At 65.9% G+C, this 57,671-nt stretch carries 48 protein-coding genes (2 of these 48 running past the window's edge); 27 read left to right on the forward strand and 21 right to left on the reverse strand.

Going from position 1 to position 57,671, the window contains the following annotated elements:
• The 6 genes from ER13_RS00285 to ER13_RS00310 all read right to left on the reverse strand — a co-directional run.
• A protein-coding gene (locus ER13_RS00285; RefSeq protein ID WP_008258843.1) for a manganese catalase family protein crosses the window boundary here: on the reverse strand, nucleotides 1-536 show its 5' portion. It extends 364 nt beyond the left edge of the window; only the first 536 of its 900 coding nucleotides appear in the window; the start codon lies at nucleotides 534-536; its stop codon lies off the left edge, out of view.
• Nucleotides 537-781: 245 nt separating this feature from the next.
• A complete protein-coding gene (locus ER13_RS00290) occupies nucleotides 782-1,414 on the reverse strand; it encodes a hemolysin III family protein (RefSeq protein ID WP_052004630.1) in 633 nt (210 codons plus the stop codon).
• Nucleotides 1,415-1,619: 205 nt separating this feature from the next.
• Entirely contained in the window at nucleotides 1,620-2,477 is an 858-nt protein-coding gene (locus ER13_RS00295; protein ID WP_008263857.1) for an SMP-30/gluconolactonase/LRE family protein, read from the reverse strand.
• The gene (locus ER13_RS00300) at nucleotides 2,474-3,106 is read right to left on the reverse strand and encodes a 2-dehydro-3-deoxy-6-phosphogalactonate aldolase (RefSeq protein WP_008260372.1); all 633 of its coding nucleotides are present in this window, start codon (nucleotides 3,104-3,106) and stop codon (nucleotides 2,474-2,476) included. The genes ER13_RS00295 and ER13_RS00300 overlap by 4 nt, the downstream gene beginning before the upstream one ends.
• A complete protein-coding gene (locus ER13_RS00305) occupies nucleotides 3,103-3,978 on the reverse strand; it encodes a 2-dehydro-3-deoxygalactonokinase (RefSeq protein WP_052004635.1) in 876 nt (291 codons plus the stop codon). The genes ER13_RS00300 and ER13_RS00305 overlap by 4 nt, the downstream gene beginning before the upstream one ends.
• A 25-nt stretch (nucleotides 3,979-4,003) precedes the next feature.
• Complete coding sequence (locus tag ER13_RS00310) at nucleotides 4,004-5,578, reverse strand: sodium/sugar symporter (RefSeq protein WP_035305271.1); 1,575 nt, start codon at nucleotides 5,576-5,578, stop codon at nucleotides 4,004-4,006.
• A gap of 194 nt (nucleotides 5,579-5,772) precedes the next feature.
• Here ER13_RS00310 and ER13_RS00315 point away from each other — a divergent pair, with 194 nt between their 5' ends.
• The 19 genes from ER13_RS00315 (at nucleotide 5,773) to ER13_RS00405 (ending at nucleotide 28,043) form a co-directional block, all read left to right on the forward strand.
• On the forward strand, nucleotides 5,773-6,546 hold the full coding sequence (locus ER13_RS00315) for an IclR family transcriptional regulator (RefSeq protein WP_035305131.1): 774 nt from the start codon (nucleotides 5,773-5,775) through the stop codon (nucleotides 6,544-6,546).
• A gap of 127 nt (nucleotides 6,547-6,673) precedes the next feature.
• On the forward strand, nucleotides 6,674-7,423 hold the full coding sequence (locus tag ER13_RS00320; RefSeq protein WP_035305134.1) for an SDR family NAD(P)-dependent oxidoreductase: 750 nt from the start codon (nucleotides 6,674-6,676) through the stop codon (nucleotides 7,421-7,423).
• Nucleotides 7,424-9,235, forward strand: coding sequence for an IlvD/Edd family dehydratase (locus ER13_RS00325; RefSeq protein ID WP_035305136.1), 1,812 nt, complete (start codon nucleotides 7,424-7,426; stop codon nucleotides 9,233-9,235).
• Nucleotides 9,236-9,393: 158 nt separating this feature from the next.
• The gene (galA, locus tag ER13_RS00330; protein WP_035305273.1) at nucleotides 9,394-11,853 is read left to right on the forward strand and encodes a beta-galactosidase GalA; all 2,460 of its coding nucleotides are present in this window, start codon (nucleotides 9,394-9,396) and stop codon (nucleotides 11,851-11,853) included.
• 29 nt (nucleotides 11,854-11,882) lie between these two features.
• The gene (locus ER13_RS00335) at nucleotides 11,883-14,501 is read left to right on the forward strand and encodes a TonB-dependent receptor (protein WP_035305138.1); all 2,619 of its coding nucleotides are present in this window, start codon (nucleotides 11,883-11,885) and stop codon (nucleotides 14,499-14,501) included.
• Nucleotides 14,502-14,535: 34 nt separating this feature from the next.
• Nucleotides 14,536-15,948 carry an arabinogalactan endo-1,4-beta-galactosidase gene (locus ER13_RS00340; RefSeq protein ID WP_081836051.1) on the forward strand — a complete coding sequence of 471 codons (1,413 nt, stop codon included), beginning with the start codon at nucleotides 14,536-14,538 and terminating at the stop codon, nucleotides 15,946-15,948.
• Between the two features lie 200 nt (nucleotides 15,949-16,148).
• Nucleotides 16,149-16,454, forward strand: a complete 306-nt coding sequence (locus tag ER13_RS00350) for a DsrE family protein (protein WP_008258730.1) — start codon at nucleotides 16,149-16,151, stop codon at nucleotides 16,452-16,454.
• Between the two features lie 97 nt (nucleotides 16,455-16,551).
• Complete coding sequence (locus ER13_RS00355; RefSeq protein ID WP_035305144.1) at nucleotides 16,552-17,202, forward strand: peroxiredoxin; 651 nt, start codon at nucleotides 16,552-16,554, stop codon at nucleotides 17,200-17,202.
• Between the two features lie 192 nt (nucleotides 17,203-17,394).
• A complete protein-coding gene (locus tag ER13_RS00360; RefSeq protein WP_035305147.1) occupies nucleotides 17,395-18,336 on the forward strand; it encodes an MBL fold metallo-hydrolase in 942 nt (313 codons plus the stop codon).
• Nucleotides 18,333-18,821, forward strand: coding sequence for a TIGR01244 family sulfur transferase (locus tag ER13_RS00365; RefSeq protein ID WP_230307482.1), 489 nt, complete (start codon nucleotides 18,333-18,335; stop codon nucleotides 18,819-18,821). The genes ER13_RS00360 and ER13_RS00365 overlap by 4 nt, the downstream gene beginning before the upstream one ends.
• 4 nt (nucleotides 18,822-18,825) lie before the next feature.
• Nucleotides 18,826-19,620, forward strand: a complete 795-nt coding sequence (locus ER13_RS00370) for a sulfite exporter TauE/SafE family protein (protein WP_008263346.1) — start codon at nucleotides 18,826-18,828, stop codon at nucleotides 19,618-19,620.
• A 9-nt stretch (nucleotides 19,621-19,629) separates the two neighbouring features.
• Nucleotides 19,630-21,057: a cytochrome ubiquinol oxidase subunit I gene (locus tag ER13_RS00375; protein WP_008260641.1), complete on the forward strand. Its 1,428-nt coding sequence runs from the start codon at nucleotides 19,630-19,632 to the stop codon at nucleotides 21,055-21,057.
• Nucleotides 21,047-22,048 carry a cytochrome d ubiquinol oxidase subunit II gene (cydB, locus tag ER13_RS00380; protein WP_035305154.1) on the forward strand — a complete coding sequence of 334 codons (1,002 nt, stop codon included), beginning with the start codon at nucleotides 21,047-21,049 and terminating at the stop codon, nucleotides 22,046-22,048. Before ER13_RS00375 ends, cydB begins: the two co-directional genes overlap by 11 nt.
• On the forward strand, nucleotides 22,048-22,176 hold the full coding sequence (locus ER13_RS19155; protein ID WP_008263036.1) for a hypothetical protein: 129 nt from the start codon (nucleotides 22,048-22,050) through the stop codon (nucleotides 22,174-22,176). The genes cydB and ER13_RS19155 overlap by 1 nt, the downstream gene beginning before the upstream one ends.
• Nucleotides 22,173-22,643 (forward strand): isoprenylcysteine carboxylmethyltransferase family protein, encoded by a 471-nt coding sequence (locus ER13_RS00385; RefSeq protein ID WP_035305156.1) that lies wholly within the window; start codon nucleotides 22,173-22,175, stop codon nucleotides 22,641-22,643. The genes ER13_RS19155 and ER13_RS00385 overlap by 4 nt, the downstream gene beginning before the upstream one ends.
• Before the next feature lie 296 nt (nucleotides 22,644-22,939).
• Complete coding sequence (locus tag ER13_RS00390; protein ID WP_231492412.1) at nucleotides 22,940-23,473, forward strand: RNA polymerase sigma factor; 534 nt, start codon at nucleotides 22,940-22,942, stop codon at nucleotides 23,471-23,473.
• Nucleotides 23,467-24,444 carry a FecR family protein gene (locus ER13_RS00395; RefSeq protein ID WP_035305158.1) on the forward strand — a complete coding sequence of 326 codons (978 nt, stop codon included), beginning with the start codon at nucleotides 23,467-23,469 and terminating at the stop codon, nucleotides 24,442-24,444. Before ER13_RS00390 ends, ER13_RS00395 begins: the two co-directional genes overlap by 7 nt.
• A gap of 119 nt (nucleotides 24,445-24,563) precedes the next feature.
• Nucleotides 24,564-27,044 (forward strand): TonB-dependent receptor, encoded by a 2,481-nt coding sequence (locus ER13_RS00400; RefSeq protein ID WP_231492414.1) that lies wholly within the window; start codon nucleotides 24,564-24,566, stop codon nucleotides 27,042-27,044.
• A 66-nt stretch (nucleotides 27,045-27,110) separates the two neighbouring features.
• On the forward strand, nucleotides 27,111-28,043 hold the full coding sequence (locus ER13_RS00405; protein ID WP_035305163.1) for a metallophosphoesterase: 933 nt from the start codon (nucleotides 27,111-27,113) through the stop codon (nucleotides 28,041-28,043).
• Between the two features lie 177 nt (nucleotides 28,044-28,220).
• Here the strand turns inward: ER13_RS00405 and ER13_RS00410 are convergent, their stop codons facing one another.
• From ER13_RS00410 to ER13_RS00420, 3 genes are all read right to left on the reverse strand, one after another.
• On the reverse strand, nucleotides 28,221-28,967 hold the full coding sequence (locus tag ER13_RS00410; RefSeq protein WP_008262770.1) for an SDR family NAD(P)-dependent oxidoreductase: 747 nt from the start codon (nucleotides 28,965-28,967) through the stop codon (nucleotides 28,221-28,223).
• Entirely contained in the window at nucleotides 28,964-31,306 is a 2,343-nt protein-coding gene (gene bglX / locus ER13_RS00415) for a beta-glucosidase BglX (protein WP_231492419.1), read from the reverse strand. The genes ER13_RS00410 and bglX overlap by 4 nt, the downstream gene beginning before the upstream one ends.
• A 136-nt stretch (nucleotides 31,307-31,442) precedes the next feature.
• Entirely contained in the window at nucleotides 31,443-34,118 is a 2,676-nt protein-coding gene (locus ER13_RS00420) for a TonB-dependent receptor (protein ID WP_035305165.1), read from the reverse strand.
• A gap of 314 nt (nucleotides 34,119-34,432) precedes the next feature.
• On the opposite strand from ER13_RS00420, the gene ER13_RS00425 reads away from it, so the two are divergent.
• On the forward strand, nucleotides 34,433-37,849 hold the full coding sequence (locus ER13_RS00425; RefSeq protein WP_231492416.1) for an alpha-L-rhamnosidase: 3,417 nt from the start codon (nucleotides 34,433-34,435) through the stop codon (nucleotides 37,847-37,849).
• A gap of 80 nt (nucleotides 37,850-37,929) precedes the next feature.
• On the opposite strand, the gene lldD is transcribed toward ER13_RS00425, so the two are convergent.
• Genes lldD through ER13_RS00440 form a run of 3 tightly spaced genes read right to left on the reverse strand, consistent with a single transcriptional unit; the run spans nucleotide 37,930 to nucleotide 40,665 of the window.
• Nucleotides 37,930-39,063 carry an FMN-dependent L-lactate dehydrogenase LldD gene (lldD, locus tag ER13_RS00430; protein ID WP_035305170.1) on the reverse strand — a complete coding sequence of 378 codons (1,134 nt, stop codon included), beginning with the start codon at nucleotides 39,061-39,063 and terminating at the stop codon, nucleotides 37,930-37,932.
• A gap of 9 nt (nucleotides 39,064-39,072) precedes the next feature.
• Nucleotides 39,073-39,834 carry an SDR family NAD(P)-dependent oxidoreductase gene (locus ER13_RS00435; protein WP_035305173.1) on the reverse strand — a complete coding sequence of 254 codons (762 nt, stop codon included), beginning with the start codon at nucleotides 39,832-39,834 and terminating at the stop codon, nucleotides 39,073-39,075.
• A 24-nt stretch (nucleotides 39,835-39,858) separates the two neighbouring features.
• Nucleotides 39,859-40,665 carry an IclR family transcriptional regulator gene (locus ER13_RS00440; protein WP_050771604.1) on the reverse strand — a complete coding sequence of 269 codons (807 nt, stop codon included), beginning with the start codon at nucleotides 40,663-40,665 and terminating at the stop codon, nucleotides 39,859-39,861.
• Between the two features lie 140 nt (nucleotides 40,666-40,805).
• On the opposite strand from ER13_RS00440, the gene rhmD reads away from it, so the two are divergent.
• The 5 genes from rhmD (at nucleotide 40,806) to ER13_RS00465 (ending at nucleotide 45,846) form a co-directional block, all read left to right on the forward strand.
• Entirely contained in the window at nucleotides 40,806-41,999 is a 1,194-nt protein-coding gene (gene rhmD, locus ER13_RS00445; RefSeq protein WP_035305175.1) for an L-rhamnonate dehydratase, read from the forward strand.
• A 14-nt stretch (nucleotides 42,000-42,013) separates the two neighbouring features.
• A complete protein-coding gene (locus ER13_RS00450; RefSeq protein WP_035305177.1) occupies nucleotides 42,014-42,862 on the forward strand; it encodes a fumarylacetoacetate hydrolase family protein in 849 nt (282 codons plus the stop codon).
• Entirely contained in the window at nucleotides 42,859-43,608 is a 750-nt protein-coding gene (locus tag ER13_RS00455) for an SDR family NAD(P)-dependent oxidoreductase (RefSeq protein WP_035305179.1), read from the forward strand. Before ER13_RS00450 ends, ER13_RS00455 begins: the two co-directional genes overlap by 4 nt.
• 9 nt (nucleotides 43,609-43,617) lie before the next feature.
• Nucleotides 43,618-44,520, forward strand: a complete 903-nt coding sequence (locus tag ER13_RS00460; RefSeq protein WP_035305182.1) for an amidohydrolase — start codon at nucleotides 43,618-43,620, stop codon at nucleotides 44,518-44,520.
• Nucleotides 44,521-44,583: 63 nt separating this feature from the next.
• Nucleotides 44,584-45,846, forward strand: a complete 1,263-nt coding sequence (locus ER13_RS00465) for a sugar MFS transporter (protein ID WP_008263407.1) — start codon at nucleotides 44,584-44,586, stop codon at nucleotides 45,844-45,846.
• A gap of 330 nt (nucleotides 45,847-46,176) precedes the next feature.
• On the opposite strand, the gene guaA is transcribed toward ER13_RS00465, so the two are convergent.
• Genes guaA through guaB form a run of 5 tightly spaced genes read right to left on the reverse strand, consistent with a single transcriptional unit; the run spans nucleotide 46,177 to nucleotide 51,625 of the window.
• Complete coding sequence (gene guaA / locus ER13_RS00470) at nucleotides 46,177-47,739, reverse strand: glutamine-hydrolyzing GMP synthase (RefSeq protein WP_035305186.1); 1,563 nt, start codon at nucleotides 47,737-47,739, stop codon at nucleotides 46,177-46,179.
• A complete protein-coding gene (locus ER13_RS00475; RefSeq protein WP_035305189.1) occupies nucleotides 47,736-48,455 on the reverse strand; it encodes a 5'-methylthioadenosine/S-adenosylhomocysteine nucleosidase in 720 nt (239 codons plus the stop codon). Before ER13_RS00475 ends, guaA begins: the two co-directional genes overlap by 4 nt.
• Nucleotides 48,455-49,756, reverse strand: a complete 1,302-nt coding sequence (locus ER13_RS00480) for an RsmB/NOP family class I SAM-dependent RNA methyltransferase (protein ID WP_035305191.1) — start codon at nucleotides 49,754-49,756, stop codon at nucleotides 48,455-48,457. Before ER13_RS00480 ends, ER13_RS00475 begins: the two co-directional genes overlap by 1 nt.
• Nucleotides 49,757-49,770: 14 nt before the next feature.
• Nucleotides 49,771-50,163: an MAPEG family protein gene (locus ER13_RS00485; protein WP_035305193.1), complete on the reverse strand. Its 393-nt coding sequence runs from the start codon at nucleotides 50,161-50,163 to the stop codon at nucleotides 49,771-49,773.
• A gap of 4 nt (nucleotides 50,164-50,167) precedes the next feature.
• Entirely contained in the window at nucleotides 50,168-51,625 is a 1,458-nt protein-coding gene (guaB, locus tag ER13_RS00490) for an IMP dehydrogenase (RefSeq protein ID WP_008259075.1), read from the reverse strand.
• 127 nt (nucleotides 51,626-51,752) lie between these two features.
• On the opposite strand from guaB, the gene ER13_RS17505 reads away from it, so the two are divergent.
• On the forward strand, nucleotides 51,753-52,295 hold the full coding sequence (locus tag ER13_RS17505; RefSeq protein ID WP_008259786.1) for a DUF2061 domain-containing protein: 543 nt from the start codon (nucleotides 51,753-51,755) through the stop codon (nucleotides 52,293-52,295).
• A 68-nt stretch (nucleotides 52,296-52,363) separates the two neighbouring features.
• On the opposite strand, the gene ER13_RS00505 is transcribed toward ER13_RS17505, so the two are convergent.
• Entirely contained in the window at nucleotides 52,364-54,694 is a 2,331-nt protein-coding gene (locus ER13_RS00505; protein ID WP_035305195.1) for a TonB-dependent receptor, read from the reverse strand.
• A gap of 197 nt (nucleotides 54,695-54,891) precedes the next feature.
• The gene (locus tag ER13_RS00510; protein WP_035305198.1) at nucleotides 54,892-55,602 is read right to left on the reverse strand and encodes an RlmE family RNA methyltransferase; all 711 of its coding nucleotides are present in this window, start codon (nucleotides 55,600-55,602) and stop codon (nucleotides 54,892-54,894) included.
• A 72-nt stretch (nucleotides 55,603-55,674) separates the two neighbouring features.
• On the opposite strand from ER13_RS00510, the gene ER13_RS00515 reads away from it, so the two are divergent.
• Complete coding sequence (locus ER13_RS00515) at nucleotides 55,675-56,136, forward strand: peptidylprolyl isomerase (RefSeq protein WP_008263882.1); 462 nt, start codon at nucleotides 55,675-55,677, stop codon at nucleotides 56,134-56,136.
• 57 nt (nucleotides 56,137-56,193) lie between these two features.
• Here ER13_RS00515 and ER13_RS00520 read toward each other — a convergent pair whose 3' ends face one another.
• Both ER13_RS00520 and ER13_RS00525 read right to left on the reverse strand, forming a co-directional pair.
• Nucleotides 56,194-56,670, reverse strand: coding sequence for a hypothetical protein (locus tag ER13_RS00520; RefSeq protein ID WP_035305199.1), 477 nt, complete (start codon nucleotides 56,668-56,670; stop codon nucleotides 56,194-56,196).
• A gap of 15 nt (nucleotides 56,671-56,685) precedes the next feature.
• Nucleotides 56,686-57,671 carry the 3' portion of an MBOAT family protein gene (locus tag ER13_RS00525; RefSeq protein WP_035305201.1) on the reverse strand. The gene runs 418 nt beyond the window's last position, so 986 of the gene's 1,404 nt are visible here — the last part of the coding sequence; its start codon lies off the right edge, out of view — the gene reads right to left on this strand; its stop codon occupies nucleotides 56,686-56,688.

Genomic DNA, 57,671 nt, shown 5'->3' on the forward strand with positions numbered 1-57,671 from the left:
CGGGTCATCAGGAACATCAGCGCATCCTTGACGCCCGGATCGTCGGTGACGTTGATCAGGCGCTCGTAGACGATCTTGGCGCGGGACTCGGCGGCGATGTTCGACCGCAGGTCGCAAGCCGGATCGCCGATCGAGTCGATATAGGCCGCCGTCCACGGCACGCCCGCCGAGTTCACCAGCGCCGGCGCGCCGCCGTACAGGATGGAGGTCGTGTGGCTCTCGCCCCGATCGTTCAGGGACATGTACAGATCCGCCTCCTCCAGCGCCGCCTCGGCCATCTTCCCCTTGGCGCCGCGGTTCAGCATGGCCACGATCGAACCGATCACCTCCAGGTGGCTGAGTTCCTCGGTGGCGATGTCGAGCAGCATGTCCTTGCGGCCGGCGTCCTCTTCAGCCAGCGCCTGCGTGAAATAGCGCATCGCCGCCGCCAGCTCGCCCTGCGGACCGCCGAATTGCTCGAGCATGAGCGTCGCCAGGCCGGGGTTCGGCTCGGCGACGCGCACCGTGTACATCAGTCGCTTGTTGTGAATGAACATTGAGAGGGTCCTCCTGGGGGGTGATGGACCCGTAACCGGAAGCCGTCATCGCTGTTCCGAAAGTCACACAGCAGACGTTCGACCGGGCGTTCGGCGCGGCGCCCACGTCCCGGCGAAACATCGCCAGACCGTTCTTGGCCAAGCCGAGGTCGCCGAGATCATGACGACGGCTCTGGGACGCTTCCCGTCCCAGTTCCAGTCCGAACTCAGGGCTGATGCAAGCCCGCGCGACGACCGGGCTGCGCTCAGGCGATCACGGCCAGCAGCACCGCCACCCAGTGAACGGCGGCGGCGGCCACCACGTGGCCGTGCCAGATGGCCCGTCGGAACCGGAGCGCCTTGCGCGCATAGAAGCCGACCCCGATCGAATACAGCAGGCCGCCGACCGCCAGCAGGATCAGCGGCGCGATCCCGAGGCTCTCCATCAACGGCTGAACCGCGATCACCATGAGCCAACCCAGGGCCAGGTAGATCGCGATCCAGAAACCGCGCCCCAGGCCCGGCAGCAGCAACTTGGCCAGGGCGCCGAACAGCGCCGTGGCCCAGACCGCCGCCGTCATCCCCCACGCCCAGGCCCCCGTCAGATGTTGGGTGGTGAACGGCGTGTAGGAGCCCGCGATCATGAGGAATATCCCCGCATGGTCGAAGCGCCGCAGCACGGGCTGAAACCGCGCGGGCGCGAAATTATAGGCCGTCGAAAGCGCGAGCATCGTCAACAACCCGCCTGCGTAGATGGCCGAAGCCGCCAGGCGGCCGACATGGCCGAACCCGATCGCCAGACCCAGCAGCATCCCGCCCCCGACGAGAGCGAGCGCCAGACCCGTCAGGTGCACCACCAGATCGGCCAGCCGCGCCTGGGGGTCGTCATAGTGTTTCATAAGCGTGGATGGGTCGGTCACGGGCGTATCCGATGCTGGGCCGCCAACGGCTACACCGCCTCCAGGAGGCGCGCCAAGCGCTGCGGCGATTTCAAGCGGCCAGTTCGAGGAATCTGCCGCTTAAACCGTCACCGGCACAGGCCATCCGCCAGGCGCCTCAGCCTGTCACGCCAATTGCCGCCGACATCATCGGCCTCAAGGGCGATCACAGCCGGATCAGGTTCTGCGGCAGGCCGGGCGTCTTGACCCGCAACCGGTAAAGGCCGCCCAGAGTCGGTTGTTCGCCGCGCTTGTCGGCGTTCCCCAGCCAGGCCGTGGTCATATAGAGGTCGCGCAGATCCTCGCCGCCGAAGGCCGCCTTGGTGACGGTCTGGACCGGCATGTCGATCTTGCCGATCCGTTCGCCCTCAGGCGAAAACTGCGCCACCCCCCAGCCGTTGAACAGACCGACGTGCAACACGCCGGCGGAATCCATGCTGGGACCGTCGGCATAGCCGTCGTCGGTCACGGCGAAGACCCGCCGGTTCGACAGCGCCCCGTCGTCATGGTCGAAGGCCAGGATGGTCCTGGCCAGGGTGTCGTGGTGATACAGGGTGCGGCCATCCGGGCTGAGGCACGGCCCGTTGGTGACGCCATAGCCATCGTCGTGCCGTGTCAGCTCGCCGTCGGCCCAGCGATACAGGGCGCCGGTCTTGACCACCTCGCTGTCGTCCATCGAGCCGAACCACAGCGACCCGTCAGGGGCGACGAAGCCGTCGTTCAGCCGGTTCTGCGGCCGGTCTTGCTCGACCGGTTGGATCAGAGTGAAGACACCCGTATCCGGTTCAAACCGGTGCAGGCCGCCGCGCACCCCGCAAACCAACGATCCGTCCTCGGCCGGCAGGGCGAAACCGATCTGGTCGGGCGTGTCCCAGGACGCCGTGTCGCCGGTCGCCGGCGTATAGCGGTGCAAGCCCCGGCCCTTGATATCGACAAACCAAAGGGCCCCGCGCACGGCGTCCCAGGCGGGGCCTTCCGCCAGCTCGGCCCCCAGGTCCCAGACCAGTTCGGCTGCGGCGCTCATTGTCCGCTTCCGAACCAGGCCGCGACAAAGGCGCACGCAGCCGCACCCACCTCGTCCGCCGTTCGGCCGGGTCTGTAGAGGGCCGAGCCGATGCCGAAGCCGTCGGCGCCCGCCGCGCGCCAGGCGCCCATGTTGTCCGGATCGACGCCGCCGACCGCATAGACCGGCTGCCCCTTGGGCAGGACCGCCTTGATCGCCTTGACGGCGCCCGGTCCGGCCAGTTCGGCGGGAAACAGCTTCAGCACGTCGGCCCCCGCCTCCAGCGCAGTAAAGGCCTCCGTGGGAGTGAAAAAGCCGGGCATGGTGAACAGGCCCAGCGCACGGGCGCGTTCGATTACGCGCGGGTCAACGTTGGGCGAGATCACCAGTTGCCCGCCCGCATCCGCGACGTCCTGCGCGGCCGAGGGCGTCAGGACCGTGCCCGCTCCCACCACCGCCCGGCCATCCATCGCGTCACGCAGCCTCCGGATGCTCTCCAACGCGCGGGGAGAGTTCAACGGCACCTCCAGGCAGGTGAAGCCGGCCGCGACCAGGACCTCGCCGATCTCGACCGCCTCCTCGGGCGTCAGGCCGCGCAGGATGGCCACGAGGGGCAGCGTCTTCAGGGCCTTTTCGACGGCCTGGGTCATGGGATCGCCTTCCAGATGCGGTGGAGTCCGTGCGCCACAGCCACTTCGCCGGAGGTGCTGCGGATGTCTTTAAAGCCGGCCAGAGCCAGGGCGCGTGCATAGCGTTGGCCCAGGCCCGCCTCGCTCACCACCTGCACCGGCTTGTCGCGATGGGTCGTCTCGGCCGCCAGTTCGGCGCCGATCAACAGGCCGGACAGGAAGTCCGCCGCTCCCTCTGGGCGCAAGGAGCCGGCCAACTGCCGGACGCGAACAGTGAACAGGTGGGCGGTGACGGCCGGGTCGGACAGCGCCAGCCGCACCCCGTCGTCGAAGGCGGCGTCGTCACCGCCCGGCGCTCCCATGTCGCGACCGATCAGTGTGGCGTGGCGCACGGCGGCGAACAGTTCGCCGGTCAGATAGGTGCGAAAGCCCGCGAGGGCGCCGTTCTCGACCCGCACCCATTTGCTGTGGGTGCCGGGGGCGATCATCAGGCCTGTTTCGTCTGGGCCGAACAGCCCCAGCGCCTGCGTCTCCTCGCCGCGCATGACGTCGCCCAGTCCCTGGGGCGTCAGGGCGACGCCGGGAACGATATAGATGTCGCGCGCCGCATCCGGTCGGGCCAGTCGCGCAGCCAGGGTCGCCACATCGGCCGGGCAGAAGGCATAGGGCGTCTCGATCCAGCCTTGGCGCGATCCGGCCATGCCCGCGATCAGCACCGGCGCCAGGTCCAGCCAGTCGCCCGCCACCTCTTCAAGCACCCCGAGGAAGGCGCCGGAGGCCAGGCGGCCGACGCCGCGGGGGTCGATGCGCCGATCCAGCACCGCCCCGTCCGCCCCCAGTCGCATGACGCGCAGATTGCTGGTGCCCCAGTCGACGCCGATCAGTCCGGTCATCTCGATGCGTTCATACAATGAGCGATCACCACCAGATCGAATAGACCAGGATCAGGAAGGCCACGACGCCGACCGCGGCCAGATTGAAGCCCAGCGAGGTCTTGTAGCTGATCTGGTCCAGCTTGATCTTCATGGCGTCTGGCTTGGCCGGGATCAGCAGCGACACGACCACGGCCGCGACCAGGGAGACGACGAAGACGACGCCGACCCGGTTCATGAAGGGGAAGATGAACTGGCCGGTCTCCTGCAGCCACCAGAAGATGGCCGACAGCACCACCGAGCCGATGGCGGCGGTCAGGGCGCCGGCTTCCGAGGCCCGCTTCCAGAACAGGCCCAGCATGAAGATGACGACGATGCCCGGGGTGAAGAAGCCCGTGAACTCCTGGATGAACTGGAAGGCCTGATCAAACCCGCCCAACAGGGGACGGGCGGTCAGGATGCCGATGACCACGGCGGCGACGGCGGCGATGCGGCCGACCGTGACCAGCTGGTGCTCGGGCACGTCTTTCTTGATCTTGGCGTAGAGGTCCAGGGTGAAGATGGTCGAGATCGAGTTCACCTTGGACGCCAGAGAGGCGATGATGGCGGCGATCAGGGCGGCGAAGACCAGACCCTTCAGACCGACCGGCAGCAGATTCATCATCGACGGATAGGCCTGGTCCGGCGCCGACAGGTTCGGGGCCAGGATCAGGGCGGCCATGCCGGGCAGGACCACGATCACCGGCATCAGCAGCTTCAGATAGGCGGCGAAGGCGATGCCTTTCTGGGCTTCCGGCAGCGACTTGGCGGCCAGGGCGCGCTGGATGATGTACTGGTTGAAGCCCCAGTAGCTGATGTTCATGACCCACAGGCCGCCCAGCAGAACGGCGATGCCCGGCAGCTCCTGATAGTGCGGATTGTCCTTCGACAGGATCATGTCGAACTTCTCGGGGAACTGGGTCAGCAGAGTGTGGAAGCCGGCCGCCGCGCCGCCCTCGCCGCCGATGGTCGACAGGGCGATGAAGCCGATGATCAGACCGCCGCAGACCAGCAGGGCGACTTGCACGATGTCGGTCAGGGCCACGGCCTTGAGGCCGCCCCACAGCTGATAGGCCAGGGCGAAGACGCCGATGGCGACGATGGCGTAATCCTGGTTGAAGCCGGTCACGGTGTGGACGGCGATGGCGCCCAGCCACAGGATCGAGGTCACGTTGACGAAAACGTAGAGCAGCAGCCAGAAGACGGCCATGACGTTGCGGATCGTCGGCCCGTACCGCTGCTGCAGGAACTGCGGCATGGTGACGATGTCGTTGCGCAGGAAGATCGGCAGGAAGAACTTGCCGACGATCAGCAGGGTCAGGGCCGCCATCCATTCATAGGAGGCGATGCCCAGGCCGATCACATAGCCCGATCCGCTCATGCCGATGATCTGTTCGGCCGAGATGTTGGCCGCGATCAGCGAGGCGCCGATGGCCCACCAGGGCAGGCTCTTGGACGCCATGAAATAGTCGGTGGAGGTCTTCTGCTCGCCGGCCTTGGTCCGCGAGACCCACTGGGCCAGGCCGAAGATGAAGACGGCGTAGATCGCCAGAATGGCCAGATCGATGCCCGCGAGCGTCATGTGCATTTCCCCCAACTATCGTGCCCTTTTGGTTCGGGCTTCCGCAAAAGCCTAAGGGAGGCGCGGGCGGGCTGCAACGGCTTTTTATATATGCGTAAACATTTCACGGGCGACAATGTTAGGGTCGGTGTCCTTCGAAGGCTTCACCCGATCAGGGAGCCCCGGTAGCCTATCCATCTTCCGACAGGATTCTCATGACTGGCCAAGCTTCCACCGACGATCGCAAATACCGCGCCCCGGCGCTCGAGAAGGGGCTCGACGTCCTCGAGCTTCTGTCGGCCCAGGGCGAACCCATGACGCCATCGCAGATGTCGGTGACGCTGGGGCGTTCGGTCAGCGAACTGTTCCGGATGATCCAGGTGCTGGAGTTCCGAGGCTATATCGAACAGTCGCCGGACGGCTATCGGCTGACCAACCGCCTCTTCACCCTGGGCATGACCCAGGCCCCGATCAAATCGCTGGTCGACGTCGCCATGCCGGCCATGCGTGACCTGGCGTCCACTACGCGACAATCCTGCCATCTCGTCGTACCCTCCGGTGACCAGATCGTGGTCATCGCCCGGATCGAGAGCCCCGGAGATCTGGGTTATTCGGTCCGGATCGGCTATCGCCGCAGCATTCTGGACGCCACCTCGGGGCTGATGTTCTATTCGCGCGCCAACGAGCGAGCGCGCAAATATCTGCACGACCGTCTCGTCGCCCTGTTCGGAGCGGCGGTGGTGGCCGAGTTCGCCGAACGCGCCGACGCCATGACCCAGGGGGCGCATGTCGAGCGGGCCAGCGATTTCGTCGTCGGCGTGACCGATCTGGTCGCCCCGATCATGGGCTCGGACGGCGTCATCGCCACCCTGATCACGCCCTTCATCGAACAGACGCCCATGGTGTGCAGCAAGGCGGAGGCAGCGACCCTGCTGGTGCGGACGGCCACAGCGATCTCCGGGCAGATGAGCGCCGTCTCCCAAGCCTGAGAGCCAGGACAGTCCACCGTTGACAGGGCCAGTGGCTATTGCCATTTTCGTGGACGGCACAGGTTTCATTTGTAAAATCTCACAAGTCGCCGGATAAACGGCGGGCGTCGAGGAGGCGCGCTCTATCATGGCCGCCATCTATCCTGATCTGAAGGACAAGACCGTCATCGTCACCGGAGGCGCGGGGGGGATAGGCGAAGCCATAGTCCGCAGCTTCCACGCCCAGGGCGCCCGGGTCGGCTTCCTGGATATCGACACACAACGCGGACCCAGGCTTCGGGCCGAGTTGGGGGCGGACACATTGTTCATTCCCTGCGACCTGACCGACATTCCGGCCTTGAAGGCTGCGGTCGCGGAAGTGCGCGCAGCGTTCGGGCTGATCGACGTTCTGGTCAACAACGCCGCCCATGACGAACGTCATGCGACCCTGGACGTGACCGAGGAATACTGGGACGGCCGCATGGCCATGAACCTGAAGCACCTGTTCTTCGCCGCCCAGGCCGTGCTGCCGGACATGCAGGCGACGGGCAAGGGCGCCATCGTCAATCTGGGATCCACGTCATGGATCATCGGTCAGGGCGGCATGCCGGCCTATACGGCGTGCAAGTCCGCCGTGATTGGGCTGACCCGTTCGCTGGCCCGCGACTTCGGCCCCTTCGGCGTGCGGGTGAACGCTGTCGCGCCTGGATGGATCATGACCGAGCGCCAGTTGGAGCTGTGGGTCACGCCAGAGACCGAAAAGGAAATCTACGCCAACCAGTGCCTCAAGCGCCGACTCGTGCCGGACGACATCGCCAAAGTGGTCGTCTTCATGTGTTCGGACGAGGCGGGAGCAATCACCAACCAACACTATGTCGTCGACGGCGGCTGGACCTGAATGACCGATACCTCAAAGACCCCTCCCCCCTCCAAGACGCTCCGCAGCCGCGCCTGGTTCGACAATCCGGAAAATCCGGACATGACGGCCCTCTATCTTGAGCGCTATCTGAACTACGGCCTGACGCGCAAAGAGCTGCAGTCCGACAAGCCGATCATCGGCATCGCCCAGACCGGTTCGGACCTGTCGCCGTGCAACCGCCACCACCTGGTGCTGGCCGAGCGCGTGCGTGAAGGCATCCGTGAGGCGGGCGGCATCGCCATGGAGTTCCCAGTTCACCCGATCCAGGAAACCGGCAAGCGCCCGACCGCCGGCCTGGACCGCAACCTGGCCTATCTGGGGCTGGTCGAGAGCCTGTACGGCTATCCGCTGGACGGGGTCGTCCTGACCATCGGCTGCGACAAGACCACGCCCGCCTGCCTGATGGCGGCGGCGACCGTCGACATCCCCGCCATCGCCCTGTCGGTCGGACCCATGCTGAACGGCTGGCACCGGGGCGAGGGTACCGGGTCGGGCACGATCATCTGGAAGGCGCGCCAGATGATGGCGGCCGGCGAGATCGACTATGACGGCTTCATCGAGTTGGTGGCGTCCTCGGCTCCGTCGGTCGGTTACTGCAACACCATGGGCACGGCGACGACGATGAACTCGCTGGCCGAGGCCCTGGGCATGTCGCTGCCCGGCTCGGCCGCCATTCCCGCCCCCTACCGCGAGCGCGCCCAGGTCGCCTATGAGACCGGGCTACGGATCGTCGAGATGGTGCGCGAAGATCTGAAGCCGTCAGACATCCTGACGAGAGAGGCCTTCCACAACGCCATCGTCGTCAACTCGGCCATCGGCGGCTCGACCAACGCCCCGATCCACCTCACCGCCCTGGCCCGCCACGCCCATGTCGACGTGCCGCTGAAGGACTGGCAGACTGAGGGGCTGCACGTTCCGCTGCTGGTCAATCTGCAGCCCGCCGGCGCCTATCTGGGCGAGGACTATTTCCACGCCGGCGGCGTGCCGGCGGTGGTGTCAGAGCTGATGAAACAGGGGCTGATCCGCGAGAACGCCCTGACTGTCACCGGCAAGTCGATCGGCGACAATTGCCGCGACGCCGAGATCGTCCTGCCCGATGTGATCAAGACCTTCGACGCCCCGATGAAGACCGACGCCGGCTTCGTCGTCTTCACCGGCAATCTGTTCAACTCGGCCATCATGAAGCTGAGCGTGATCTCACCCGAGTTCCGCGAACGCTATCTGTCCAACCCCGATGACCTGAACGCCTTCGAGGGCCCTGCCGTCGTGTTCGATGGGCCCGAGGACTATCACCACCGGATCGACGACGAGAGCCTGGGCGTCACCGAACAAACCCTGCTGTTCATGCGCGGCGCCGGCCCCATCGGCTATCCGGGCGCGGCCGAGGTCGTGAACATGCGGCCGCCGTCCTACCTGATCAAGAAGGGCGTCAGCGCCCTGGCCTGTATCGGCGACGGACGCCAGTCGGGCACCTCCGGTTCGCCGTCGATCCTGAACGCCTCGCCGGAAGCGGCGGCGGGCGGGAACATCGCCCTGCTGAAGACCGGCGACCGGGTGCGGATCGACATGAACACCGGCCGCGCCGACATCCTGATCTCGGACGAGGAACTGGCCGAGCGCCGCAAGACGTTCGAGGCGGCGGGCGGCTACAAATACCCGGCCTCCCAGACGCCGTGGCAGGAAATGCAGCGCGCGGTGGTCGGTCAGTTGGAGACCGGCGCCGTGCTGGAACCGGCGGTCAAATACCACCGGATCGTCGACAGGTTCGGTCTGCCTCGCGACAGCCACTGAGCACGATCAACATCGCCTGTAAAAATTATTTCATTGACAGAAGTCGGCCTAGCCGGTTTCCTGAACTCAAGGGCCGGCAACAGGCCTGAGGGTTTCAGGGAGGCGTCGCGTTGGATCGCGAAGATCTACTAGTTTCACGCGTGGATCGGCGCGCCCTGATGCAGGGCGCAACGGCGGCGGCTGTGGCGGCGATTCTTCCCTCAACCCCGGCCTTGGCGGCGACGCCCGAGACCCGACGACGCATCAAGCTGGCGTTCGATTGGAAGTTCGCTCTCGGCCACGCGGCGGACATCGACAAGGATTTCGGCTTCGGTCGAGATCAACGCACCTACGCCAAAACGGGCGGCTCCGAGACCTCCCCCATCGCCGAGGCGGCGAAGGCGGACTTCGACGATTCCGCCTGGACCGACGTCCAGATTCCGCACGACTGGGCGATCGACCTGCCCTACGATTCCACGCCTCGCATCCTGGCGCCCGATCAGGACGATCCCCGCGCCGCGCATGGGTTCCACGCCCTGGGCCGCGACCATCCCGAGAACAGCGTCGGGTGGTACCGACGCCCCCTGGACATCCCGGCCGACTGGGCCGGCCGCCGCATCGGACTGGAGTTCGACGGCGCGTTCCGCCAGGTCGCGGTCTTCGTCAACGGGATCATCGTCGACGAGCATGCCGGCGGCTATTCGCCCTTCCGCATCGACATCACCGACGTGGCGCAACCCGGCCGCCCCAACTGGCTGACCGTCCGTGTGGACGCCAGCTTGGGCGAGGGCTGGTTCTATGAAGGCGCGGGTCTTTACCGACATGTCTGGCTGACGGCGGCGAACCCGGTCCATGTGCCCCCCGACGGCGTGTTCATCCGGGCGGAGCCGCAGGGTTCGGGTGCACGGGCGACGGTCGAGGCGGCCGTGCGCAACCAGTCGGACTCGTCTCGCACGGCGACGGTGCGTACCGTCGTCGTGGCGCCGAACGGCCTGGAGAAGGCGCGACGGGAAGTCATGCTGTCGCTGGCGCCCTGGAGGAACGAAAACGCCGACCTGGCCCTGGCCTGGGACGTTGCTCCCCTGTGGTCGCCCGCCGATCCCCAGCTCCATCGGCTGACCACCGAAATCGAGATCGACGGCGTCGTGGTCGACCGGATCGAGACGCCCTTCGGCGTCCGGTCCGCGGTCTTCGACGCCCAACGCGGCTTCCTGCTCAATGGACAACCGCTGAAACTGCTCGGCGCCTGCTGTCACCAGGACCACGCCGGCGTCGGCGCCGCCATCCCGGATCGGCTCCAGGATTGGCGGATCGAACAGCTGAAGGCCATGGGCTGCAACGCCTATCGCGCCTCGCATAATCCGGCCATGCCGGAGCTGATGGACGCCTGCGACCGGCTGGGAATGCTGGTCATCGCCGAGACGCGGCGTATGTCCTCCGACGAAGAGTCCATGACAGAGCTGGCCACCCTGGTGCGGCGCGACCGCAACCGACCCTCGGTCATCGCCTGGTCGATCGGCAATGAAGAACAGGCGATCCAGGGCAACGAAACCGGCGCCGCCATCGCCCGCACCATGAAGCGGCTGGTCAACCGCCTGGACCCGTCCCGCCCCGTCACGGCCGCAAAGGACCAGGACTTCGACACCGGCGTATCGCGCGTCGTCGACGTTCTGGGCTTCAACTATCGCACCCCCCAGATGGAGGGCTATCACGCCCGCTTCCCAGATCAGCCCATCCTCGGCAGCGAGACGGGCAGCACGGTCTCGACCCGGGGCGAATATGTGCTGGACGCGGCCCGGCACATCGTCCCCGCCTATGACCGCGAACACCCCTGGTGGGCCTCGACCGCCGAGGAATGGTGGACCATTGCGGCTGAGCGCCCCTATATCGCCGGCGGCTTCATCTGGACCGGCTTCGACTATCGCGGCGAACCGACGCCCTACAGCCGTTGGCCCAGCGTCGGCTCCTACTTCGGCGCCATGGACTCCTGCGGCTTCCCGAAGGACAATTACTGGTACTACCGCGCCTGGTGGCGGCCCGAACCGCTGCTGCACCTGTTCCCGCACTGGAATTGGGAAGGGCGCGAAGGCGAGGAGATCGAGGTCTGGGTCCATTCCAACCTGGATCGCGTCGAACTGTTCGTGAACGGCCGCTCGGTCGGAGCGAAGACCGTCGAACGCAATCGTCACCTGGCCTGGTCCGTCCCCTATGCGCCGGGCGTGCTGGAGGCGCGCGGGTACAAGAATGGTCACCTAGTCTCGACCCAGCGTCGCGAGACCGCCGGCGCCCCGGCGGCTCTGCGTCTGTCCGTTGATCGTCAACGATTGACTGCCGACGGCGAGGACGTGGCCATGATCGCCACCAGCGTCGTGGACGCCCGTGGCCGACCCTGTCCGCGCGCCAACGACCTTGTCGCCTTCGAGGTTGCGGGCGACGCCCGGGTCATCGGCGTCGGCAACGGCGATCCTGTCAGCCACGAGCCGGATCGCAGCGACCGCCGACATCTGTTCAACGGACTGGCCCAGGCCATCGTCCAGACGGGCCGCAAAGGCGGCCCCATCACCGTCACCGCGCGGGCCGACGGGCTGCGGCCCGCCGTGCTTCGTCTCGACGCCCGCAACACCAAACTATCGACCTGAAAATCAGGCGAGCACAGGGGGAGTTTCTAATGACCGCCAATCGCAAGACCATCGCCGCCGCCAGCGTATCGCTGGCCGCCCTTCTCGCCGCAGCCCCCGTCTGGGCCCAGGAGGCCCCCGCCACCGACGACGCCGCCCAGGTCGACGAGGTTGTCGTCACCGGCATCCGCGCCTCGCTGCGCGACGCGATCGGCGTCAAGCGCCGCTCTGACCTGGTGGTCGAGGCCATCTCCTCCGAGGACATCGGCCAACTGCCGAACGTGACCATCGCCGAAGAGCTGGTGCGTCTTCCCGGCGTCAACGGCACGCGCGACCGCGGCAACCAAAGCCAGGCCTCGATCCGGGGCCTCGGCCCGCGCCTGGTGCTGGGCCTCGTCAACGGCCGCGAGGTCGCCTCGTCGGAGCCGGACCGCAACGTCCGCTGGGAAATCTATCCGTCGGAGGTCGTCTCGGGCGTCGAGGTCTACAAGTCCCAGTCGGCCGACCTGATTTCCGGCGGCATCGCCGGCACCATCAACATCCGCACCATCCGCCCGCTGGACTATCGCGGCCCCAGCTTCGTCGGCACCGCCGGCGCGGTCTATTACGAGGGCGGCGAGGACCTGCCTGACTATGATCCGCTGGGTTCGCGCTTCAGCGCCAGCCTTACCCATCGGCTTACCGATACCCTCGGCGTCAACCTGGGTGTGACCCACCAGGAGCAGAAGAACGGCTATTCGACCTTCGAGGGCTGGGGCTGGAACGACGAAGATACGGGCGGATCGCCCGGCGATATCGACGGCGACGGCGATCTGGACGCGACCTTCTGGGGCGCCCAGACCCAGGTCAAACGCCTGACCGAGACCCGCAACGGCGTAAACGGCGCCCTGCAATGGAAGCCGTCCGACCAGTTCGAACTGAACATGGACGCCCTCTATTCGAAGGTCGAAATCGACGAGGACCAGAACCAGATTTGGTACGGCAGGAACAACACCTACTCGAACTTTGCCGGCGCCTCCGGCTGGGCCTACGGCGATCCGGCCGCCTCCTACACCATCATCGACGGCACAGTGGTCGCCGCCACGCTGCCATTCGCCTCGGTCACCAACGTCATCGCCAAATACGTCGAGGACAAGACGCTGCTGGCCACGGGGCTGAACGGCAAGTGGATGTCGGGCGCCTGGACCCTGACCGGCGACGTCGCCTATTCGAAGGCCGAGCGCGAGAACCTCTGGCGCGCGATCTTCACCGAACACTATCCGGCGCTCGCCGGCGTCGACATGACGCCGGGCCGGACGCCGTCGGCCTTCGCCAGCTATGATACGTCAGACCCCAGCTTCCAGCCGCTGTTTGACTATGTCCCCGGCCAGGCGGACGGCGGCAAGCTGACGGACGAACTGACGTCGGCCCAGTTCGACGTCGCCCACTACGGCGGCGAGACGGGCGTCACCAAGACCTCCTTCGGCGTCCGCGCCTCTGACCGGTCGAAGGCCTACGAGCGACTGCTGTGGAACCAGGCGCCGATCGTCGCCACCCTTCCCTCGTCGCTGCTCAGCAGCTTCACCGTCTCCGACTTCGACACCCCGGGCTTCCTGAACGGCGATTTCGACGCTGTGGCCCAGGCGGCCTACGGCGGCTTCGTCCAGCCCGCAGACGCCGTGGACGAGGCCTCGGGATGGTCCGTCGATGAAACGGTGTTCGAGGCCTATGTGAAGGTCGATTTCGCCGGCGACTTCGCGGGCCTGCCCGTCACTGGCAACGTCGGCATGCGTGCGGTTCAGACCGAGACCACCAGCAACGGCTATGAATCCGTCAACAGCGGAGCCCTGACGCCGATCTCGATCGACAATGACTATTTCGAACTTCTGCCCAGCCTGAACCTGACCCTGGCCCTGGCCGAAGACCAACAGCTGCGGTTTGGCCTGGCCCGGACCCTGGCGCGTCCGCCGCTGGATGAACTGCGCGCCGGCCGCACCCTGTTCAACACCAGCCCTCCGCCCACAGGCTCGGCCGGCAACCCGAACCTGACCCCCTACATCGCCAACCAGGTCGACCTGTCCTACGAGTGGTATTTCGCGCCGGAAGCCCTGTTCGCCGCCGCCGCCTACTACAAGGACGTCGAGACCCACATCGGCTACTTCACCCAGCCGGTGACCATCGACGGCGTGACCTACAATGTCACCGGTCCGTTCAACGGCGACGGCGGCGGCATCAGCGGCATCGAGCTGACCTTCCAGACGCCGTTCCGCTTTATCCCGGCGCTCGAGAATTTCGGCGTTTACGCCAACTTCGCCTATGTCGATTCCGACGTGAAGGAGTTCTCGCCGGCCAACAACCCGCTGGAGTCGACCGGCCTGGCCCGCGAGACGGCGACGGTCGACCTCTGGTACTCCGACGGCAAGTTCGAGAGCCGGCTGGGCTACAAGTACCACAGCCCCTTCACCGTCATCAGCGGCTGGGACGGGTCTGCGCTGCGCACGCTGGACAACGAATCCACCCTGGACTTCAGCGCCTCCTACCAGGTGACGTCGAACCTGGGCGTACGCTTCCAAGCCAGCAACCTGACCGATGAAGAGGTCAACACCTACTACGACAACGACGAGAACCGTCTGGCCAGCAACACCCGCTTCGGTCGCCGGTTCAGCCTCGACGCCACCTTCCGCTACTGACCCCGCGTCGCACCTCAAGCCTACGGAATCGCCCATGAAGATCCGCCGCATCCTCCTTCCCGCCTTCGCCGCCCTGATGGCCTTGCCCGCGCAAGCCCAGCAGGCGGGCCAGCCGGCGCCCTTCTATTTCGGCGCCGACCTGTCCTATGTGAACGAGATGGAGGACTGCGGCGCGATCTATCGCAAGGACGGTCAGGCCCGCGATCCCTATGGCCTGTTCGCCGAAATGGGGACCAATCTGGTGCGGGTCCGGATCTGGAACGACGCCGAATGGACCAACTACAGCGACCTGGACGATGTGCGCGAAACCATCCGCCGCGCCCGCGCGGCCCGAATGGAGGTTCTGCTCGACTTCCACTATTCGGACGACTGGGCCGACGGGGACAAGCAGATCGTGCCCAAGGCCTGGCGGTCGATGCGCGACGACACGCCGGCCCTGGCCCAGGCTCTTTATGACTACACTTTCCAGACCCTTCGGACGCTCGACGCCGAAGGCCTGATGCCGGACCAGGTTCAGGTCGGCAATGAAACCAACCCCGAAATGATGGGCGAGCTCGACTGGAAGACCGCCCGCCCCGGCATCAACTGGGAACGCAACGCCGCCCTGTTCAACGCCGGGATCAAGGCCGTACGCGACGCCGGCGCCCAGTCCAGCATCCAGCCTTTGGTCATGCTGCACATCGCCCAGCCCGAGAACGTCGAACCCTGGTTCGCCGACGCCTGGAAGCACGGAGTCACCGACTTCGACCTGATCGGCGTCAGCTATTATCGCAAATGGTCGACCCAGGGCCTGGACGGACTGGAGCAGACGATCAATCGTCTGCGCCATCGCTATCCGGCGGAGGTGGTTGTGGTCGAGACCGCCTATCCGTTCACCACGGACTCGGCGGACGATTCCCCGAACCTGCTGGGCGAGGACTCACTCTTGCCCGGCTATCCCGCCACCTACGAGGGCCAGCGCCAGTACATGGTCGATCTGACCCAGCGGGTGAAGTTCGCTGGCGGCGTGGGTGTCGTCTATTGGGAACCGGCTTGGGTCTCTACCGACTGCTCGACCCGCTGGGGTCAGGGATCCAACTGGGAGAACGCGACCTACTTCGACTGGCGACGCGACGGGGAACCGACCCCTGCGGCGACCTTCGCCCAAGCCGCCTATCAAGAACCGACGACCATCACTCTGACCATTCGTCGTCCCGAGGGCGCCGCCGGGTCATTGTGGCTCTGGGGCGATTTCCTAGGCGCCAACGACGTCGCCGTGCGGCTCGCACCCGACGGCTCCGACCCAGGTCTTTACCGTTACACGACGAAAGTCAGGCCCGAAACCGACATCCGATTCCAAGTCTTCGACCGCCGCCCCTTCGAACGGGGTCTGCTCGAATCCGGCCAAGTGATAGCCGTTCACGTTGGAAATGACGACTTCGTCGGGGTCTATTCGACTACGCGCTGACGGTTTGGCGGACACCTTCGACGGCAGGCGCGGGTCGCCGTGATCAGCCGGTGCGAGGCGCTGGTCCCGATCATGAACGCCCTGAAGGTCGATGCCATTGAGGGCGTATAGTTGACCGAACTGGGCCTAGTCGTCACGACCACCGACATCGCCCCGAGGAGGCGGGCGAACAGCCGGATCGCGTCGCGCGGCTGACGAATATGCTGGCGGCGGGCGGCGTCGACGCCGACCATCGTCAGATCGTGGTCGTCCTGCACGGCGCCGCCACGACTGCGGTCCTGTCCGACGCCGCCTGGGCCGCGCGCGGCAAGGGCGACGCCAATCTCAACAGCGCCCTGATCCGCGCCCTTCTCGCCGCCGGCGTTCAGGTGCGCCTGTGCGGCCAGGCCATGGCGGGCCACGGCGTCACGGAAGCCGAACTCGAGCCGGGCGTGACCGTCGATCTCGCCGCCCTGATGACGGTGATTCACCATCAACAGGCGGGCTATGCGCTGATCGTCAATTGACGGGGGTCATAGGCTGAACCTTTCAGGCGGATAAAAACTATTAGTTTGTGTAACTATGTATATAAGTGTTGATCAGGATGTCTGAAGGAGACATCACATGACCAGACTTCCCCGCCTCAACGAACCCGCCCCCGACTTCCACGCCCGCACGACCCACGGGGATCGCTGCCTGGCCGACTATCGCGGCAAATGGCTCATTCTCTTTTCCCACCCCTCCGACTTCACCCCGGTCTGCACGACCGAGTTCATCGGCTTCGCGAAGCACGCGGATGAGTTCGCCGCGATGAACTGCGACCTTCTGGGACTATCGATCGACAGCATCTTCTCCCACCTGGCCTGGACCCGGAACATCAAGGAGAAGTTCGGCGTCGAAATCCCCTTCCCCATCATCGAGGACCTGAAGATGGAGGTGGGCCAGGCCTATGGGATGATCCATCCGGGCGCGGCCGACACCTCAGCCGTTCGCGCGACCTTCCTGATCGATCCGGAAGGCAAGCTTCGCGCCATGGTCTATTACCCCATGAGCAACGGCCGCAGCATCGACGAGTTCGTCCGACTGCTGACCGCCATCCAGACGTCGGACGCCAATGGCGTGGCGACCCCGGAAGACTGGCGCCCGGGCCAGCCGGCCATCGTGCCCCCGCCCAAGACCGCCGCGGCGGCTGAGGCCCGCGCCTCCGAAGGCTACGACTACACCGACTGGTACTTCTCGACGCGCGAGCTCCCCGACGCCCCGAAAGCCGCCTGATCGGACGCCGGCCGGACCGCGACAGCGGTCCGGCCCTCCCTTTCCCGGACGCGAAAGGAGCTCACATGGGCGGCCTAAGACGAATCCAAGAGGCGGAATCTACCGACCTTCAGGCCGCTTCGCCATGCCGAAATACATACTTGCGCCAAGTATGAATATATCTATATATGAACGCCCAACGGAGACGTCCCCATGTCCTCGCACCCCCAAGACCCCATCCGTGAACAGGCCGCTGAAGTCGTGCGCGCCGCCCTGGCGGACGCCACGCAACGTCCTGTTGTGAAGTCCTTTTTTGACGAAGCGACCTTTACGGTCAGCCATGTGGTGCGCGACCCCGGCTCCAAGGTCTGCGCCATCATCGACAGCGTGCTCGACTACGAACCGGCTTCCGGCCGAACCTCGAACGCCTCCGCCGACGCCCTGATTGACTACGTGAAGTCCGAAGATCTCCAGGTGCAGTGGCTGCTGGAGACCCACGCCCACGCCGACCACCTGTCGGCCGCACCCTATCTGCAGGAAAAACTGGGCGGCCGGCTCGCCATCGGCCACGAAATTCTCACTGTCCAGGCCGTATTCGGCAAGATCTTCAACGAGGGAACCGAATTCCGCCGCGACGGCAGCCAATTCGACCAGTTGTTCAATGACGGCGACCGGTTCCGCATCGGCGGGCTGCAGGCCATGGCGCTGCATGTGCCGGGCCACACGCCCGCCTGCCTGGCCTATGTGATCGGCGATGCGGTCTTTCCCGGCGACACCATGTTCATGCCGGACTATGGCACGGCGCGCTGCGACTTCCCCGGCGGCGACGCCCGGACCCTGTATCGCTCGATCCATCGCCTGACCGCCCTGCCGGATGAGGCGCGGGTCTATCTGTGCCACGACTACAAGGCGCCGCCCGGCCGCGATGAATTCGCCTGGGAGACCACCATCGGCGCCCAGCGCACCGGCAATATCCACATTCGCGACGGCGTCTCCGAGGACGCGTTCGTGGCCATGCGCACCCAACGCGACGCCACCCTGCCCATGCCCCGGCTGATCCTGCCGTCGGTTCAGGTCAACATGAACGGCGGACGCCCGCCGGAGCCCGAGGCCAACGGGGTTCGCTACCTCAAGGTCCCGCTGAACGCGCTGTGAACCTTCAGCGCGCCGGCCGACCCGAGCCGCAAGACCTGAACCCGATCCGCAAGCAGGAAGACCGAGCGATGGATATCCGCCCGCTGGACGACGCCCTTTCGGCCTCCCCCCAGATCGCCTTGCAGGACCTGGCCGCCGTCGCGGCCCAGGGCTTTCGATCCGTGATCTCGAACCGGCCCGACGGCGAAGAGCCCGATCAGCCCAGCGCAGCCGAATTCCGCCAGGCCGCCGAGGCCGTCGGCCTGGCGTTCGCCCATGTGCCCGTGGTCGGCGGCGCCATATCCGACGCCGATGTGGCGGCCTTCCGCCGGACCCTCGACGCCCTGCCCCGGCCTGTGTTCGGCTTTTGCCGCACCGGTACGCGCACCACCACCCTGTGGGCGCTCGCCCGCGCGGCCGACGAAGCCGACCGCCTGATCCAACGCGCCCAGGCGGTCGGTTACGACCTGTCGGCGCTTCGTCCACGCCTGGAAGGCGCGCGCTGACCCCATGGATCTTTCCCCTCTTCAATACGGCCTCGGCGCCGGCGCGGGTTCGCTGGTCGGTTTCAGCCTGGGTCTGGTCGGCGGGGGCGGGTCCATCCTGGCCGTGCCGCTGATCGTCTATCTGGTCGGGGTCAAGGATCCCCACCTCGCCATCGGCACCAGCGCCTTCGCCGTGGCCGCCAACGCCTTCGCCAACCTGCTGAACCACGCCCGACACGGCACTGTGAAATGGAAGATCGCCGGCCTGTTCGCCCTGGCTGGCGTCCTCGGCGCCGTCCTGGGCTCGACCCTGGGCAAGGCGGTGGACGGCCAGAAGCTGCTGGCCCTTTTCGCCGTCCTGATGCTGATAGTCGGGGCGCTGATGCTGAGGGGCCGCTCGGCCGCCGGCGACCCCGATGTGGTTCTGACGCCGGGCAATGCGCCGAAGCTGATCGGAACCGGCGTCCTGACCGGGGTGATGTCCGGCTTCTTCGGCATCGGCGGCGGGTTTCTGATCGTGCCCAGCCTGATGGTCTCGACCCGTATGCCCATCTATTACGCCGTCGGCTCCTCGCTGGTCGGCGTGACGGCCTTTGGCCTGACCACGGCCTTCAACTATGCGCTGGACGGCTGGGTGGACTGGCCCCTGGCGGCGATCTTCATCGGCGGCGGCGTCCTGGGCGGGCTGTTGGGCGCACGCCTGGCCAAGAGTCTGTCAGGACAAAAGGGCGTCCTGAACACCGTGTTCGCAATCCTGATCTTCGTCGTCGCCGTATACATGCTGTACCGGAGCATCGACGCGCTCGGCCTGGTTTCATAGGATAGGATCATGGAGTTCGACGCTCTCATTCTGGCCCGAATGCAGTTCGCATTCACGGTGGCCTTCCACATCGTCTTCCCGGCCTTCTCCATCGGCCTGGCCAGTTATCTGGCCGTGCTGGAAGGGCTCTGGTTGAAGACCGGCCGTGACCTGTATCTGAACCTGTTCAACTACTGGCTGAAGATCTTCGCCGTCGCCTTCGGCATGGGCGTCGTCTCGGGCCTGGTGATGTCCTATCAGTTCGGCACCAACTGGTCGGTCTTCTCCGACAAGGCCGGTCCCGTCATCGGCCCCCTGATGGCCTATGAGGTGCTCAGCGCCTTCTTCCTCGAGGCCGGATTCCTAGGCGTCATGCTGTTCGGCCTGAAGCGGGTGGGCAAGAAGCTGCACTTCCTGGCGACCCTGATGGTGGCCATCGGCACCTTCGCCTCCGCCTTCTGGATCCTGTCGGTCAACAGCTGGATGCAGACGCCCCAGGGCTACGCCATCAACGACGTGGGCCAGTTCGTGCCGGCCGACTGGTTCAAGATCGTCTTCAATCCCTCCTTCCCCTATCGCCTCGCCCACATGCTGCTGGCGGCCTATCTGACCACTGGCCTGGTGGTCGGCGCGGTCGGCGCCTGGCACCTGCTGAAAGAGCGGACCAACAAGGGCGCGCGCAAGATGTTCGCCATGGCCACGGGCATGATCCTGGTCGCCGCCCCGGTCCAGATCTTCATCGGCGACATGCACGGGCTGAACACGCTGGAGCATCAGCCTGCCAAGGTCATGGCGATGGAAGGCCATTTCGAAAGCCACCCGGACGGCGCCCCCCTGATCCTGTTCGGCCTGCCTGACCGCGAGGCCGCCACCGTCCACGGCGCAGTCGAGATTCCCAAGCTGTCGTCCCTGATCCTGAAGCACGACCCGAACGCGCCCCTGGCCGGCCTGGACACCATCGATCGCGCCGACTGGCCGCCGGTGGAGATCGTCTTCTGGTCCTTCCGCGTCATGGTGGGCCTGGGCATGGCCATGCTGCTGCTGGGCCTGTGGGGCCTTTATGCTCGCCTGCGCAGACGTCTCTACGACGCGCCCTGGCTCCACCGGTTCGCCCTCGTCATGGGGCCGATGGGCTTCGTCGCGGTTCTGGCCGGCTGGATCACCACAGAGGTGGGGCGTCAGCCCTGGACGGTCTATGGCCTGTTGCGCACGGCCGACAGCGCCGCGCCGCTGGACGCCCCTGCGGTCGCCAGTTCCCTGGCCGCCTTCGCCGTCGTCTATTTCACGGTGTTCGGCGCCGGGGTCTTCTACATCCTGCGCCTGATGAGCCATGCGCCGCACCGGGGCGAGCCGGGCGTGGCGGAAACGCCGATCCGGACGGCGGGCATCACCCCCGCCCCCGCCATCGACCCCGACCGGCCGATCCCTACCGGTGAGGAGACCGATCATGAACATTGATCTGACCCTGGTCTGGGCCGGTCTGCTGGCCTTCGCCGTCTTCGCCTATATCGTCATGGACGGGTTCGACCTGGGGGTCGGCATCCTGTTCCCGACGCTGAAGCCGGGCGATCAGCGCGACAAGGCGATGAACTCGATCGCCCCGGTGTGGGACGGCAACGAGACCTGGCTGATCCTGGGCGGAGGGGGCCTGTTCGCCGCCTTTCCACTGGCCTACGCCGTGCTGATGCCGGCGGTCTATACGCCGATCATCGCCATGCTGCTGGGCCTGGTCTTCCGGGGCGTCGCCTTCGAATACCGCTGGCGCACGGTGCGCGCCAAGCCGGTCTGGGACGTGGCCTTCTTCGGCGGCTCGCTGCTGGCCGCCTTCTCCCAGGGCGTGACCCTGGGGGCCATTCTGCAGGGGGTCGAGGTTTCCGGCCGGGCCTATGGCGGCGGGTGGTGGGACTGGCTCAGTCCCTTCAGCCTGCTGACCGGCGCCGCCGTCGTCGTCGGCTACGCCCTGCTGGGCGCCACCTGGCTGAACATGAAGACGGAAGGCGCGCTCCAGTCCCACGCCCGTTCCCAGGCCTGGAAGCTGGGTCCGGCGACCCTGCTGATGATCGGCGCGGTCAGCCTGGCCACGCCCTTCCTCGACGGCGAATACGCGCGTCGCTGGTTCGACTGGCCCGGCGTCCTGCTGACGGCCCAAGTGCCGTTGCTGGTCGTGATTCTGGCGGCCGCATTCTTCTGGACCATGCGCCAGAAGCGCGAGGTCTGGCCCTTCCTGCTGTCCCTGGGCCTGTTCGCCGTCACCTTTGCGGGCCTGGGCGTCAGCATCTTCCCCTACGCCGTGCCCGACGAGATCACCCTGTGGCAGGCCGCCGCCCCGGCCTCCAGCCAGATGTTCATGCTGGTCGGCGCCCTGATCCTGATCCCGATCATCCTGGCCTACACCGCCTATGCCTACTGGGTGTTCCGCGGCAAGGTTGGCGACGATGGTTACCACTGATGCGCCGTGATCCGACAAGCGGGCTCCGGCAGGGCCTGTGGTTCGTCGCCCTCTGGGTGCTGGGCGTGGGCGTCCTGGGCGTGATCGCCTATCTGCTGCGCGGCGTCCTGAAGCTGGCCGGCGGATGAGCCCGCAGACGCCGAACCGCTGGCCCTGGCCGCCGCTCATCATGGGCGGGGCCGTCCTTGTCGCGTTCCTCGCGGCGCCGCTATGGACGCCGCCGCCGCTGTTTCCCGGCGCCTTTACAGCCGGCGGCCTCCTGGTCGCCCTCGCCCTTGGCCTGGACCTCTGGGCCATGCTGGAGATGCGGCGGCGGCGCGCCAACATCCTGCCGCACCGGGCGGCGACCGCCCTGGTCACGACCGGTCCTTTCGCCTGGAGCCGCAACCCGATCTATCTCGCCAACGGGCTGCTGCTGCTCGGCCTCGGCGGCCTGTTCGACAACGCCTGGTTCTTCGTGGCCGCCCCCGTCGCCGCCTTCGCCACCGACCGCCTCGCCATCCGGCGCGAGGAACGACACCTGGCGGCCCTCTTCGGCGCGGACTGGGTCCATTACTCCGGGCGGACGCGCCGCTGGGTCGGTCGACACAAGTAACGCCACATGCCCCGGCTCTGCCCACCGATAGATGCAAAGCCTAGATGGAGCCCTACTGTGATGGGGCTACGGGCCGTTCGCCTTTATCTGGGGCGCTAGAGTCGCCTCACCCATGTCCACCACCCCTCACTCCCACTCGATCATCGAAGATTAAGTCTATTCATTTGATATCCCGCGCGGCTTTTCTCGCGCATGTGCGAGGCTGAACGTTCAGGTCGCCGTGGCGGCGGCAGGCCCTCATGGGCGCCAGGGGCCGCCGCCCTCGCGGACGTCAGTGTCATAAAACTGGGACCGAAATGTCGGATTCGACGCGCCCGTTCGTCTACAGAGATGGGCGCATTCGCAGGCTGGCCATGAATGGGTTGAAGCAAATTTTGCGTAAAGCGCGCAGAGCGGTCATCCGACGCGGGGTCATGGCGCAGGACGCCGACGATCTTGTCCAGGAAGCCTTCTTGCGGGTCGAGGCGTTCGGGCGGCGCGAGGGGGCGCCCGTCACCGAAGGTCGCGTCGTAGTGGCTGCGGTGAACTTGTCGATTGACGCGGCGCGGCGCCGGCGGGCCGCACCCTTCATCGACCTCGACGACGCGCCGCTGATCGCTGATGAAACGCCGGCTCCCGACGAGATTCTCCGCGCGCGGTCCAAGCTTCGTCACGCGGCCAAGGGATTGGAACGCTTGCCCGAACGTACACGCAGACTTCTGTTGGCGCGCCGGATAGAGGGACTCAGCTACGCCCAGATCGCGGAGAAGGAAGGCATGAGCGTCGCCGCGGTGGAAAAGCACGTCGCGCGCGCGACCGTCGAGCTGACGAAGTGGATGGATCAATGGTGACACCGAGTGCATCGCGCCGCGACCGCGTTCGGGCGGAGGCCGCCGTCTGGTTGACACGCATCCAGCGCGAGACCGGCGTGGAGGAAAGCCGCCAGGCCCTACAGGACTGGCTGGCGCTGGATCCCGAGCACCGGCTTGCCTTCCAGCAGGTCACCGAAACCTGGGAGTTCCTGCCCGGCGCGGCGGCGTTGATGTCGCCACAGCACTCAGCGCCTGCGCGCTCGAGTCGAGGCTCCGCCCCTCGCCGCTCGGCGGTCCGACCCGCGCTGGTCGGACTGGGGCTGGCGGCCTGCGTGCTGGCGGCGGTCGGGATCATGGTGATCAAGGGCGGGTCGGTCTATGTCACCGAAGAGGGGCAGCATCGCGCCATGACCCTGGCGGACGGCTCACGCCTGACACTCAACACCGACAGCCGCGCCAAGGTGATCTATTCGGCGACCGAGCGCCGGGTCCGCCTGGATCGCGGGGAAGCGGCGTTCGACGTCGCTCACGATCCGGCCCACCCGTTCGTCGTCGTGGCCGGGACGACGGAAATCCGTGCTCTGGGCACGGCATTCGTGGTGCGGCGGCAGGGCGATCGAGTTTCGGTGACCCTTGTGCGCGGCAAGGTGCAAATCTCTGGCGCTGGCGCGGACGCACGTGGCGCCAAGCGGGTGTTGGCGACCCTGACCCCGGGCCAACGACTGCAGGTGGCGCCGCAGGCTCAGCCCCAGCTCGACACGCCTTCGATCGAGATGGTGACGGCCTGGGAACAAGGTGAAGTGATCTTCGAAAGCGCCACCCTGGCTGAGGCCGCCAACGAGATGAATCGCTATGGGCCCATCAAGGTCACGGTCGACGCCGATGTCTCGGGCCTGCGGATTTCCGGCGTCTTCGCCACCAACCAGGCCGCCGAGTTCGCCGCCGCCGCGGCCCAGCTCCACGGGCTCAGGGCCGTGCCTCGGGAGGATGGTCTGGACCTGCAGCGATAGGTCCGGCCGCCGCCTCCCCCCGACGCCGACGTCATGAAATCTTTATGTCGGATCGCCGCAAACACTTCGTTTCCCTTGTGAGGGTCGCGCAGGCCCTCTTCAGTTTTCAGGGGATCCAGATGCCTTTCAAACACGCCGCTTTCGCCAGCGCGGCCGTCTCGGTGATGATGGTGGCCGGAGCGGCCCAGGCCCAGGCCCAGTACGCCTTCGACCTGCCCGCCCAGTCTCTCGAGCGTTCGCTGACCGCCGTCGGCCGTCAGACCCAGGTCAATGTCGTCTTCCGCCCCGAGCAGGTCAGCGGCAAAACCGCCGGGCCCCTCAAGGGTCGCTTCACCGCCGATGCCGCACTGCGCCGTCTGCTGGCTGGGTCTGGGCTGGACGTCCGAACGACGCCGGGCGGCTCTTACCTGCTCGTCGAGGCTCCCACCCAACTCGTGCAGACCGAGAGCGCGGTGGTCGATGACGTCGTGGTCCTGGGCCGCGGCCGCACGCGCCAGATGCAGACGCTCTCGAAGGCCGAACTGGACAAGTTAGCCCCGGGCACTTCACCTCTTGCGGCGCTGAACAAGCTCCCGGGCGTCAACTTCACATCGTCCGACCCGTTCGGCGCCTATGAGTGGGCCCAACAGGTGACCATCCGCTCGTTCACCACCGACCAGATGGGCTACACTCTGGACGGCCTGCCGCTTGGCAACATGCAGTATCGCAACAACAACGGCCTGAGCATCGGCCGCGCGCTGCTGACCGAGAACAACGGCGCCACCTCGCTGTCCCAGGGCGGCGGCGCCCTGGGAACGGCCTCGACCAACAATATCGGCGGCACGATCGATTTTACCTCCATCGACCCGACCGGCGAGTTCGGCGTCGATATGGCCGGCACCTACGGTAGCGGCGGCACCTGGCGTGGGTTCACGCGGCTCAACACCGGCAGACTACCTGGAGGCGGCAGCCTCTACGCCGCCTATGCGCGCCAGGACACCAAGAAGTGGAAGGCCGCTGGCGAGCAAAACATCGAGCAGATCAATGTGAAGTTCGTCCAGCCGCTGGGCGAAGCCGTGCGCTCGACCACCTTCCTCGACTACGCCGACCGCCGCGAGGACGACTATGCGGACTTGTCCTTTGCCCTGGTCAACCGGCTGGGCTGGAACGTCGATACCATCAGCGACAACTTCCCCCTGGCCGAAGCCCTGGCCACCGCCCTGCAGACCGGCGGCGCCGTTCCCGCGCCGTATCTCAACGCCGACGACGTCTACTACAACGGCGGCGGTGTGCGGCAGGACACCCTGGTCTATGAACGGCTCGACTACGACCTGACGCCGTCGCTGTCGGGATCGACGACCGCCTACTACCACCGCGATCACGGCATCGGCACCTATGCGAGTCCCTACGACGCGACACCCGAGGCGTATGGCGGCTCGCCGGTCTCGGTTTCAGCGCTGCGGTACGATATCGACCGCGCCGGCCTGATCAGTCGCCTGAGTTATACCTTGGGTGACCACAAGCTGGATGCCGGCGTCTGGTACGAGGACAACGACTTTCACCAGGCGGCCTATCTCTATGGCCTGACCAAGGGCGTTGCTCCGACCAATTTCCAGCGCTTCTACGACAATCCCTTCCGCACGCGCTGGGACTATCAGTTCACCACCAAGACCTATCAGTTCCACATCGGCGACACCTGGTCGGTCACCGACAATCTGAGGGTCAACGCCGGCTTCAAGGCGCTGAACGTCACCAACGAAGCCGAGACGATCACCAGCAACACGCCGATCAACGGCGTGATCAAGGCCAGGGACTACTTCCTGCCCTCGGCCGGGATTCTCTACCGCCTGGACGAGCGCAATGAGATGTTCGCCAGCTTCACGCGCAATATGGCCGCTTTCGTGGCCTCCGCATCCAGCGGCCCCTTCTCGACCACCCAGGCCGGCTTCGACTACATCCGCAAGGATCTGAAGCCCGAGAAGACCCGCACCCTGGAGGCCGGCTATCGCTATTCCAGGGATGGGCTGCTGGCCTCCGTGACCGCCTATGACGTCGCCTTCGAGAACCGCCTGCTGGCCACCTCGATCAGCGCCACGATCGTCGGCAACCAGAACGTCCTGCAGAATGTCGGCGGCGTGACCTCGCGTGGCGTGGAGACGGCGATCAGCTGGCGCTTCGCGCCGGCCTGGTCGCTGTTCGGCAGCTTCGCCTACAACGACGCCAAGTACGACGACGACGTCACGCCGCTCGGCGGCGCGACGATCGCGACGAAGGGCAAACGCGTCGTGGCCGCTCCGAAGACCGTCGGCGGCGCCGAATTGGCCTATGACAACGGTACGGTCTGGTCGAAGGTCACGGCCCACTATCAAGGCGAGCGCTTCTACACCTACCTGAACGACTCGCCGGTCAAGAGTTCGACCGTGTTCGATCTGGCGGCCGGCTACCGCGTCCCGCAGACGAGTGTGGAAGTGCTGCTGAACGTCACCAACGTGTTTGACAAGCGCTACTATTCCTCAGTCGGCACCAGCGGTTTCGTCAACGCCGACCCCACGGGCTCGTACACGACGCTGCAGCAAGGCGCCCCGCGCCAGGTGTTCGCCACCGTGCGGGTCAGTTTCTAGTCCGTATCCCTGACCAAGCCGCCGCCGAGGACGCTCCTCGGCGGCGGCGCTTTTTCGCGCAAGGCCATGATCGAGACCGCCATGAACCGCAGAAGCCTGATTTGTGGAGCGCTCGTTTCCGCCGGCGCCGCCACCGCCGCCTCCGCCTCCGCCCAGCTCAAGACAGTGGATTTCAAATTCGTGTTCCTCAGCGACACGCACATCCAGCCCGAGGACGGCGCGGTCGAGGGCGTGCATCGCTGCTTTGCCCAGGTGGCGGCCAGCGACGCCGATTTCGTGGTCCATGGCGGCGACCACGTGTTCGACGCCATGGAGGTAGGGCGCGCGCGCGCCGACGCCCAGATGGCGCTCTATCGCCAGTCCGAACGTCTGCTGGATAAGCCGGTTCGTCACGTCCTGGGCAACCACGACTGTTTCGGGCTGTTTGAGAAGAGCGGAGTGGACCCGTCCGAGCCCGGCTACGGCAAGCGCTACTTCATCGATCAGTTCGGGCCGACCTATTACGGCTTCAGCCACAAGGGCGTGCGGTTCCTTGTCCTGGACTCGATCGGTTTCAAGGGCCGCAACTACGAGGGTCGCATCGACGCCGAGCAGCTGGCATGGCTGCGCGGCGAGTTCGCGATCCTCTCGCCCTCGGATCCGGTGGTGGTCCTGACTCACATCCCGTTGGTGACCGCGCTGGAGTGCTACGAGCCCGAAGACTGGGCGGCCTCGCCCTATGACTGGACTCGGGTGATGAACGGCCGTGAGGTGATGCGACTGTTCCAGAACCACAATGTGTTGGGGGTCTTGCAGGGGCATGGTCACGTACACGAGACCGTCGAGGTCGCCGGGGTGCGCTACATCTCCAGCGGCGCGGTCGCCGGGGCGGACTGGCGCGGTAGCTTCCTGGGCACGCCGGAGGGCTATCTGGAGGTCACCATCGCCAACGGTCGTCTTGATACACGGTTCAGAACCTATGGCTTCACGCCGCCGCGCCGCCACGATGTACCGCTTTGACGCGAAGGCCGCCGCTACGGGGGCCATCTCCTCGCGACGGGTGAATGGCGCAACAGCTGCGTAATCGGGCGGTCCTGCGAAGGGGCAAGCACCGTAGAGTTCTCGGCTCAATCCGAGGCGAGATCACCGCCCTGAGCTTCAAGGCCGCCGTGTCAGGGCCCCAAGCATCGAAATCAATCAGTACGTCGTGCGTCCGCCGGACGTGTCGAACGTCGAGGCGGTGGTGAAGCTGCATTCTTCGGAGGCCATGAAACAGACCATGGCGGCGCTTTCCTCGACCTCGCCCAGGCGGCCCATCGGGATCTTGGAGCGCATGTATTCGACCTGGCTGGGCGGAAGCTGTTGCAGGATCGGGCTTTCGAAAGTGGCGGGGGTCAGGCTGTTGGCGATGACGCCCTTGTCGGCCAGTTCCTTGCCCAGCGACTTGGTGAAACCGATCACGCCGGCCTTGGAGGCGGAATAGGCGCTGGCGTTCGGATTGCCTTCCTTGCCCGCGACGGAGGCCACGTTGACGATGCGGCCATAGCCGTTGGCCAGCATGAAGGGCACGATGGCGCGCGAGCAGTAGAAGACGCCGTTCAGATTGATGTCGACGACGCGCTTCCAGCTGTCGATCGGGAACTCATGCACCGGAACCGTGGCGCCGGTGATCCCGGCCGAGGCGACCAGGATGTCGATCCGGCCCAGCGCCTGGTTGGCTTGTTCGGCCGCCGCAGCGACGGCGTCCGCGTCCGACACGTCCAGCGCCGCGACGTGGATCGCGCCGACCTCGTCCGCCGCCGCCGCCAGCGCATCGGCGTTGAGGTCCCACAGCACCACCTTGCCGCCCTCGGCGACGATGCGGGCGGCGGAAGCCTTCCCCAAGCCTGAGGCGCCGCCGGTGACCACGGCCGTGCGGCCCGCGAAACGCCCCTGAAAGATCATGGCGCCACCGTAAAGGAGGTTTTGAGTTCCGCGCGGGAATCGCCGCCGATCCAGACGTCGAAGTCCGATGGGTCCAAGACCCAGTCCCGCTCGCCCGCGTTCCAGTAGCGCAGCTCTGCCTGGGTCAGAGTGAAACGCACCTGCCGGCTTTCGCCCGGCTGAAGCGTCACCCGCTCGAAACCCTTCAACTCCCTCACCGGACGAGAAGCCCGGCCGGAGCGTTGGTGGATATAGAGTTGCACGACCTCGTCGCCGGCGCGGGCGCCGGTATTGGTCACCGTCGCCGTGACGACGACCGGTTCGCCGAGCCGCACGGCCGCACGGTCCACCGCGATATCCGTGAAGGTGAAGTCGGTGTAGCTGAGCCCATAGCCGAATGGGTAGAGCGGCGTCGAAGGCTGGTCCCAGTAGCGTGCCCCTTGATCGGCCGGCGCCTTAGTCGCGTTATGGCTGTAGTAGATCGGGATCTGCCCCACGCTGCGGGGCCAGGTCATCGGCAGTTTGCCGCCCGGATTGATGTCGCCGAACAGGGCCTTGGCGACGGCCGTCCCGCCCTCGGAACCCGGATGCCAAGCCTCCAGGATTCCCGGCACCTGTTCCGCAAGCGGCGCGATGTCGAGCGGGCGGCCATTCAGCAGCACAGCAACCATCGGCTTGTTAAGCGCCTTGACGGCATCGACCAGGCGAAGCTGATCTCCCGGCAGGGACAGCGAAGTACGCGACGCCCCCTCTCCGCTCATCTGCTCGATTTCGCCCAGCGCCAGGACGACGAGATCGGCGCCTCGCGCCGCCTCGACGGCTCGCTCGAACTCTACCTCCGCCTGAGCTTCGGTCCAGGCCGGCGGCGCGGGTCGAAACATCTCGAACATGGACGGCGTGCCGCGGCGAAGCTGGACGCCCGGCGCCGTCGTGACCTGGGCGCTTTCGCCAAGTCTTCTACGTATGCCCTCGGCGACAGTTACTGTCTCCTCGAGTTTCGGCACGAACACCCACGAGCCGAGCGTATCCTGGGCTGAATCCGCCAGAGGACCGATGACTGCAACTCGTCGATATGCTGCCGCCGAAAGCGGCAGGGCGCCACCGGCGTTCTGCAGCAACACCAGCGAACGCTCCGCCGCAGCGAGGGCGGCCTGGCGGTGTTCCGGCGCGCTCAAGACGGCTTCGGTCGCCCCCTCATCCACATAAGGGTTTTCGAACAGACCCATGCGAATCTTGGCGACCAAGACGCGGCGAACCGCGTCGTCCAAGACCGCCTCCTTCAAACGTCCCGAACGGACAGCTTGCGGAAGAGTGGCGTTGGCGGCCTCTGCGGTCGCCATCTCGAGGTCGTTTCCGGCTGATAGCCCCCTGACTGCGGCGTCCGCCTCATCAATTGCGAAGCCTTGCGGGACGAGGCTTTTGACCCCGTTTGCGTCGCTGACGACAAAGCCTTCGAACCCTAGCTGTTTGCGCAAGACATCCGTCAGCAGCCAGTGATTGGCGGCGGCCGGGATGTCGTTAAGCTCCATATAGGCGCTCATGATATTGCCGGCGCCCGCTTCGATGGCGGCTGCGAACGGCGGCAGATAGACATTGTAGAACTGGCTGTCCGAGACGAATGCGCTGTCGTAATCCCGACCGCCTTCGGATGCGCCATAGACGGCGAAATGCTTCGGTCCCGCGATGATGTGGCCCGGAGCCCCGATATGTTCGCCTTGGAACCCCTTCACGGCCGCGCGAGCGAGGGCGGCGCCGAGATAGGGATCCTCGCCCGGCCCTTCGACGATGCGGCCCCATCGCGGGTCGCGGGTGATGTCGAGCATCGGAGCGAATGTCCAATGAATGCCGCTGGCCCGCGCCTCGGCCGCCGCGATGGCCTGCCCCTGCTCGACGGATGCGGGGTCCCAGGACGCCGCCATGCCAATCGGCACAGGGAAGATCGTCCGCAATCCGTGAATGACATCGAAGCCGAACAATAGGGGGATGCCGAGTCGACTTTCTTCGACCGCCACCTTCTGCAGGCGATTGATCAGGGCGGGATCGGTGACGAACAGCAACGCCCCCGTGGCGCCGGACCGCACACCCGGCTCGAATGGGGTCGGATCGCCGAACAGGAAGAGCTGACTGACCTGACCGGCCTTTTCTTCCAATGTCATGCGCGCGATCAGTGCATTCGCTCGAGCGAGCACGTCCGCCGGAACGGCCTGGGCCTGCACTGCAGCGGGCGAAACCTGAGAGGCCCACGACAAGTTGGGGGCGGCGATCGAAGCGACCAGAAGCGCGGTTATGGACGCGGTAAGCAGCCGGGATTTCATGAGTGCGTTCTCGTTTTCGCTTTGCGGAGAAAAGGACCGGCGCATCACTGGACGCGCCGGTCAGTCGCTCAGAAGGACGCCTTGCGACGTCGGCTCGGACGAACGCGCAGAGAAAGAGTGTCTGGGTCGTCTGATTTGGTGGGTCCGGGGCGACGACGGCCCCGGACGAGACGAAGGGAGATCAGAAGGCCTTGCGCACCCCGATCGAGAAGACACGGCCCAGCGTGGCGCCGTTCGCATAACCGGTCGCGCTGTTGAAGTAGGGCGGATCCTCGTCGAAGACGTTGTCGACGTTCAGGGTCAGGGCGGTGTTTTGCATCCAGCCTTCGCCAGGCAACTCATAGCGCGCGAACAGATTGACCAGGGTGTAAGCATCGACCTCGGACTGCCCAACCACGCCGGTCACGTCATAACCCGCTCGATGGTTGACGATCGCGTCGACCGTGACCGGACCGGAACGCCATCCCAGCGTGCCAACCAGAGAATACCGACTGGTCGAGTTGTCCAACTCATTGACGGTCGGCGCGCCTGGGACAGCTTGACTGTCACGATTGAGCGTATAGGTGCCCGCCAGCCCTGCGCTGACCGTGCCGAGCGGCAGCGTCCAGTCATAGCCGATGTCGAAGTCGATCCCATCAACCTTGAGCGAGCCGAGATTGTTGCGGCGGGCATCGATCAGCGCATAGGGCGTCGCGCCGCCGCCCGTGTACAGGCTGGTGATGCTCGGCGCATTCTCCACCCGCTGTCCCGCCGTGGCCGCCTCGGCCTGGGCCTGGGTCGGATTCAACGTGAAGAAGGACGCATAGGAAGGATTGGCGAAATAGGAGGCGCCATTGAAGAAGGGGGCAAGGCCGATAGCGTCGGTGAACTCCACATTGAAGTAGGTCAGATTGACCCTGAGCCCATCCAGGGCGCCGACAGGGTTCCAATCTGCGCCGAACGACCAGGTGGTGGCTTCTTCCGGCTTCAGGTTCGGATTGCCGCCGGCCAGGAGAATGGTCGGCCGGAACAGGTCCGACGCCGGGCTGCCGCCGGCGCGGAACGGACTGACGCCCAGAACCTGAGCCCGCGTGTCCACCGATGAGCCGAGGTCCGATAGACTGGGCGCGTGGAAGGACGTGCCCCAGTTCCCGCGTATGCGCAGTTCGGAAACCGGTCGCCAGTTGAAACCGACCTTGGGATTGATGGTGTCTCCGACGTCGCTGTAGACATCCATACGCATCGAGGCGTTGACGTCGATCGATCCGATCCCGCTGTCCTGCCCTTTGAGCGGCACAAAGATCTCGCCGAACAGGGAAGTGACGTCACGGTTTGAGCTGCTGGAGGCGCCGATGGGGTTTCCGATCATGCCCTGGCCCTGCGTCTGGTCGAGTTTCTCCTCATAGTATTCGGCGCCGAGCGCCAGGCGAGCCTGCCCTGCCGCCGTCGAGAAGATGTTGCCGTCCGCGACGGTCCTGACCGAACGGATTTCCTGCGTGGCGTCGCCGTACAGCTCGTAGTTCAGGATGCCGTCCAGAACCGTCGAATTGGTCGTGCCGACATCATAGGGGTTCAACGCCGTCGCCGCAGTCGTGCCGGCCAAGGCCGCCGCCTGGGCCGTCGTGTTGATCTGGCGCGTGTGCACCGTGTTGGTGCTGCGACCATAGTTCCCGGTCGCACGAATCTGCCAACCGCCATCGAACTTGTAGGTCAGGGTCGGTGTGACGCCCATCGAGCTGAAGTTGCTCGGGTTTTCCAGCGCATCGCCTGTGACGGCGGAATAGTTGAAGGCGACCGTCTGCGAAGTTTCGGCGCCGATCGGCCGGAAATAGGGGTTGGCGGAGGTGATCGTTCCCGTGCCGCGAACGCCGGTGCCGTCCGTCGGCGACTGACCTTTCCGCACGGTGTCGCGTTCCGAATAATAGCCCGTGACGTCGAAGCTGAGGTCTTCGGTCAGTTGCTGGCTCAGGGCTGCATAGACACTCTGACGCTCTTCCTCAGGATAGAAGTCGATCGCCTTGTTCTCGTCGCAGCGATTGACGCCCACGGTGCGGGTATCCATCCGATAGGTGACGCCGCCCGTCGTGATATTGCCGGGCGTGCAGCTTTGCGAACGGAAGTCCGACCCGCCGGCCGCCAGATGATCCTGGGCGAACCAGTCACGATCTGCGCCTGCGATGGCGTCATGCTGGGCATAGGCGTAGGCGATCAAGGCCGAGCCACTGCCCCAGTCCTTCCCGGCCATGGCGCTGAAGTCGGTCGTCGTATAGTCGTCGCCCATGCCGTATTTGGCGGTCAGTTCGACGCCGTCGTACCGCTTGCGCGTGATGAAGTTGATCACGCCACCGATGGCGTCGGACCCGTAGATGGACGAGCCGCCGTCAGGGATCACTTCGACGCGCTCCAGCACGGACGGAGGAATGGCGGAAGGATCAGGCGACGTCTGCAGAATCCCGGCGCCGACCATGCGGTTGCCGTTCAGAAGGATCAGGGTCGTGGACCCGCCCGACGCGCCGAGGCTGCGGATATTCGGGCGAGTGATGGGCTCGGCTATCGTCGAGGATCCCTGCGGCACGCCGCCGAAGGCGTTGGTCACCTGCGGGACACGCGCCAAAAGGTCCGCCGACGAGGTGACGCCCGTGGAGACGATATCCTCGCTGGTGACGCCGACCACATTCGTTCCCGTAGGCGCGACGCCCCGCAACAGCGTGCCTGTGACGACGATCTCATCCAGTTCGGCGGCGTTGTCGTCTGTCTGCATCGCGTCGGGCGCTGAAACGGAGGCGTCTTGGGCAAGCGCATGCCCGGCGCCGCCGAAGCTCGCGGCGACGAAGGCGACGCTGCACAGCAGCCGCGCGACTTCCTTGGTGGCTTTCATCTTGTCTCTCCCTGACCCGACCGTCTTCTGTGGACCGGTCTGGGCGTGTTGTTTTGCAATTGGCGCGAGCGACGAGCCGCGTCGATGCGCCCAAATCGGCGCCAGTATAAGAAATGTCCTCCCGCGAGAGCTGCCCCCTCGTCCCATTTTGTGATCCAACGTTCCGATATTTAGGGAAAAACGTCAAGAGGTCGCATTTACCCCCTGAACTTTTCCAATTGTGACCGATTGACGGGACGGTTTTCCACCTGTTGGTATATCGTCATTCCAACAATAAAACGCGCCGAATGGCGACGCTGCTGGGAGGCATGCATATGAGACGGTCCCTTCGATCGCTGGCGCTCTGTGGAGCGACCGGTCTGATGCTGGCTGCATGCGCCCATGCCGACGCCGAACAGCCTCGTCTCGCCATGCTCCAGGCGTCGCCAAACGCACCATCGGATCTGAAGATCGAATCCGCACCGTCCCTGCTCGGCGCAGATGTACTCCGGCCACGCTTCCAGTGGCTGGCGCCGCAAGCCACGAGGACACATCAGACCCATTATCGACTTCAGGTGGCGACCTCTGAAGCCAGCCTATCGAACGGCGATCTGGTCTGGGACAGCGGCGACGTGGCGTCCGGCGACCAAACCCAGATCGTCTTTGAAGGCCCTGCGCTAGCATCACGTGGGCGCTACGTTTGGCGGGTCCAGACCCGCGACGCCGAAGGCCGACCCTCCGATTGGAGCTCGCCCGCCGTTTGGGAAATGGGATTGCTGCAGCCCGACGATTGGCAGGCGCACTGGATTTCCACCGATTCCTCCGTCGAGCACGTCTGGTCTGACGCGACGACGGAGTGGCGCTTTACGCCGACTGGAGGCGACATCGACTTCCTGTTCCGGGCCAGCCCTGTCGGCAAGACCTTTGGGGAAGCCTATGTCTGGCGGCTTGGAATCTCCGAAGGTCAACCGATCTTGACGGCGCTTTCGCGGACCTATGACGCCCAGTCCCAACCCCTGGTGAAGGAAACGGTGCTGAAGGCCGTGCCTCTGCCCTTTACACTGACGCAATGGACCGCGGGCCAGCATACGCTGACGGTAGAGGCCAAGGGGGCGCGCATCGTCACGCGCCTTGATGACGTCGTCATCGACACGCTCGAGAACACCGATCACCGCCAGGGAACGGCCGGAATTTTTCAGGCCGGCCCCGCCACGTTCGGGCAATCGGCGCCTGCACCCGACGCCATCGTCCTGCATGAGCTCACCGTCACCCCGGCGAACGGCTCCGTCACGCGCGCAGCCTTCTCGGGCAATGACAACCCGCTCAGCGGCGGCACGATCGAGGCCGACGGCCTGCACATCGCCAACGCGAGGGGCGTCGATATCGTCTTCCCTCAGACTGAGCCAGCCGCCCTGCTGCGTCGCCTGTTCATCATAGAGGGGGACGTCGTCGAGGCCCGCCTCTATGTCGCCGCCGGCGGCTTTCCTCGCATCGACATCAACGGCAAGACGATCAACGAAGCCGTCGGCGACGGTTTCACGGCCTATGATCGTCGCGTCCTTTATCGGACGCTGGATGTAACCGATCATATCCGTCGCGGAGACAACGTCATTGGTCTGGAGCTAGGTCGCGGCTGGTACGACCTGGTCGAACCCAACGAATGGTATTGGCACGAGGCGCCGTGGCGCAATCGCCCTACCGCGCGACTTCAGCTGGAAGTCACCCTGGCGGATGGCAGCCGACAGATCGTCGCGACCGACGACCAATGGCGGACCCACCCGGGGCCGACCCGGCATGACTCCATCTATGCGGGCGAACGTTATGACGCCCGCCTGCTGCCCCGTGGGTGGTCGCAGCCCGGATTTGACGACCGCGATTGGACGACCGCTCGTCTCGTCCATGGTCCGGCAGGCCGCCTGGACGCTGCAGAACAACAGCCGATCGCGGTAGTCGGCACGCGCCGCGCCGTCAGCCTGAAGCAGGTCCGTCCAGGCGTGTGGATCTACGATTTCGGCAGCATCTTCGCCGGCCGCCTTCATCTTAAGGTCAATGGACCATCCGGCCAGACCATCTCCATGATCCAGCACGAGAAGCTCCGTCCCGACGGAACGGTCCTGTCCGCGAGCGGACTGGTGGATACGCAGCTTCAGACCGATCAGTACACCCTGGCCGGCGACGGTCCGGAAGACTGGACGCCGCGTTTCGGTTATCGCGGCTTCCGTTATGTGGAAGTCCGGGGCTTCCCAGGCACGCCGACGCTGGACAGCCTGACCGGCGAAGTCATGCACTCCGACGTAGCCTCGATCGGAAGCTTCGAAAGCTCGAACCCCCTGTTGAACCAGATTCAGGCGGCGGCCCGCGCCACCATCCTGAACAATATGCACGGCTTCCAGACCGATACGCCGACGTTCGAGAAGAATGGCTGGACGGGCGACGCCCAGGCGTCAGCTCTGGCCTCTGCTTTGAACTTCGACGTCAGCCGCGTCTGGACCAAGTGGATGGGTGATTTCCGAGACGCCCAGGCGCCCAGTGGCGAAATCCCCGAGATCGTGCCGTCGACGCCCCAGTACGGTTACGAGGGCACGCCGGGGTGGAACATGGTCAACGGCCCCACACCCTCTTGGGACGCCGCCACCTTCATACTGCCCGACGACCTGTATCAGCTGACGGGTGACACGCGCCTCCTGGCCGAGATGTACGACACCCAGAAGAGACTGGTGGACTACACCGCGTCCTGGTTCACGCCGGACGATTTCCATTACCGCCAGCTGGCCAACACCTTCCTCGGCGAATACGCCAATCCTCGCCCACCGATCACGCCTGAAATGATCGCCGCCTTCATGGCCGGAAATCGCGCCGGAGGCCCGCCGCCTCAGCCGGGGCCCGGCGACGTCGATAGTGTCGCGACCGCCTATCTCTTCCACATGACCCAGCTGCTGGCCAAGAACGCGGCCTTGCTGGGCAAACAGGCGGATGCGCGAGCCTATGCCGCCCGTGCAGATGCGATCCGCGCAGCCTACAATCGCACCTACTGGGACGCTGGCCGCGAGGTTTATCGCGTTCCGGCGAAGTCGGGCGATGCGCCAGCCTTCGTACAATATCAGAACATCCTGCCTGTAGCATTCGGCCTCGTTCCTGACGGCCTGGCGAACGCCGTGCTTCAAAAGGTCAATGACGACATCGTGGCCCACGACTACCACCTGTCCAGCATGGGTGTTTTCTCGGGCCGCTATGCGTTGACGCTGCTCAGTGATGCGGGCCACGTCGATACCGTCTACCGCGTCGCAACTCAGACCACCGAACCCAGCTGGGGGTTCTGGTTGGCCAACGATATTCATACCATGCTTGAGGGCTGGTCTCTGGATAGTCGATCCTACGACCATCACTACTGGGGCTTGGTCTCCAGTTGGTTTTATCAAAGCCTTGCCGGCATTCGGCCTGGCGCGCCGGGCTACCGGACCATCGTGATACGTCCGGAGGCGCCGCAGGGTCTCGACCACGTCTCCGCCCATCTCGACACGGTCAGGGGACGCATTTCGTCGGAGTGGCGCCGGGTCGGTGATCGTCTGATATTGGACGTGGGCATCCCCGCAGGAGCTTCGGCTGAAATCTGGTGCCCGGGCGAAGTCGCTCAGCCCCCGAAGAACGCCCAACTCGTCCGCCAAGAAGACAAGCGCTCGGTCTATTCCGTAAACGGCGGCAACCATCGATTTGACTGTGCTGCACCGGCAAGCGGGCCGAGTCGTCTCTAAAACCCCGCCGATCCAGGTCGGCGGGGCCTTCTTCAGTTGACGCTTCGAGCAACCTTCGCCTTTCGGAAGAAGGCGAAGGTTCAGAGGGCCAGCATATCCTGGCTGATCCCCGCCACGGACTTCGCCCCCGTCAACGTCATGGCCACCCGCATCTCCTTCTCGAACAGGTCCAGCAGGTTGGCGACGCCGGCCTCGCCGCCCGCCGCCAGCGCATAGACGAAGGCTCGTCCCAGCATCACGGCGTCGGCCCCAAGGGCGATGGCGCGGACGACGTCCAGGCCGTTGCGAACGCCGGAATCGATCAGGATGCGGATATCGCCTTTCACCGCTTCGGCGATCGCAGGCAAGGCCCGCGCCGATGACAGGACGCCGTCCAGTTGACGGCCGCCGTGGTTCGACACCACAATGCCGTCAGCGCCGAAGCTGACGGCGTCGCGGGCGTCCTGAGCATCCAGCACGCCCTTGATGATCATCGGCCCGTCCCAGAAGTCGCGGATCCACTGGAGATCCTTCCAGGATATCGAAGGATCGAAATTCTGGCCCAGCCAGCCGATGTAGTCCGCCAGACCCGTAGGCTTGCCCAGATAGGCCGAGATATTTCCCAGATCGTGCGGCGTGCCGCGCACCCCGACGTCCCAGGCCCAGGCCGGGTGCGTCATCGCCTGGATCATGCGGCGTATCTCGGCATGAGGGCCGCTCATGCCCGAATGGGCGTCGCGATAGCGGGCGCCGGGGGTCGGCATATCGACGGTGAAGACCAGGGTCTTCACCCCCGCAGCCCTGGCCCGCTCCAGCGCATTCTTCATGAAGCCTCGGTCGCGCAGGACATAGAGCTGGAACCACATCGGCCGGTCGATGGCCGGCGCCACCTCCTCAATGGGGCAGACCGAGACGGTGGACAGGGTGAAGGGCACGCCGCGCGAGGCCGCCGCCTTGGCCGCCTGCACCTCGCCGCGCCGGGCGTACATGCCGGTCAGGCCGACCGGCGCCAGGATGATCGGCAGCCGCAGGGTCTCGTCGAACAGCCGTGTTTCCAGGCTGAGGCTGGTCATGTCCTGTAGGACGCGCTGGCGCAGGGCGATGGCCTGCCAGTCCTCGACGTTGCGGCGCAGCGTCTGTTCGGCGTAGGCGCCGCCGTCGATATAATGAAACAGGAAGGGCGGCAGCTTGCGCCGCGCCGCCTCGCGATAGTCGCCGGGCGAGGAAATGATCACCGTGACGCCCTACTGGAAGTTGGCGAAGGCGCCGCCGTCGACCAGCAGGGCCGCGCCGGACATATAGGCCGCCATGTCCGAGGCCAGGAAGGCGACGACCGAGGCGATGTCCTCGGGCTTGCCCAGGCGTCCCAGGGGAATGCGGCTTTCCATATATTCGCGCTTCTTGGGATCGGCGAGATCGTCCTTGTTGATGTCGGTGGCGATGGTGCCGGGCAGGACCGAGTTGCAGCGAATGCCGTGACGCCCCAGGGCGACGGCGCAGGACTGCATCAGGCTGTGAACCCCCGCCTTGGTCGGGGTGTAGTGGGTCTGCATCTCGCCGCCGACCAGGGCCGAGATCGAGCTGATGGCGACGATGGCGCCGCCCTCCCCCTGTTTCACCATCTGGTTCGCCGCCGCCTGGGTCATGAAATAAGCCCCGTGGAGATTGACCTCCATCGTGCGCTGCAGCGTCTCGACCGGCATGTCGAGGAAGGCGTGGAAGGGGCAGATTCCGGCGTTGGAGACGAAGATATCCACGCGCCCGAACGCCTTGACGGCCGTGTTCACGAAGGTCGTCGCGCTGTCCGGCAGGGCCACGTCCGCATCGACCACGATGGCTTGGCGGCCCAGGGCTTCGATTTCCGCGACCACCTCGGCGGCGACCGCGTCGTCGCGGAAGGTGTTGAGGGCGACATTTGCGCCCTGGCGCGCGGCCTCTACCGCCGTCGCCCGTCCGATACCCCGCGATGCGCCCGTGATCAGGACGACCTTGTTCTCAAGCAGCATGTGGGCTCCGGCGTTCTACGATGTTCAGGGTTTAGGCTGCCAGCCGAGGTCGGCGCTGATGGCGTTGGCGGCGGCGGTGACTGTCTTGGTCAGCTCCGCCATGCGGGCGTCCGACATATACTGCGCGGCCGAAGAGACACTGAGCGCGGCGACGATATGGCCGTCCACCGAGCGGATCGGCGCGGCGACGCAGCGGATCTGGTCCTCGTTCTCTTCCAGGTCGAAAGCATAGCCCTTCTGGGCATAGGCGTGCATCCGCTCCAGCCAGACGGCGCGGGCCGACGAATCATAGGGCGCGCCCTCAGGCGCATAGAAGTCGATCCATTCCGGCTCGGACTTGTCGAGAATCAGGGCCTTACCCAGGCCGGTCGAGGCGATCGGGTGCCGCTCTCCCAGGCGGGAGCCGATATTGATCCGGCGCCGGCCGGCGACCTTGTCGAGATAAAGGGCATGGCGTCCGTCGAGGACGCCGAGATGGACCGTATCATCGGTTTGGGCGGACAGTTGCTCCAGCCATGGACGGGCGACGCGGGGCAGATGCATCTGTTGGCTGGCGGCGTGGCCCAGTTCCAGCAGTTTCGGGCCCAGGCTATAGCCTTCGCGGGGGCGGAACGAGAGCAGGCGACGATCAACCAGGGCGGAAGCCAGGCGGTGCGTGGTGCTGCGGGTCAGGTCCAGTTTTTCTGACAACTCAGCCAGAGGCAGAGAGCCGTCCATCAGGGCGTCGATCACGTCCAGGCCGCGCAGCAGCGTCTGACTGCCGGACGCTTTGGTCCCGACCTCATCTTCCCCATCTACCTGCACGGTCTTGATTGACGCCACTCGTCCCATTTCGTAATCCTCGTTCTCAGAATGTAGCAAAACACGCAAGCTCGTCCGCGGAACGGGATCGAGTTTGACGCGCCGCACGGAGGAAAGCCAGTGAAATCCCGCATGATGGGAGCAAATCACCAGACGCCGGTGATGGCTCAATGAGCCGCCTTCCAAAGATCAAGCATGTTCGCGCCTTCGTCGTGAAGAATGACGGCGCAGGCGGCGGCGCCGACTATCATGACCAGGGCGATGGCCACTGGATCGACGACCATATCGCCACGCCAATGGCGAAATATCCCGAATACCGTCAGAGCCGCCGCAGCTTCGGCATCAATGTGTTGGGCACCTTGGTCGTTGAGATCGAGGCCGAGAACGGCGTCGTCGGCTTCGCGGTGACGACCGGGGGCGAGCCCGCCGCCTATATTGTCGAGAAGCACCTGGCTCGTTTCCTGGAAGGTCGAGACCCGACCGAGGTCGAGAAGATCTGGGATCAGATGTATTTCTCGACCCAGTACTATGGCCGCAAAGGGCTGGTCGTGAACGCCATCTCGGGCGTCGATCTGGCCCTGTGGGATTTGCTGGGCCGCCTGCGTCAGGAGCCGGTCTTCGCCATGCTGGGCGGCGCCGTGCGTGACGAGCTGACCTTCTACGCCACCGGCGCGCGTCCGGACAAAGCCAAGGAACTGGGTTTCATCGGCGGCAAGATGCCGCTGCACCACGGCCCGGCCGAGGGCGAGGAAGGCCTGCACAAGAACCTGGCCGAGCTTGAGGCCATGCGGAACGCCTGCGGCGACGACTTCTGGCTGATGTTCGACTGCTGGATGGCGCTGGACCTGAACTACGCCACCCGCCTGGCCCACGAGGCGCACAAACTGGGTCTGAAGTGGATCGAGGAAGCGCTCAGCCCCGACGACTACTGGGGTTATCAGACGCTGAAAAAGAACGCGCCCAAGGGGATGCTGGTCACGACTGGCGAGCACGAGGCCACCCGCTGGGGCTTCCGCATGCTGCTGGAAATGGAATGCTGCGACATCATCCAGCCGGACGTCGGCTGGTGCGGCGGCGTGACCGAACTGATCAAGATTTCCGCCATGGCCGACGCCAAGGGCGTGCTGATGATCCCGCACGGATCCAGCGTCTATTCCTACCACTTCGTGGTCACGCGCCATAACAGCCCGTTCGCCGAGTTCCTGATGATGGCGCCCGGAGCCGACAAGGTCGTGCCCATGTTCCATCCCCAGCTGATCGGCGAGCCGACGCCGGTGAACGGCCGCCTGAAAATGCCCGACACGCCAGGTTTCGGCGTCGAGCTGAACCGCGACATCGCCCTTCATCGCCCCTACGTGCGCTAAGACGAAAGCCCCTTATGAAACTGCTGCGTTATGGTCCCAAGGGCGACGAGAAACCCGGCACGCTGGACGCCGAGGGCCGCATTCGTGATCTGTCGGGCGTCGTCGCCGACATCACCCCGGAACAGCTGTACGGACCGGCGCTCGCGGCCTTGAAAGCCATTGATCCGACCAGTCTTCCCCTCGTCGAGGGCCAGCCCCGCTATGGCCTGCCCGTCAAGGGCAGCCGCAAGTTCATCGCCATCGGCCTGAACTTCGCCGACCACGCCGCCGAATCCAACCTGCCCATCCCGGCCGAACCCGTCGTCTTCACCAAGGCCATCACCTGCCTGAACGGACCGAACGACGACGTGATCATTCCGCGCGGTTCGGAAAAGACCGACTGGGAGGTCGAACTGGGCATCGTGATCGGCAAGCCCGCCACCTACGTCACCCAGGATGAGGCGCTGGATCACGTCGCCGGCTATGTGCTGATCAACGACGTGTCTGAGCGCGCCTTCCAGACCGAGCGGGGCGGCACCTGGGACAAGGGCAAGGGGTGCGACACCTTCGGTCCCGTCGGTCCCTGGATCGTCACCACCGACGAAGTGGGCGATGTTCAGGACCTGGACATGTGGCTGGACCTGAACGGCCAACGCATGCAGACCGGCAACACCAAAACCATGATCTTCGGCGTCGCCGAGATCGTCTCCTATCTTTCGGAGTTCATGACGCTGGAGCCGGGCGACCTGATCACCACCGGCACCCCTCCGGGCGTCGGCCTGGGCCAGAAGCCGCCGCTCTACTTGAAACCGGGCGATACGGTTCGCCTGGGCATCCAGAAGCTCGGTGAACAGGGCCAGACCTTCGTGGAGTGGAAGCGATGAGCGCCTATCAGGGGCGTTTTGCGGGCCGCACGGCCGTGGTCACCGGCGGCGCCTCGGGCCTGGGCAAGGCCTCCGCCGCCCGCATCGTCGCCGAAGGCGGCAAGGTGGTGCTGTGGGACCTCAACGCCGATGCGCTGGCGGCGGCGGCGGACGAGGTCGGCGCGATCCACGTCGCGGCGCTGGACGTGTCGGACGCGGACGCCGTCGCTGCGGCGGCGGAACAAGCCAACCAGGCGCTGGGCCGGATCGACATCCTGGTCGCCTCGGCCGGGATCACCGGCGCCACGGTTCCGGTGCATGAGTTCCCTATCGACAGCTGGAAGCGCGTCGTCGACATCAATCTGAACGGCGTCTTCTACTGCTCGCGCGCCATCGTGCCTTTCATGCTGGCCAACGGCTATGGCCGCATCGTCAACGTGGCCTCCGTCGCAGGCAAGGAAGGCAATCCGAACGCCAGCGCCTATTCCGCCTCAAAGGCCGGCGTGATCGGTTTCACCAAGTCGCTGGGCAAGGAACTGGCCGACAAGGGCGTCATCGCCAACAGCCTGACCCCCGCCACTTTCGAAAGCCCGATCCTGCAACAGCTTCCGCCCAGCCAGGTCGAATACATGCGCTCCAAGATCCCGATGGGTCGCCTGGGCGAGGTGGAGGAAAGCGCCGCCATGGTCTGTTTCATGGCCTCCGAAGAATGCAGCTTCACCACCGCCTCGACGTTCGACACGTCCGGCGGACGCACGACGTACTAGGGCGCGCGGGTGGCTTCGGATCTTCGCATCGTCGACAGCCACGTCCACCTGTGGGACCTGTCGCGTGCGCGCTATGGCTGGATTCAGGACGATCCCCTGCCGAACAATCCGGCGGGGGACATGTCGCCCATCGCGCACAAGGACTACCTGCTGGACGACTATCTGGCCGATACGGCGGGCTGGTGCGTGGACAAGATCGTCCACGTCGAGGCCGGCCAGCCTAGGGGCCGGCAACTGGCCGAGACCGACTGGCTCCAGTCCCTCGCCGATGACCGAGGCTGGCCGCACGCCATCGTCGCCGGCGCCGACCTGCTCGATCCCGACCTCGACGCCCTGCTGGAGGCCCATGCCGCGCGTCCGAACGTGCGCGGCGTGCGCCAGATCGTCTGCTGGCACGAGGATCCGCTGAGGACCTATACCGACCGCGACCTGCTGCGTGATCCGCAATGGGTCGCGGGCTTCGCCAAACTGGCCCGCCACGGCCTGTCGTTCGACCTGCAGCTCTATCCGTCGCAGATGGCGACCGCCGCCATCATCGCCGCGCGCCACCCCGACATCCCGATGATCGTCAACCACGCCGGCCTGCCGACGGATCGCAACGACGTCGGCATGGAGCGCTGGCGGATCGGTCTGCGTCTGCTGGCCGCCCAGCCCCAGGTCTCGATCAAGATCTCGGGCCTGGGCATCACCGACCGCGCCTGGACGCCCGAAACCATCCGTCCGACCGTGCTGGAGTGCATCGACATCTTCGGGACCGGGCGGGCCATGTTCGCCTCGGACTTCCCGGTCGAGAGCGTCCACGGAAGCTTCGAAGCCTTCTATTCCGCCTTCGAAGCGATCACGGCCGACTTCTCGGCCGACGAGCGCGACCACCTGTTCGCCGCCAACGCCGAGGCGATCTACCGCATCTAGCCCCACTCCGCCGAAGCCGCAGCAAGACGGCCAGGCCCCCGAGGAAATCCAGGAGAGTATCCCATGGTCATCGAGACCGACGCCGCCCACACGCCCGGAGGCCTTGCCAAACCCGTCGGCGACCTGAAGGGTCCGCTGGCCTTCGCCATCGCCTGCTTCCTGATCTGGGGCCTGGCCTATGGTCTGCTGGACGTGCTGAACAAGCATTTCCAGGAGACGCTGAGCATCAGCCAGGCCGACAGCGCCTGGCTGCAGATCGCCTATTTCGGGGCCTATCTTCTGCTGTCGATCCCGGCGGGCATGTTGCTGCACGCGCGCGGCTACAAGTTCGGCATCGTGTCGGGCCTGGCGGTCACCGCCATCGGCGCCCTGCTGTTCATCCCGGCGGCGGGCGCGGGCGCCTTCCTGCCCTTCGTCGGCTCGATGTTCGTTCTCGCCGCCGGCCTGTGCATCCTTGAAACCAGCGCCGACACCTACGTCAACGTCCTGGGAGATCCGGCCAAGGCCTCGCAGCGGCTGAACCTGGCCCAGTCGTTCAACGCCCTGGGCGTCTTCTTCGGCCCGCTGATCGGCGGCGCGGTCTTCTTCAGCCCGACGACGACCCAGGCTCTGGGCGGCGCGACGCGCTCGATTCAGATCGTCTACGGCCTGATCGCCGTCGGCGTGGTCCTTTTCGCCATCGCCGTCTGGCGCGCCCGCCTGCCGGAGACCGGCCTGTCGGACCACGGCGGCGCGGCGGAAGGCGACGCCCCCGCCCTGCCCCTTTCGAAGCAGCCGCACTTCATCGCCGGCGTGATCACCCAGGCCCTCTATATCGGCGCCCAGGTCGGCATCGGCGCCTATTTCATCAATCTGGTGACCCACAACTGGCAGGGTCTGACGTCGCAGCAAGGCGCCTTCATGCTGTCGCTCGCGGCCATCGGCTATCTGGTCGGTCGCTTCTTCGCCACCGCCCTGCTGCTGAAGATCAAGCCTCGTGTCCTGCTGACCACCTACGGCTTGATCAATGTGGTCCTGACCCTGATCGTCGCCGCCGGCATCGACAAGGTGTCGCCCATCGCCCTTCTGGCCGTCTTCTTCTTCATGTCCACCATGTTCGCCACCATCTTCGCCCTGGGCACGACCGGCCTCGGCGCCGGCACCAAGAAGGCGTCTTCCCTGATGGTCATGGCCATCGGCGGCGGCGTCCTGCTGCCCTGGCCCATGGGCAAGATCGCCGATCTCTATGGCGCCAACGTCGCCTTCCTGCTGCCCGCAGTCTGCTTCGCGGTGGTGGCTTGGTACGGTTGGAAGGGCGCAACGCTTGGGGTCCGTTCACGCGCTTGATCGTCTGCTCTGCTCTGACCTTGGCTCCTGTCGCCACTAAGACACCCTTCATGGCCCTGAGCCAGAAGGATCCGACTGCACTGAGCGCCACTGCTACGGACGGCGGTCGGAACAAACTAACAGGCAGTCAAAGTGGGAATCCATTGACAACGCAGAAGTCTCTGTCTGCCAAGACGGATCTCCAACAAGGCTTAGCCAACACCGCCATCCGCCTCACCCGTACATCTGCCACCGCACGGCTACAGGATCGCCCGGTCCAAACCCAACTGCTAACGTCGGCCCCTCATCAACGAGCGCCCTCGCCAGAGGCCCTATTCGCATGCCGCCCCATCACTCCCACTCGATCGTCCCCGGCGGCTTCGACGTCACGTCGTAGACGACGCGGTTCACGCCCCGGACCTCGTTGATGATCCGTGTCGCGGTCTTGGCCAGGACGTCCCAGGGGAATTGGTAGAAGTCGGCGGTCATGCCGTCGGTTGAGGAGACGGCGCGCAAGGCCAGGACTTTTTCGTAGGTGCGGGCGTCGCCCATGACGCCAACGGTCTTGACCGGCAGCAGGACGGCGAAGGCCTGCCAGATGCTGTCATAAAGCCCAGCCTTGCGGATTTCGTCCAGATAGATGGCGTCGGCCTGTTGCAGGGTCTCGACGGCCTCGGGCGTGATCTCGCCGGGGATGCGGATGGCCAGGCCCGGTCCGGGGAAGGGGTGGCGGCCGACGAAGGCGTCGCTCAGGCCCAGTTCGCGGCCCAGGGCGCGGACCTCGTCCTTGAACAGTTCGCGCAGGGGCTCGACAAGTTTGAGCTTCATATAGTCGGGCAGGCCGCCGACATTGTGGTGGCTCTTGATCACATGGGCCTTGCCGCTGGACGAGGAGACGCTCTCGATCACGTCGGGATAGAGGGTGCCCTGGGCCAGGAATTCGGCGCCCTCGATCTTGGCGGACTCGCGATCGAACACCTCGATGAACAGGCGGCCGATGGTCTTGCGCTTGGTCTCCGGGTCGGAGATCCCGGCGAGCTCGCCCAGGAACTCCTTGGACGCGTCCACATGGATCAGCGGGATATTGTAGTGCTCGCGGAACAGGGTGGTGACCTGGGTCGCCTCGTCCTTGCGCAGCAGGCCGGTGTCCACGAAGACGCAGGTCAGCTGATCGCCGATGGCCTCGTGGATCAGCACGGCCGCGACCGAGCTGTCGACCCCGCCGGACAGGCCGCAGATCACCTTGGCGTCGCCGACCTGTTCGCGGATCTGGGCGATCTTCTCGTCGCGATAGGCGGCCATGGTCCAGTCGCCCTTCAGCCCGGCGATGCCGTGGGTGAAGTTCTTCAACATCTGGTGGCCGCGCGGGGTGTGCATCACCTCGGGGTGGAACTGCACGCCGTAGAAGCGGCGAGCCTCGTCGGCGATCACGGCGTAGGGCGAACCGGCCGAAGAGGCGACGACGTCGAAGCCCTCGGGGATGGCGACGATCTTGTCGCCATGGCTCATCCAGACCGTCTCTTCCTCGCCGACCGGGGCCAGGTCGGCCAGCAGGGGCGAGGCTTTCTCGACGGTGATCTCGGCGCGGCCGAACTCGCGGGTGTGGCCGCCCTCGACCTTGCCGCCCAGCTGTTCACACAGGGTCATCTCGCCGTAGCAGATGCCCAGCACCGGCACGCCGGCCTCGAACACGGCCTGGGGCGCGCGGGGGCTGCCTTCCTCGTGCACGCTCTCGGGACCGCCCGACAGGATGATGGCGGCGGGGTTCATCCCCGCCAGAGCGGCCTCGGCCTTCTGGAACGGATGGATCTCGCAATAGACGCTGGCCTCGCGCAGGCGGCGCGCGATCAGCTGCGTCACCTGGCTGCCGAAATCGACGATGAGGACCTTCTGGTGGTCGTGCGGCGTGGTCATGGGGTGATCGAATCCGGGGCGGGAGGTTGCGCGGGGTCTTGGCCGTGTAAGGCCGGAATTTCAAGCTTGGGGATGTTCAGGGCGGCGAGGCCCTCGGCCTCCAGCACGGCGGTCAGACGATCCAGGGCGGCGGCCAGGTTCTCGTCCACATGATGCAGGGTGGAGGTCCAGTCCTCCAGCGCCTTCAGCTCGGCCCGACCGTCCGACACGCCGCGCAGGGCGATGATGGGCACGCCAAACGTCTGGGCCGACCGAACCAGGGCCCAGGTCTCCATGTCCACCATCTCGGCCTCGATGGCGTCATAGGCGGCGCCGGAGACGACATTGGCTCCGGTCGACAGGGTGGCGGTCGGCACGCCGGGGATAGGGCACGGCAGGGCCAGGATCGCAGGATGCTCCAGCAGAGGCGTCACCCCCTTGGGAAAGCCCAGGGCGCTGGCGTCCATGTCGCGATAGGCGACGCTCGACGCCTGATAGGCGCAGGCGTGGTCCAGCTCCTGCGAGCCGCACGACCCCAGCGAGACGATCAGGTCCGGCAGGTCGCCCGCCGCCTCCAGCCGCGCCAGGGCGGCGGTGAGGGCGACGGCGGCTTCCACCGGGCCGACGCCGGTCATCAGGGGCTGGATGCGGGCGCGCAGATGGTCGCCGTATTCGGCAGGCGCAGCCATGACGTAGAGGACCGAGACCTCGCCGTGCTGCGCCAGCCCAGCCTCCATCAGGCGGCGCGCTGATAGACGGCGGCGAAGAAGCCGTCGGTGTCGGCCGAGGCCGGCGACAGTCGAAGACGCGCGCCGGACGCCAGTTCGGCGAACCTGGCCCGCGCGGCCTCGGTCAGTTGCGGCGCTGACAGCATGTCGGCGACGGGGACCGGTCGGAAGTCGGGAGTCGCCGCCTCGAAGGCGTCGGCGCTGGCCTCGTTCTCGCGGGCCAGCATCGAACAGGTGACATAGACCAGACGCCCGCCCGGCTTCACCAGCTTGGTCGCCTGGCTCAGGATACGGACCTGAAGCGCGTGCAGTTTCTCGACCTCCTCCGTCGTCAGACGCCAGGCGTCCTCGGGCCGGCGCCGCCAGGTGCCGGATCCCGAACAGGGGGCGTCGACGAAGACCAGATCGGCCTGGCCGTTGACGGTTTCCAGCCCGCCGCCGTTCTGGCCGATCAGCACCAGCTCGGCCTCGACGCCCGCGCGTTGCAGGCGGGGCCGGATGTTCTCGAGCCGCTTGTTGACGACGTCGGAGGCGATCAGCTTGCCCTGCCCGCCCATGGCCTGTGCCAGACCCAGGGTCTTGCCGCCGCCGCCGGCGCAATAGTCCACCACCGTCGCGCCGGGTTGCGCGCCCGCCAGCCAGCAGACGACCTGGCTGCCCTCGTCCTGGATCTCGAACTTGCCGGCCTTGAACCCGTCCAGGGCCTGGATATTGGGCGGCGGCTCGGACGGCACGCGCAGCCCCAGGGCGGACCAGGGCGTGCGGGCGACCGACAGACCGGCGTCACGCAACTCGACCTCGACCGCATCCACCGTGGCGACCGCGTCGTTCACACGCAGGTCGATGGGCGCGCGCGGCGCCATCAGGGCATGGGCCTCTTCCGCCCAGCGCTCCCCGAAGGTGGCCTTGAAATCCTCGACCACGAACTCGGGCAGACCGGCCGCGACCCAGCCCGGCAGTTCCCCCTGCCCCGCCGTGATCCGGCTGCGCTCCTGTTTCGACAGCGGTCGCGGGCCATAGCCGTCGCCCGAGTGCAGCGCCTCGATCTCTTCCACCGACAGGCCGTCAATGGCGTGCAGCGATCCGATCACCAGGGCCCGACCGTCTTCGCGCCCGCCCATGATCCACGACAGTCGGCCGCGCGCCCGCAGCACCTTGTAGACATGATCGGCGATGGCGCGCCGGTCCTTGGACCCGGCGTAGCGGTTGGCGGTCCCCCAGGCTTTCAGGACGGTTTCCGCCGGTTGGTTGCCCTGGGCGATGGAGTCCAGGACAGAGGCGGCGGCGGCGAGACGGGCGGCTGGGGTCAATGCGGGCTTTCAGATCAAAGGAACAGGGAGGTCAGGACCATGACCAGTCCCGCAAGCGAGACCAGCCAGACCAGCGACCGGATATAGGGAATACCGAGGGCGTAGAGCGGCACATAGACGACGCGCGCCCAGAAATAGAGAGCCGAACCCCACACGGTCAGGGCGCTGGACGCCTCGATCACATGGGCGATCAGCACCGCGCCGATGAACAGCGGCAGGGTTTCATACAGGTTGGCCTGGGCCCGCTCGAGACGGCCGGTCAGCGGCTTCGTCGCCGCCGGCGTCTCATCGCGCGGCCCCGCATTCCACTTCGAACCGAACTCGACCGTCCGCGCCCCGGCCGGCAGGAAGACCTGCACCAGCGCCAGGATCAGCGTCAGGGCCAGATAGGTCAGTTCGGTCGTCATGGCCTTATCCCTGTCTGTAGTTCGGCGCCTCGCGCGTGATCATCACGTCGTGGACGTGGCTCTCCCGCAGGCCCGCGCCGGTGATGCGCACGAAGCGCGCACGCTCCTGGAAGTCGGCGATCGTGCCGGCGCCCACATAGCCCATGGAGGCGCGCAAGCCCCCGACCAGTTGGTGCAGAACCGGGGTGATCGGCCCCTTGTACGGCGTCTGACCCTCGATGCCCTCGGGCACCAGCTTCTCGGAAGACACCTCCTTCTGGAAGTAGCGGTCGGCCGAGCCGCGCGCCATGGCGCCGACCGAACCCATGCCGCGGTACGACTTGTAGGATCGGCCTTGGTACAGGAAGACCTCGCCGGGGCTTTCGTCGGTGCCGGCGAACATCGAGCCCATCATGGCCACGTTCGCGCCGGCTGCGATGGCCTTGGCCAGGTCGCCCGAATATTTGATCCCGCCGTCGGCGATGACCGAGGCGCCCGTGCCCCTGGCGGCCCGCGCTGAGTCCATCACGGCGGTCAGCTGCGGCACGCCCACGCCCGCCACGATCCGGGTGGTGCAAATGGAGCCGGGACCGATGCCGACCTTGACCGCATCCGCGCCCGCGTCGATCAGGGCCCGCGTCGCATCATAGGTGGCGACGTTTCCGGCGATGACCTGCAGACGGTTCGACTCGCGCTTGATCCGCTCGACCACCTGGGCGACCGAGGCCGAGTGGCCGTGAGCGGTGTCGATCACCACCACGTCCACGCCGGCGTCGGCCAGGGCCATGGCCCGCTCGTATCCGGCGTCACCGACGGTCGAGGCCGCCCCGACCAGCAGACGACCCTGGTCGTCCTTGGCCGCATGGGGGAAGGCCTGGGCCTTCTCGATGTCCTTCATGGTGATCAGGCCGACGGCCCGATAATCCTCGTCCACCACGATGACCCGTTCGATCTTGCGGGTCTTCAGCAGGTCGCGCGCCTCTTCACGGCTCGCGCCCTCACGCACCGTGATCAGGTCGCCGGTGGTCATCAGCGAGGCGGCCGTCAGGTTCAGGTCGTTCTCGAACCGCATGTCGCGGTGGGTCAGCATGCCGACCAGCTTGCCCGTGGCTGGATCGACCACCGGGAAGCCGGTGATCTTCTTGCGGGCCACGATCTCACGCACTTCGCCCAGGGTCGTCTGCGGGCCGACGGTGACCGGATTGACCACCATGCCGCTTTCATAACGCTTCACGGCGCGGACCTGATCGGCCTGCTCCTCGATGGTCATGTTGCGGTGAAGCACGCCCAGGCCGCCGGACTGGGCCATGGCGATAGCCAGGCGGCTTTCCGTCACCGTGTCCATGGCGGACGACAGCAGCGGGATGTTCAGTTTGATGTCGCGTGTCAGCTGGGTCGAGACATCGACCATCGCCGGCATGAACTCGGACGGGCCGGGTTCGAGCAAAACATCGTCGAAGGTCAGTCCTTCGCGTATCTCCATAGGGAGTCTCCGTTTTGCGGGCCGCGTATAACGGTGCGGAGGGGGCCACGGCAAGGGTCTTGCCGTTTATGGACCCGATAGATTTTATTGGTTTGCAACCGAGGGGGCCAATGACCATTCTTGCAACATGGTCGGCGTCCTCCTCAGCACCGCGCGCAAACTGGCTCTGAAGATCGCCAGCTATGGCGTCATGCACCTTGTGGTGGCCATTCTGGTGGCCTTCGCCATCACGCGCGACTGGCGTATCGCCCTGGCCGTCGGCATGGTCGAACCCTTCTTCCAGACCATCGCCTATTCGATCCACGACCGGGTCTGGCACCGGGTCGAACGCCGCCGCATGGCCTCCAACATCGAAGAGGCGGCCGAGGCCTTCACCGCCCGGCTCGACATCATGTCTCCGGACGAACAGACCCGCGTCCACGACCACCATGGGCACAGCCACGCCCTGCCCCGCTCGCTAAAACAGGTGGCGGTCAAGACCGTGACCTACGGCGTCATGCATTTCGCTGTCGCCGTGGCCGTGGCCTACGCCCTGACCCAGGACATCCGCACAGCCCTGGCCATCGGCACCATCGAACCCCTGGTCCAGACGGTCTTCTTCACCGTCCACGACCGCATCTGGTCGCGCATCGAACAGCGCCGCGCCGGCCGGCAGCCGGCGACGGCCTGAATTAACGACCTTAACCTGACCGCTTGAGCGTCGAGGGGATGCGTCCGAAGACGCACCCCCCTTCCCCATCAGAAGCGGCGACGGATGCTGGCGAACACCTGACGCGGCGCGCCCGGCAGGAAGGTCTGACGACCCGCCGTGTTCTGGAAGCCGCCTGAACCCACGGTCGAGATGTAATCCTCGTCCGTCAGGTTCACGACGTTGACCTGGATCTGCGTCCCGTCCAGCCAACCGCCCATGCCGGTGAAACGATAACCGGCGGTCAGTTCGACCGTGGTGTAGGCGTCGGCCTTCTCATCGTTCAGGTAGGATGAGAAACGCTCGCCGGTGTAGGCGGTCGCCAGGGTCCCGAACACCGCGCCATTGTCGTATGACAGCTCGGCGCGGAACAGGTTTTCCGGCGTCGCGACGATCCGCTTTCCGGCCGTCGCGGCGACCAGGACGCCGGCCCCGTCGCGCACGTCATCCTCATAGGTCGAGTCATTGTAGCTGTAGGAGCCGAAGGCCGACCAGTCTGAGGCGAAGTTCCACAGGGCGGCGGCTTCGAACCCACGGCTCTTCACGGCGCCGACGTTCTGGATCCCGTTGCCCAGGCCCAGGATCGGGGCGCCCAGGGCGACGGTGAGCAGCCGGTCTTCGAACTGGACGTCATAGGCCGCGACCGAGCCTTGCAGACCGCCGGCGAAGTTGAAGCGCCAGCCGGCCTCGATGGTGCGCGAGTTTTCCGGCTTCAGCGTGTCCTTGATCGCCGCGAAACCGGCCGCCGAGGCCGAGAAGGGCCCGCCGGTGTTGGAGGATTCGAACGCCCGCATGTTTTCGGCATAGGAGGCGAACAGCTGATGGTCGGAATTCAGGTCGTAGCTCACCCCGATCTGCGGCAGGAAGTTGTCCTCGGCCTTGATCGAGCCGGTCTTGTTGGCGCCGACGACGGTGCTGGCCTCGTTCTCGACGCTCAGCGACTTGAAGCCGGCGTTGACGGTCAGATCATCGGTGATCGCCCAGCTGTCCTGCAGGTACAGATTGGTCGTCTTGGTGTTGTAGCTGTATTCCCACTCGGTGAAGAAGGGGTTCTCCTGGAACTCGAGCGAGTCCCGGCCGCCGTCGCCGCCGCGGCTCAGACCGTAATAGCGGCGAGCCTGGTTGAAGTCGTTGTCCTCGACCCAGAAGCCGGCCTCGATGCTGTGTGCGCCCAGGTCCAGCGTCACCGAACCGATCGCGCCCTTGCGGTCGATGTCGTATTCCGTGGTGCGGACGGCGATGGGGCCGGGGCTGGCGATGGTGGAGCCGTCCTGTCCCTTGGCGCCGAAAGGCGTCGGCACATAGGGCGTCCACCACAGGCCCTGCCCCTTGTTCGTGTGACCATAGCCGGTCAGCGAGACACTGAGCGAATCGGTCAGGGGATAGTCCAGCGTCACCGCGCCGATCGTGTCGTCGCGCAGACCGGCCGCGTTGAAATAGGCGTCGTCGACGCATTTGATCGGGCTGGGATAGGCGTTGGTGGTGCAGTCGCCGGCCGGGGTGGCCTGGTAGATGTCGGCGACCCGAACCGCCATGGCGTAGTCGCCCGAAATATTGTCCCAGTCACGGCCCAGCCGGTCGATCATGCCCAGCGACATGTCCTGGTAGTCGTTCTCACGACGCTCGGAATGATTGATGAAGCCGCGCAGTTCGCCGGCGCCGAGCGGCTGGAGGAAGCTGGCGTTGATCTGCTGTTGCTTCTGCTCGCCCACGCCCTTCCACTTGTCGGCGCTCTGGTCGGCGTAGGACACCGACAGGCGTGTGCCGGCCGAACCCAGGGCGCCGCTGTCCAGGCGCACGAAGCCGCGCAGGGTGTCGTCGCTGCCGAAGGCGCCCGAGACATCGACGCCGAAGTCCGTCGTCGGGACCCGGCTGACGAACTGGACCGTGCCGCCCAGATTGCTGCTCGACGCGGTGCCCAGCGCGCCCGATCCCTGGGCCACGTCCACCCGCGCGACGTTCTCCGAAATGATGGCGCGGGAAATATGCAGACCATTATGGTTGCCGTAGCTCATGTCGCCCAACGGAACGCCGTCCAGGGTGAAGCCGAGCTGGTTCTGGTTGAAGCTGCGCAGGACGATGCGCGCCGACCATTCATAGGCGCCGAAGGCGTCGGCCGATTGGAAGCTGACGCCCGGCAGGCGTTCGATGGCCTTCAGCGGGCTGCTGCCAGGCGCCTCGATGGCGATGGCGTCGGCGTTGACCGACGCCTGCTGGCGCGTCTGGCCGCGACCGAAGACGACGATCTCGTCGATCTCGGACACCTGGGTGTCGGCCGTGGCCATGGCGACGGCGGCGTCCTGCGCGGCGGCGACGCTCGGAACCACGAAGAGGGCCAGCGTCAGAAGAGACGCGCCCGAAAGGAAGCGATTGGAAATCATGTCAGCCCCGCTGTCAGCGCAGATTGCGCCGAGGCCGGGCTACCGCTGGGTGACAACACATCGGTGAAGACTTCGCGCGACTTTGGTGACAGCGGTATCCAAAACGCAAATGGCCGCCGAGCGTGCCCGTATAGCTACGCTTGCGCCGTATTCGGACAAAGCGGCCGGCCTTAGCCCGGACCGGCCTCAGACCTGTCTTACCGCTTGTTCAACGCCACCAGAAACACCTCGGCGCTGTCCTTCCGGCTGGAGGCCGGCTTGACGTATTTGACCGTCTCGAACTCCTCGCGCAGTCGCGCCAGAACCCCTCCGGCGTCGCCGCCCTGGAAGTTCTTGGACACGAAATTCCCGCCCGGCCGAAGGGTGCGGATGGCGAAGTCGGCGGCGATCTCGATCAGGGCGATGATCTTCAGGTGGTCGGTCTGGCGGTGACCGACCGTATTGTGCGCCATATCCGACAGCACCAGGTCCGGCGCCCCGCCGATGGCGTCGATCAACTGTTGGTCCACGCCCGGATGGGTGAAGTCGGCCTGCAACAGGGTCGAACCCGGGATCGGCTCGATCATCAGCAGGTCCACGCCCGCCACGGCGCCGGCTCCGCGATTGACCGCCACCTGGATCCAGCCGCCCGGCGCCGCGCCCAGGTCGATGACCTTCGAGCCACGCTTGATCAGGTGGAATTTGTCGTCGATCTCGATCAGCTTGAAGGCCGCGCGCGAACGCCAGCCCTCGGCCCGCGCCTTCTCGGACCATTTGTCGGCCAGTTGGCGTTTGATCCATTGCTGGCTCGACATCGACTTGGTGTCGGCCGTCTTCATTTTGGTGCCCATGCCGCGCCCGGCGGCGGTGCCGCCCGTGGGCGGTTTGACCATCCGGCGGCGTTCTTGGGGCTTTTCGTCTTCACTCATCGTTCCCACATAGCCCCGACCGGCGTTGCGGGCTATGTCCCGCCTCAAATCAACCCCAAGAGGACGACCGAAATGGCCGACACCCTGACCTTCACCCTGGACACCGGCGACGGCGAAGCCCGCGACGTGGTCATCAAGCTGCGCCCCGATCTGGCCCCCGGCCACGTCGAACGCATCACCGAACTGGCCTCGGAAGGCTTCTACGACGGCGTGGTCTTCCACCGCGTGATCGCCGGCTTCATGGCCCAGGGCGGCGACCCCACCGGCACCGGCACCTCCGGCTCCAAGAAGCCGAACCTGAAGGCCGAGTTCTCGGCCGAGCCGCACGTGCGCGGCGTCTGCTCGATGGCGCGCACCGCCGATCCCAACAGCGCCAACTCGCAGTTCTTCATCTGCCTGGACGACGCCACCTTCCTGGACCGCCAGTACACGGTCTGGGGTGAAGTCGAATCCGGCATGGAACACGTCGACGCCCTGCCCAAGGGCGAGCCGCCCCGCGCGCCGGGCAAGATCGTCAAGGCGACGGTCAACTAAGACTCTCCACCCTCGAAACCGTATCGGCTCGGCCGATGCGGTTTCGAGGCCTGCGGTCTAGGAGCGATCCTCGGCCGCGCCGTCGAACTGAACCGCCTGGGCGTCGCGCCACGCGTCACGCAAGCCGTCCACCGGCAGGTTCGCGCCCAGCAGGGCCAGTTGATCGACCCACACCGTCGCCAGTTTGTCGACTGTGGACTGGCCCCAGCCCGGCGGCTGCTGACGCGCCCAGTTCTGCAAAGACTCCGCATTGAAGATCATCAGGAAGGCGCAGGCCACGAACAGGGTCTGGCTGGTCCATCGCCGCGCCCGCGACGCCTCGCCTTCTTCGTCCAAAGCCGGCGCCGGGGGAAAGGCGAACCGGCCCAGGGCGATCAGGGCGTTCTCGCGCGTCGGCAGGTCGTGGGCGTCGGCGGCGCCGATCCAGTCGCTGGACGGATCCGCCGCCACCGGTTCGTCCAGCGGCGGAAACGGCGACACCGGCGGATGCGCCTGTGTCGGGAAGGGATCGATCGGGTCCGTGGGATCGCTCATCGTCGGATCAACGCCTCAGAACTGGAAATAGATGAAGGGCGCCACGCCCTCGGGTCGCATCGCCTCGACCAGCAGGATGGCCGCCCCGATCAACACACCGAGCGTCGGTGACGGCGCCGTCTTCAGCCGTTCGGCCAGCCCCTCGACCGCGCGCGGCGGCAGCCCATGCATGGCCAACCCGCCGACGATCAGCACCAGCACGAAGGGCGTCACCAGGCTGAAACCCTCGAACCGCCCCAGCCCGGCCAGCATCTGCATCGCCAGGTCAAAGGTCTCGGCCCGGAACAGGATCCATCCCAGACAGACGACGTGGAAGGTGATCAGGACCCCCAGCCAGGTCGGAATGACCTTGCGGTCCTTCACCACCGCACGACCGAGGCGCTCGACCACCTGCGCCCCGCCGTGCAGCGCGCCCCAGGCCACGAAGGTCCAGGCCGCCCCGTGCCACAGCCCGCCCAGCAGCATGGTGATCATCACATTGAGGCATGACGACCACAGCCCCTTCCGCCCCCCGCCCAGCGGCACGTACAGATAGTCGCGCAGCCAGCTGGACAGGCTGATATGCCACCGCCGCCAGAAGGCCTGCATCGAGGCCGCCCGATAAGGCTGATCGAAATTGCGCGGGAAGGAATAGCCCAGCAGGGCCGCGATCCCGATGGCCATGTCCGAATAGGCCGAGAAGTCGCAATAGATCTGAACCGCATAGGCATAGACCGCCGCCGCTATGTCGATCGCCCCATAGGCCGACGGATCGAAGAAGACCGGATCCACCAGCCGCGTCGCCAGCTCGGACGCGATCACCGTCTTCTTGAACAGGCCCCAGACGATCAGCAACAGCCCATGGGTCGCCATCTCGCGTGTCAGCCGCGGCACCCGCGCGAACTGGGGCAACAGGTCCGACGCCCGCACGATGGGGCCCGCCACCAGGTGCGGGAAGAAGCTCATCAGCAGCATGACGTCCAGCAGGCTCTCGGCCGGCGCCGTCTTGCCGCGATAGACGT

Source organism: Brevundimonas sp. EAKA, from assembly GCF_000698025.1.
Classification (GTDB): Bacteria; Pseudomonadota; Alphaproteobacteria; order Caulobacterales; family Caulobacteraceae; genus Brevundimonas; species Brevundimonas mediterranea_A.

Bases quoted from the DNA above. Each gene is read 5' to 3' on its own strand.
- ER13_RS00290 (WP_052004630.1), bottom strand. From the start codon at position 1,414: ATGAAACACTATGACGACCCCCAGGCGCGGCTGGCCGATCTGGTGGTG.
- ER13_RS00295 (WP_008263857.1), bottom strand. From the start codon at position 2,477: ATGAGCGCCGCAGCCGAACTGGTCTGGGACCTGGGGGCCGAGCTGGCG.
- ER13_RS00300 (WP_008260372.1), bottom strand. From the start codon at position 3,106: ATGACCCAGGCCGTCGAAAAGGCCCTGAAGACGCTGCCCCTCGTGGCC.
- ER13_RS00305 (WP_052004635.1), bottom strand. From the start codon at position 3,978: ATGACCGGACTGATCGGCGTCGACTGGGGCACCAGCAATCTGCGCGTC.
- ER13_RS00310 (WP_035305271.1), bottom strand. From the start codon at position 5,578: ATGACGCTCGCGGGCATCGATCTGGCCATTCTGGCGATCTACGCCGTC.
- ER13_RS00315 (WP_035305131.1), top strand. From the start codon at position 5,773: ATGACTGGCCAAGCTTCCACCGACGATCGCAAATACCGCGCCCCGGCG.
- ER13_RS00320 (WP_035305134.1), top strand. From the start codon at position 6,674: ATGGCCGCCATCTATCCTGATCTGAAGGACAAGACCGTCATCGTCACC.
- ER13_RS00325 (WP_035305136.1), top strand. From the start codon at position 7,424: ATGACCGATACCTCAAAGACCCCTCCCCCCTCCAAGACGCTCCGCAGC.
- galA (WP_035305273.1), top strand. From the start codon at position 9,394: ATGCAGGGCGCAACGGCGGCGGCTGTGGCGGCGATTCTTCCCTCAACC.
- ER13_RS00335 (WP_035305138.1), top strand. From the start codon at position 11,883: ATGACCGCCAATCGCAAGACCATCGCCGCCGCCAGCGTATCGCTGGCC.
- ER13_RS00340 (WP_081836051.1), top strand. From the start codon at position 14,536: ATGAAGATCCGCCGCATCCTCCTTCCCGCCTTCGCCGCCCTGATGGCC.
- ER13_RS00350 (WP_008258730.1), top strand. From the start codon at position 16,149: ATGCTGGCGGCGGGCGGCGTCGACGCCGACCATCGTCAGATCGTGGTC.
- ER13_RS00355 (WP_035305144.1), top strand. From the start codon at position 16,552: ATGACCAGACTTCCCCGCCTCAACGAACCCGCCCCCGACTTCCACGCC.
- ER13_RS00360 (WP_035305147.1), top strand. From the start codon at position 17,395: ATGTCCTCGCACCCCCAAGACCCCATCCGTGAACAGGCCGCTGAAGTC.
- ER13_RS00370 (WP_008263346.1), top strand. From the start codon at position 18,826: ATGGATCTTTCCCCTCTTCAATACGGCCTCGGCGCCGGCGCGGGTTCG.
- ER13_RS00375 (WP_008260641.1), top strand. From the start codon at position 19,630: ATGGAGTTCGACGCTCTCATTCTGGCCCGAATGCAGTTCGCATTCACG.
- cydB (WP_035305154.1), top strand. From the start codon at position 21,047: ATGAACATTGATCTGACCCTGGTCTGGGCCGGTCTGCTGGCCTTCGCC.
- ER13_RS19155 (WP_008263036.1), top strand. From the start codon at position 22,048: ATGCGCCGTGATCCGACAAGCGGGCTCCGGCAGGGCCTGTGGTTCGTC.
- ER13_RS00385 (WP_035305156.1), top strand. From the start codon at position 22,173: ATGAGCCCGCAGACGCCGAACCGCTGGCCCTGGCCGCCGCTCATCATG.
- ER13_RS00390 (WP_231492412.1), top strand. From the start codon at position 22,940: ATGTCGGATTCGACGCGCCCGTTCGTCTACAGAGATGGGCGCATTCGC.
- ER13_RS00395 (WP_035305158.1), top strand. From the start codon at position 23,467: ATGGTGACACCGAGTGCATCGCGCCGCGACCGCGTTCGGGCGGAGGCC.
- ER13_RS00400 (WP_231492414.1), top strand. From the start codon at position 24,564: ATGCCTTTCAAACACGCCGCTTTCGCCAGCGCGGCCGTCTCGGTGATG.
- ER13_RS00405 (WP_035305163.1), top strand. From the start codon at position 27,111: ATGATCGAGACCGCCATGAACCGCAGAAGCCTGATTTGTGGAGCGCTC.
- ER13_RS00410 (WP_008262770.1), bottom strand. From the start codon at position 28,967: ATGATCTTTCAGGGGCGTTTCGCGGGCCGCACGGCCGTGGTCACCGGC.
- bglX (WP_231492419.1), bottom strand. From the start codon at position 31,306: ATGCGCCGGTCCTTTTCTCCGCAAAGCGAAAACGAGAACGCACTCATG.
- ER13_RS00420 (WP_035305165.1), bottom strand. From the start codon at position 34,118: ATGAAAGCCACCAAGGAAGTCGCGCGGCTGCTGTGCAGCGTCGCCTTC.
- ER13_RS00425 (WP_231492416.1), top strand. From the start codon at position 34,433: ATGAGACGGTCCCTTCGATCGCTGGCGCTCTGTGGAGCGACCGGTCTG.
- ER13_RS00435 (WP_035305173.1), bottom strand. From the start codon at position 39,834: ATGCTGCTTGAGAACAAGGTCGTCCTGATCACGGGCGCATCGCGGGGT.
- ER13_RS00440 (WP_050771604.1), bottom strand. From the start codon at position 40,665: ATGGGACGAGTGGCGTCAATCAAGACCGTGCAGGTAGATGGGGAAGAT.
- rhmD (WP_035305175.1), top strand. From the start codon at position 40,806: ATGAGCCGCCTTCCAAAGATCAAGCATGTTCGCGCCTTCGTCGTGAAG.
- ER13_RS00450 (WP_035305177.1), top strand. From the start codon at position 42,014: ATGAAACTGCTGCGTTATGGTCCCAAGGGCGACGAGAAACCCGGCACG.
- ER13_RS00455 (WP_035305179.1), top strand. From the start codon at position 42,859: ATGAGCGCCTATCAGGGGCGTTTTGCGGGCCGCACGGCCGTGGTCACC.
- ER13_RS00465 (WP_008263407.1), top strand. From the start codon at position 44,584: ATGGTCATCGAGACCGACGCCGCCCACACGCCCGGAGGCCTTGCCAAA.
- guaA (WP_035305186.1), bottom strand. From the start codon at position 47,739: ATGACCACGCCGCACGACCACCAGAAGGTCCTCATCGTCGATTTCGGC.
- ER13_RS00475 (WP_035305189.1), bottom strand. From the start codon at position 48,455: ATGGAGGCTGGGCTGGCGCAGCACGGCGAGGTCTCGGTCCTCTACGTC.
- ER13_RS00485 (WP_035305193.1), bottom strand. From the start codon at position 50,163: ATGACGACCGAACTGACCTATCTGGCCCTGACGCTGATCCTGGCGCTG.
- guaB (WP_008259075.1), bottom strand. From the start codon at position 51,625: ATGGAGATACGCGAAGGACTGACCTTCGACGATGTTTTGCTCGAACCC.
- ER13_RS17505 (WP_008259786.1), top strand. From the start codon at position 51,753: ATGGTCGGCGTCCTCCTCAGCACCGCGCGCAAACTGGCTCTGAAGATC.
- ER13_RS00505 (WP_035305195.1), bottom strand. From the start codon at position 54,694: ATGATTTCCAATCGCTTCCTTTCGGGCGCGTCTCTTCTGACGCTGGCC.
- ER13_RS00510 (WP_035305198.1), bottom strand. From the start codon at position 55,602: ATGAGTGAAGACGAAAAGCCCCAAGAACGCCGCCGGATGGTCAAACCG.
- ER13_RS00515 (WP_008263882.1), top strand. From the start codon at position 55,675: ATGGCCGACACCCTGACCTTCACCCTGGACACCGGCGACGGCGAAGCC.
- ER13_RS00520 (WP_035305199.1), bottom strand. From the start codon at position 56,670: ATGAGCGATCCCACGGACCCGATCGATCCCTTCCCGACACAGGCGCAT.